51 protein-coding genes and 5 tRNA genes (2 of these 56 cut by a window edge) are annotated in these 57,671 nt (G+C 44.0%); 44 read left to right on the forward strand and 12 right to left on the reverse strand.

Translation table 11 applies throughout. The features are described from left to right. Positions 1–151: the end of an EF-P lysine aminoacylase EpmA gene (epmA, locus tag RTS09_RS07655; RefSeq protein WP_312535775.1), read on the forward strand. Its footprint begins 815 nt before the window's first position; only the last 151 of its 966 coding nucleotides appear in the window; the start codon falls outside the window, past its left edge; the stop codon is at positions 149–151. Between the two features lie 30 nt (positions 152–181). After that, the gene (locus RTS09_RS07660; protein ID WP_312535778.1) at positions 182–661 is read left to right on the forward strand and encodes a DMT family transporter; all 480 of its coding nucleotides are present in this window, start codon (positions 182–184) and stop codon (positions 659–661) included. 13 nt (positions 662–674) lie between these two features. On the opposite strand, the gene RTS09_RS07665 is transcribed toward RTS09_RS07660, so the two are convergent. From RTS09_RS07665 to RTS09_RS07685, 5 genes are all read right to left on the reverse strand, one after another. Next, positions 675–1,358 (reverse strand): hypothetical protein, encoded by a 684-nt coding sequence (locus RTS09_RS07665; RefSeq protein ID WP_312535781.1) that lies wholly within the window; start codon positions 1,356–1,358, stop codon positions 675–677. A 6-nt stretch (positions 1,359–1,364) separates the two neighbouring features. Then, complete coding sequence (locus tag RTS09_RS07670) at positions 1,365–1,814, reverse strand: YaiI/YqxD family protein (RefSeq protein ID WP_050324487.1); 450 nt, start codon at positions 1,812–1,814, stop codon at positions 1,365–1,367. A 29-nt stretch (positions 1,815–1,843) separates the two neighbouring features. Beyond that, positions 1,844–2,176 carry a protein tyrosine phosphatase family protein gene (locus RTS09_RS07675; protein ID WP_312523519.1) on the reverse strand — a complete coding sequence of 111 codons (333 nt, stop codon included), beginning with the start codon at positions 2,174–2,176 and terminating at the stop codon, positions 1,844–1,846. 63 nt (positions 2,177–2,239) lie between these two features. After that, on the reverse strand, positions 2,240–3,955 hold the full coding sequence (locus tag RTS09_RS07680) for a SulP family inorganic anion transporter (RefSeq protein WP_312535784.1): 1,716 nt from the start codon (positions 3,953–3,955) through the stop codon (positions 2,240–2,242). 78 nt (positions 3,956–4,033) lie between these two features. After that, positions 4,034–4,384 (reverse strand): metalloregulator ArsR/SmtB family transcription factor, encoded by a 351-nt coding sequence (locus tag RTS09_RS07685; RefSeq protein WP_409418383.1) that lies wholly within the window; start codon positions 4,382–4,384, stop codon positions 4,034–4,036. A 257-nt stretch (positions 4,385–4,641) separates the two neighbouring features. On the opposite strand from RTS09_RS07685, the gene RTS09_RS07690 reads away from it, so the two are divergent. From RTS09_RS07690 to RTS09_RS07805, 24 genes are all read left to right on the forward strand, one after another. After that, the gene (locus tag RTS09_RS07690; RefSeq protein ID WP_312535786.1) at positions 4,642–5,523 is read left to right on the forward strand and encodes an MBL fold metallo-hydrolase; all 882 of its coding nucleotides are present in this window, start codon (positions 4,642–4,644) and stop codon (positions 5,521–5,523) included. A gap of 18 nt (positions 5,524–5,541) precedes the next feature. After that, positions 5,542–5,985: a YgaP family membrane protein gene (locus tag RTS09_RS07695; protein ID WP_312535788.1), complete on the forward strand. Its 444-nt coding sequence runs from the start codon at positions 5,542–5,544 to the stop codon at positions 5,983–5,985. 129 nt (positions 5,986–6,114) lie between these two features. Then, on the forward strand, positions 6,115–6,759 hold the full coding sequence (locus RTS09_RS07700; RefSeq protein ID WP_312535790.1) for a phosphoribosylanthranilate isomerase: 645 nt from the start codon (positions 6,115–6,117) through the stop codon (positions 6,757–6,759). Beyond that, positions 6,760–7,404 (forward strand): cold shock domain-containing protein, encoded by a 645-nt coding sequence (locus RTS09_RS07705; RefSeq protein WP_076774559.1) that lies wholly within the window; start codon positions 6,760–6,762, stop codon positions 7,402–7,404. It abuts the gene before it with no gap. A gap of 95 nt (positions 7,405–7,499) precedes the next feature. Then, a complete protein-coding gene (locus tag RTS09_RS07710; protein WP_309593028.1) occupies positions 7,500–8,252 on the forward strand; it encodes an SDR family NAD(P)-dependent oxidoreductase in 753 nt (250 codons plus the stop codon). A gap of 16 nt (positions 8,253–8,268) precedes the next feature. Beyond that, on the forward strand, positions 8,269–9,495 hold the full coding sequence (gene trpB, locus RTS09_RS07715) for a tryptophan synthase subunit beta (RefSeq protein WP_036601146.1): 1,227 nt from the start codon (positions 8,269–8,271) through the stop codon (positions 9,493–9,495). A 28-nt stretch (positions 9,496–9,523) separates the two neighbouring features. Further along, the gene (locus tag RTS09_RS07720) at positions 9,524–9,748 is read left to right on the forward strand and encodes a hypothetical protein (protein ID WP_312535800.1); all 225 of its coding nucleotides are present in this window, start codon (positions 9,524–9,526) and stop codon (positions 9,746–9,748) included. After that, a complete protein-coding gene (locus tag RTS09_RS07725) occupies positions 9,742–10,134 on the forward strand; it encodes a type II toxin-antitoxin system VapC family toxin (protein ID WP_312535803.1) in 393 nt (130 codons plus the stop codon). Before RTS09_RS07720 ends, RTS09_RS07725 begins: the two co-directional genes overlap by 7 nt. A 123-nt stretch (positions 10,135–10,257) precedes the next feature. Beyond that, complete coding sequence (locus RTS09_RS07730; protein ID WP_312535806.1) at positions 10,258–10,851, forward strand: hypothetical protein; 594 nt, start codon at positions 10,258–10,260, stop codon at positions 10,849–10,851. 37 nt (positions 10,852–10,888) lie between these two features. After that, the gene (gene trpA, locus RTS09_RS07735) at positions 10,889–11,707 is read left to right on the forward strand and encodes a tryptophan synthase subunit alpha (protein WP_312535808.1); all 819 of its coding nucleotides are present in this window, start codon (positions 10,889–10,891) and stop codon (positions 11,705–11,707) included. A gap of 148 nt (positions 11,708–11,855) precedes the next feature. Next, on the forward strand, positions 11,856–12,761 hold the full coding sequence (gene accD / locus RTS09_RS07740; protein ID WP_312535811.1) for an acetyl-CoA carboxylase, carboxyltransferase subunit beta: 906 nt from the start codon (positions 11,856–11,858) through the stop codon (positions 12,759–12,761). A gap of 24 nt (positions 12,762–12,785) precedes the next feature. Beyond that, on the forward strand, positions 12,786–14,135 hold the full coding sequence (gene folC / locus RTS09_RS07745; protein WP_312535814.1) for a bifunctional tetrahydrofolate synthase/dihydrofolate synthase: 1,350 nt from the start codon (positions 12,786–12,788) through the stop codon (positions 14,133–14,135). A 162-nt stretch (positions 14,136–14,297) separates the two neighbouring features. Then, on the forward strand, positions 14,298–15,650 hold the full coding sequence (locus RTS09_RS07750) for an SPOR and LysM peptidoglycan-binding domain-containing protein (RefSeq protein ID WP_312535817.1): 1,353 nt from the start codon (positions 14,298–14,300) through the stop codon (positions 15,648–15,650). 165 nt (positions 15,651–15,815) lie between these two features. After that, positions 15,816–16,328: a DUF2726 domain-containing protein gene (locus tag RTS09_RS07755; protein ID WP_239741595.1), complete on the forward strand. Its 513-nt coding sequence runs from the start codon at positions 15,816–15,818 to the stop codon at positions 16,326–16,328. A gap of 73 nt (positions 16,329–16,401) precedes the next feature. Beyond that, positions 16,402–16,477, forward strand: a tRNA-Trp gene (locus RTS09_RS07760). A 73-nt stretch (positions 16,478–16,550) separates the two neighbouring features. Beyond that, on the forward strand, positions 16,551–17,018 hold the full coding sequence (gene secE / locus RTS09_RS07765; protein WP_007116400.1) for a preprotein translocase subunit SecE: 468 nt from the start codon (positions 16,551–16,553) through the stop codon (positions 17,016–17,018). Positions 17,019–17,157: 139 nt separating this feature from the next. Next, the gene (gene nusG / locus RTS09_RS07770) at positions 17,158–17,688 is read left to right on the forward strand and encodes a transcription termination/antitermination protein NusG (RefSeq protein ID WP_007116399.1); all 531 of its coding nucleotides are present in this window, start codon (positions 17,158–17,160) and stop codon (positions 17,686–17,688) included. 214 nt (positions 17,689–17,902) lie between these two features. Then, entirely contained in the window at positions 17,903–18,334 is a 432-nt protein-coding gene (gene rplK, locus RTS09_RS07775) for a 50S ribosomal protein L11 (protein ID WP_007116398.1), read from the forward strand. Next, entirely contained in the window at positions 18,335–19,033 is a 699-nt protein-coding gene (gene rplA, locus RTS09_RS07780) for a 50S ribosomal protein L1 (RefSeq protein ID WP_036597694.1), read from the forward strand. It begins immediately after the preceding gene. A 299-nt stretch (positions 19,034–19,332) separates the two neighbouring features. Further along, complete coding sequence (gene rplJ / locus RTS09_RS07785) at positions 19,333–19,836, forward strand: 50S ribosomal protein L10 (RefSeq protein WP_201664582.1); 504 nt, start codon at positions 19,333–19,335, stop codon at positions 19,834–19,836. A 69-nt stretch (positions 19,837–19,905) separates the two neighbouring features. After that, the gene (gene rplL / locus RTS09_RS07790; protein WP_007116395.1) at positions 19,906–20,277 is read left to right on the forward strand and encodes a 50S ribosomal protein L7/L12; all 372 of its coding nucleotides are present in this window, start codon (positions 19,906–19,908) and stop codon (positions 20,275–20,277) included. A gap of 537 nt (positions 20,278–20,814) precedes the next feature. Then, the gene (gene rpoB, locus RTS09_RS07795; protein ID WP_312535824.1) at positions 20,815–24,933 is read left to right on the forward strand and encodes a DNA-directed RNA polymerase subunit beta; all 4,119 of its coding nucleotides are present in this window, start codon (positions 20,815–20,817) and stop codon (positions 24,931–24,933) included. A 145-nt stretch (positions 24,934–25,078) separates the two neighbouring features. Continuing rightward, positions 25,079–29,311, forward strand: coding sequence for a DNA-directed RNA polymerase subunit beta' (gene rpoC, locus RTS09_RS07800; RefSeq protein ID WP_312535827.1), 4,233 nt, complete (start codon positions 25,079–25,081; stop codon positions 29,309–29,311). Between the two features lie 86 nt (positions 29,312–29,397). Further along, the gene (locus tag RTS09_RS07805) at positions 29,398–29,916 is read left to right on the forward strand and encodes a DUF6586 family protein (protein WP_050323998.1); all 519 of its coding nucleotides are present in this window, start codon (positions 29,398–29,400) and stop codon (positions 29,914–29,916) included. 129 nt (positions 29,917–30,045) lie between these two features. On the opposite strand, the gene RTS09_RS07810 is transcribed toward RTS09_RS07805, so the two are convergent. Then, positions 30,046–32,772, reverse strand: a complete 2,727-nt coding sequence (locus tag RTS09_RS07810) for a penicillin-binding protein 1A (protein ID WP_312535830.1) — start codon at positions 32,770–32,772, stop codon at positions 30,046–30,048. A 201-nt stretch (positions 32,773–32,973) separates the two neighbouring features. Here RTS09_RS07810 and RTS09_RS07815 point away from each other — a divergent pair, with 201 nt between their 5' ends. From RTS09_RS07815 to RTS09_RS07895, 17 genes are all read left to right on the forward strand, one after another. Next, complete coding sequence (locus RTS09_RS07815) at positions 32,974–34,026, forward strand: pilus assembly protein PilM (RefSeq protein ID WP_312535832.1); 1,053 nt, start codon at positions 32,974–32,976, stop codon at positions 34,024–34,026. Next, positions 34,026–34,697, forward strand: coding sequence for a PilN domain-containing protein (locus RTS09_RS07820; protein ID WP_209391456.1), 672 nt, complete (start codon positions 34,026–34,028; stop codon positions 34,695–34,697). Before RTS09_RS07815 ends, RTS09_RS07820 begins: the two co-directional genes overlap by 1 nt. Before the next feature lie 2 nt (positions 34,698–34,699). Further along, complete coding sequence (locus RTS09_RS07825) at positions 34,700–35,458, forward strand: type IV pilus inner membrane component PilO (protein WP_203171547.1); 759 nt, start codon at positions 34,700–34,702, stop codon at positions 35,456–35,458. Next, positions 35,448–35,981, forward strand: a complete 534-nt coding sequence (locus tag RTS09_RS07830) for a pilus assembly protein PilP (protein WP_203171548.1) — start codon at positions 35,448–35,450, stop codon at positions 35,979–35,981. Before RTS09_RS07825 ends, RTS09_RS07830 begins: the two co-directional genes overlap by 11 nt. Positions 35,982–35,998: 17 nt before the next feature. Next, entirely contained in the window at positions 35,999–38,329 is a 2,331-nt protein-coding gene (pilQ, locus tag RTS09_RS07835; RefSeq protein WP_312535835.1) for a type IV pilus secretin PilQ, read from the forward strand. Positions 38,330–38,436: 107 nt separating this feature from the next. Further along, positions 38,437–38,973, forward strand: a complete 537-nt coding sequence (locus RTS09_RS07840) for a shikimate kinase (protein WP_312535838.1) — start codon at positions 38,437–38,439, stop codon at positions 38,971–38,973. 68 nt (positions 38,974–39,041) lie between these two features. Then, on the forward strand, positions 39,042–40,139 hold the full coding sequence (aroB, locus tag RTS09_RS07845) for a 3-dehydroquinate synthase (protein ID WP_312535841.1): 1,098 nt from the start codon (positions 39,042–39,044) through the stop codon (positions 40,137–40,139). 69 nt (positions 40,140–40,208) lie between these two features. Next, the gene (locus tag RTS09_RS07850; RefSeq protein WP_312535843.1) at positions 40,209–41,192 is read left to right on the forward strand and encodes a hypothetical protein; all 984 of its coding nucleotides are present in this window, start codon (positions 40,209–40,211) and stop codon (positions 41,190–41,192) included. 222 nt (positions 41,193–41,414) lie between these two features. Further along, positions 41,415–45,884, forward strand: a complete 4,470-nt coding sequence (gene gltB / locus RTS09_RS07855; protein WP_312535845.1) for a glutamate synthase large subunit — start codon at positions 41,415–41,417, stop codon at positions 45,882–45,884. 164 nt (positions 45,885–46,048) lie between these two features. Beyond that, positions 46,049–47,470: an FAD-dependent oxidoreductase gene (locus tag RTS09_RS07860; protein WP_312535847.1), complete on the forward strand. Its 1,422-nt coding sequence runs from the start codon at positions 46,049–46,051 to the stop codon at positions 47,468–47,470. 148 nt (positions 47,471–47,618) lie between these two features. Further along, entirely contained in the window at positions 47,619–48,167 is a 549-nt protein-coding gene (locus RTS09_RS07865; RefSeq protein ID WP_312535850.1) for a tyrosine-protein phosphatase, read from the forward strand. A gap of 33 nt (positions 48,168–48,200) precedes the next feature. Further along, positions 48,201–49,643, forward strand: a complete 1,443-nt coding sequence (locus RTS09_RS07870) for a lipopolysaccharide biosynthesis protein (RefSeq protein ID WP_312535852.1) — start codon at positions 48,201–48,203, stop codon at positions 49,641–49,643. 187 nt (positions 49,644–49,830) lie between these two features. Then, positions 49,831–50,967, forward strand: a complete 1,137-nt coding sequence (gene nadA, locus RTS09_RS07875) for a quinolinate synthase NadA (RefSeq protein ID WP_312535854.1) — start codon at positions 49,831–49,833, stop codon at positions 50,965–50,967. A gap of 152 nt (positions 50,968–51,119) precedes the next feature. Then, positions 51,120–51,196: transfer RNA gene (locus RTS09_RS07880), tRNA-Pro, on the forward strand. A 62-nt stretch (positions 51,197–51,258) separates the two neighbouring features. Then, positions 51,259–51,332 (forward strand) — tRNA-Arg (locus RTS09_RS07885). Positions 51,333–51,363: 31 nt separating this feature from the next. Further along, positions 51,364–51,439 (forward strand) — tRNA-His (locus RTS09_RS07890). A 261-nt stretch (positions 51,440–51,700) separates the two neighbouring features. Continuing rightward, positions 51,701–52,243 (forward strand): hypothetical protein, encoded by a 543-nt coding sequence (locus RTS09_RS07895; RefSeq protein WP_099833613.1) that lies wholly within the window; start codon positions 51,701–51,703, stop codon positions 52,241–52,243. Between the two features lie 130 nt (positions 52,244–52,373). Here the strand turns inward: RTS09_RS07895 and nagZ are convergent, their stop codons facing one another. The 5 genes from nagZ to RTS09_RS07920 form a co-directional block, all read right to left on the reverse strand. Continuing rightward, positions 52,374–53,414 carry a beta-N-acetylhexosaminidase gene (gene nagZ, locus RTS09_RS07900; protein ID WP_312535859.1) on the reverse strand — a complete coding sequence of 347 codons (1,041 nt, stop codon included), beginning with the start codon at positions 53,412–53,414 and terminating at the stop codon, positions 52,374–52,376. Between the two features lie 135 nt (positions 53,415–53,549). Beyond that, positions 53,550–54,401, reverse strand: a complete 852-nt coding sequence (gene queF, locus RTS09_RS07905; protein WP_312535862.1) for an NADPH-dependent 7-cyano-7-deazaguanine reductase QueF — start codon at positions 54,399–54,401, stop codon at positions 53,550–53,552. Positions 54,402–54,430: 29 nt separating this feature from the next. Further along, entirely contained in the window at positions 54,431–55,204 is a 774-nt protein-coding gene (locus tag RTS09_RS07910; RefSeq protein ID WP_312535864.1) for an ABC transporter permease, read from the reverse strand. 1 nt (position 55,205) lies between these two features. Then, entirely contained in the window at positions 55,206–56,165 is a 960-nt protein-coding gene (locus RTS09_RS07915) for an ABC transporter ATP-binding protein (RefSeq protein WP_312535867.1), read from the reverse strand. A gap of 149 nt (positions 56,166–56,314) precedes the next feature. Further along, positions 56,315–56,908: a c-type cytochrome gene (locus RTS09_RS07920; RefSeq protein WP_160002362.1), complete on the reverse strand. Its 594-nt coding sequence runs from the start codon at positions 56,906–56,908 to the stop codon at positions 56,315–56,317. Between the two features lie 290 nt (positions 56,909–57,198). Between RTS09_RS07920 and RTS09_RS07925 the strand changes: the two genes are divergently transcribed. Then, positions 57,199–57,274: transfer RNA gene (locus RTS09_RS07925), tRNA-Arg, on the forward strand. 101 nt (positions 57,275–57,375) lie between these two features. On the opposite strand, the gene RTS09_RS07930 is transcribed toward RTS09_RS07925, so the two are convergent. Next, a protein-coding gene (locus RTS09_RS07930; protein WP_312535871.1) for a hypothetical protein crosses the window boundary here: on the reverse strand, positions 57,376–57,671 show its final stretch. The gene runs 775 nt beyond the window's last position; 296 of the gene's 1,071 nt are visible here — the last part of the coding sequence; the start codon falls outside the window, past its right edge; its stop codon occupies positions 57,376–57,378.

Here is a 57,671-nt window from a genome sequence, read left to right on the forward strand (position 1 = left end):
TGTCATGCCAATTGACGAGAACCTGCTGGCAGCTTGTGATGCCCTGCCAGCTTGTAGTGGTATTGCGCTTGGCATCGATCGACTGCTGATGATTAAAACGGGCAAAACCCATATCCGCGATGTCATCGCTTTACCCACCCCTCACGCCTAACAGCAGTGAACTCAAAAAATAGGAATTGATATGAAACTTTGGCATTTATTTTTGGGGCTGGTGGCAGGCTTGGGCATCCCGATTCAAGCGGCGATTAATACCCGATTGGGCGCAATGTTTGGTGGTCAACCGCTAATGGCAGCATTCGTATCGTTTACGGTTGGCGCGCTATTATTGTTCTTGGTGTCTTTGCTATTTGTCGATTGGCAAGCGGTACAATCGGGTTTATCAGACATGCAAATCAGTGATTGGTGGAAATGGCTTGGCGGTGCGCTGGGCGCGTTTTTTGTTTTTGCGTCGATTTTTTTAGCGCCAAAAATCGGTGTCGCCAATACGGTGTTTTTGTTTATTTTAGGTCAGCTGGTCATGGGCATGGTGGTGGATAGCTTGGGTTTATTTGGTATGCCTGTTAAAACCCTGCATTGGAGTAAATTTTTGGGGATTATATTGATGTTGGTGGGCGTATCGTTTTTTATGTTTGGACAAAAATGGTTTGCTAAGTCGTCATAATGCTACGTTTAGGTCAATGTTCAAACCCAACCGCCAATTGCTGGATATAGTCATTGAATTTGTGTTCATCTTGCGAACCAATCATAAAGGCATTGGGAATAGACTCATCCATCCCTAATAACATCACCACACCAAAATCCTCAGCTTGAAAATAGCGCTCATGCGGCTGCCGCAGTTCGGTGATTTCACTGGCGAGATGCTGTAATTTTTCACTCAAATCGGGCGGAATTGACCGTCCATCAAAATCATAAATTTGGGCATGGTGTTTTAATCCACCATTGACGCCATTAATAATCGCTTGCGCCAGTAAGAACTCCGCTAACGGTAATTCATCAAACCAATGAATTTCGCTTTGTTCAATCGCATCAAAGTTGCGGCTCATTTGCACCATCGGGTTATGCTGCTTTTTTGGGCTTAGGTCATCTACATGAATGCCCCAAACGCCGTCATTATCGCAGGTTTTGCCAATGACAAGATGGTCGCCCAAGCGTTCTAACGGCAATAAGCCAAGGTGATTAAAGCCACTATTGAGACTAGCAATATTGCCTAAAGCCAATAAATAATGATACAAACCTGCAGGTAATTGAACGCCCAAGGCCTGCTCATTTTGCTCAATCATCGCCTGACTGACACCCAGCGGTTCGGGGTGATTTTCCAGTTGATACAATAACTTAATAGCACGAATAGGGTTTAGCATAATCAACTAGCGAATCCAAGCATTTAAAATATTGGCAAAGGCTTGTTTGTCTTTGTCGCTATAGGGCGCTTGTCCGCCTTGCTGTGAAGGTTCTAACACGCCGGTACTGCGCATGGTGTCCATAAAATCGCGCATATTAAGCTTTTGCTTGATGTTGTCTTTGTCATACACAAAACCGCGAGAGGTGACTACCTTGGCGCCTTTTTCAATACAGTCATTGGCAAGTGGGATATCGCTGGTGATGACCACATCACCCGCCACACAGTGCGCTGCGATATAGTCATCCGCTTTGTCAAAACCGCCTTCAACCACTGTCATCTGCAAAACTGGCAAGCGTGGCAAAGCAATGCCGCGATTGGCGACAAAAATCGTGGTCGTCTGCGTGCGTTCCGCGGTTTTGATGATGATTTGCTTGGCAATATTGGGAATTGCGTCAGCGTCTATCCACAGGGTAATTTTTGCTGTCATGGCTTTCACTAAAAGGATTAGTCGTCTAGCAAATCAAGCTGTTTGGCAGACTGGAATAACACATTTGAGCGGTTGCCCGAACGACAGAACATAAACACGGGTTTTTCTGCTTGATTAAAAATCTCGGCAAACTGCTCAACTTGCTCACGGGTTAATTGACCACCAACGACCGGTAGATAATGATAGGCGAGCCCTGCTTGCTGTGCTTTAGTAGCGATATCTGTTTGTAGCGGTTGGTTGGGTTCTTCACCATCGGGGCGGTTGTTGATGATGGTTTTAAAGCCCTGCGCCGCGATTTTGTCAACTTGCTGTGGCTCGATTTGACCATAAAAAACAGTATTGTTTGGCATGTTGTGTTTCCTTATAAAGTTAGCGTTGATTATTCATGTTTTTACTGACTGCGACAAGTATATTTATTGGGTTAATTGTTTAACCGCTTGTTGCGTACTTAAAAATACCTGGCCTGTTAATTTTTGAATCACATCGGTTTTTTCAATTACATCCATGACAGGTCCTTTGACTTCCGAAAAATGTAGGGTGATAGCTTGAGCCGCCAAATTTTGGTTTAAATTGATGAGCATATCTTGTGCGGTCAAATCGATGTGATTGACTGCTGACAGCATCAGCACCAGATTTTTTGTCTGTGAATGACTGGCAATCGCTTGCTCAATAAACTGTAGTACGGACTGGGCATTACCATAAAACAGGCTTTCATCAATGCGAATGATCAACAAATCATCAAACTGGGTCACTGCATGGCGTGCAACATTACGAAAATGCCCGGTATCACCAATTTGACCCACAATCGCGATATGCGGGTGGCTGGTTTGCCAAATCAAGCCTGCAAAGGAGGCAAACAGCCCCAGCACCAAGCCAATATTTAGCCCAAACATTAACACACCTGTGAGTGCCACGCCAAATGCCAGCGCATCGAGTTTGTCATAGCGCAGCGCTTGCTTGAGTGTTTGTACATCAATCAGGCTGATAATCACTGACATGATCGTAGCGCCCAATATGGCATAGGGGAGTGGCTCTAAAGTCTGGCTAAAAAACAGCAATACCAATGCCATCACCAGTACCGATAACATACTAGCAAGCGGACTTTGCGCACCCGCATCGACATTTACCGCGGTGCGTGAGAAGCCACCAACAATGGTAAACGACTGAAAAAACGCACCTGCGATATTGGCAACGCCTAGCCCTTTGAGTTCTAGATTAGCATCGTAAGCTTCATGGCGTTGTCGGGCAAATGAGCTGGCAACCGAGTTGCTAGAGACAAACGCAATCAGCGCCATCAATCCGGCTGCAGGTAATAAATTGATGAGTTCAACGGGCGAAATCTGATAAAACGGCAGCACAAAATGCGGCAAACCACTGGGTACATCCGCCACCGTGCGAATACCGATAGCGGCAAAGTTGCCAACTTGACTGGCGATAATGCCGATTGCCAGCACCGCAAGGGGTAACATACGCGTGATGACCTCAATGACTTTGGCAGATAATAAAGGCTTGAGCCAAGTTTTAAGATAATAGCGGTTGATAATTAGTACGGTGAATGCCGCAATGCCAACCATCAAGGTGGGCACGTGCAACTCACGGCGATGAAACAGAAAAGTTTCAACATTCTCTAGCAGTGAATTGCCACTGATCGCGATACCCGTCACATATTTGATTTGCCCGACCAAAATCAAAATTGCCGCGCCACTAATAAACCCTGCCGTCACGCCACGGCTAATAAACTGGGTAATCCAGCCGAGCCGAAACACGCTTGCTAGCCATAATAGTGCCCCTGTTATCAGCGCCAAAAACGACGCCATAATGGCATAATGCATGGGCGGTAATTCGTTATAGGGCTGCAGCGCTTGTGCGGTCATAATCGCCGTAATCGCCACAGGACCGACGGCGTTGACCGAGCTTGCGCCAATCCACGCATACACCAGTACCGGCACAATCGCTGAATATAACCCATATACAGGGGGCAACCCTGACAGCATGGCATAGCCCAAACTTTGCGGAATCACCAAAATACCCACGATAACACCCGCCAACAAATCTTGACTGAGATTTGCCTTGTTATAGTGCGTTACCCAGTGGGGTAAGCGTCGCAAGTTGGCTAAATGTAATGGCAAGGTGGTTATCCCGATACAGTGGTTATTCCAATAAATTAGCGTCCAATAAATTGGCAGACTGGTTAACTTTAGATTTAATTATTTTGTCTGACAAAAGCGATCATACAGTACATTGAGGATTGCTAAGGCATCGTCACTGGCGACTGAATAATAGATTTGTTTGCCCTCGCGGCGGGTGTTGACCAAACCATCTTTACGCAAAATCCCCAATTGCTGCGACAGACTTGGCTGACCGAGTCCCACTTTCTCCTCAAGCTCGCTCACACAATGCTCACCTTGCGTCAATTGACACAGCAGCATCAAGCGGTCAGGATGAGATAACGATTTTAACAACTGGCTGGCTTTTCCTGCAGCAGCGTGCATTTGATGGAGCATGGTTGCATCCATTGACACAGGCGCATCGGACTGCGGTTCGGCAATTTCAGACATGACTTTTTCCCCAGGGTATTTTGATGGCTGATACGCAATCGCTTATATTAAGTGCTGCTACTATCAAACTTATCACATAATTTTAAAATAAATAAACGCTTGCGCCAATACAATATATTGAAAAACATATTATAAAATAATATAATGAATTGAGCAACACCTTGCAATGCGGCTATTATACAAAAGTATAAAGTGTTTTTTCAGTTGAAATTGCCATAAAGATATGCCAAAAGCGTTTTTAGATAATAGGAAAACTTATGAACATTCATTCTTTTTTAGACAAAGACACTGAAACTTTTACCCACGTTCTAGTCGATACAGCTAGCAAACACTGTGCCATCATCGACCCAGTATTGGATTTTGACCCCGCAGCTGGCAAAATTAGCTATGACAATGCCAATGAGGTCATTGGGTTTGTCAAATCACAAGGGTTGACCTTGGACTATATCATCGAAACCCACGCCCATGCCGATCATTTATCGTCCGCGCCTTATATCAAAGCGCAGTTAGGCGGTAAAATAGTGATGGGTAAATATATCGAAAACGTGCAAAAAACCTTTAAAACCATTTTTAACTTTGACGACCTAGCCACCGATGCTAGTCAATTTGATATTTTGACTGAGGAAGGCAGCGAGCTAACACTGGGTGATTTGAGCATTACAGCCATGCATGTACCGGGTCATACCCCAGCCGATATGGCATATAAAGTGACGGATAAAAGCGCAGGCAAAGAAAAAATTGCGGTATTCGTCGGTGATACTATTTTTGCCCCTGATGTCGGCTCTGCACGCTGTGACTTTCCTCATGGTAGTGCCGAGGATTTGTATGACTCGATTCAGCGTTTATTAGTCTTGCCCGATGATACCCTGTTGTATCTTTGCCATGATTATCCACCCAAGGGTAGGCGTGAGCATATCGCAACGGTTTATGTCGGTGAGCAAAAATTACGCAACATTCATGTCAAACAAGGCACGCCTAAAGCAGAATTTGTACGAATGCGTAACCAACGTGACAAAACACTTGCAATGCCACGTTTGATTTTGCCATCAGTACAAGTTAACATCAATGCAGGTGAATTGCCAAAACCAGAAGACAATGGCGTTCGCTACCTTAAAATTCCCTTAAATCAATTATCATAAAATAAGGAAGAATAATAAATGAAAACCAACGTGGGAAACAAAGAGCGTATCGCGCGCGTGATTGCAGGTCTTGCAATCTTAAAATCGTCAAAATCAAAAAAAATGAAATTATTAGCCCTAGCGCCTTTAATATCAGGGGCGACAGGTCATTGTCCTTGTTATAGCATGCTGGGTATCAACACCGCCAAATCAGCAGCAGATAGCAAAAAGCACTCTAAAGCGCAATCCAAAGATCATGCGAAAGATAGCGCTGATGACAAAAGCACCGTGATTGACAGTGTCATGCAAACAGCTGAAACCTTAAAAGAAACAGTTCAAGAAAAAAAAGAAACAGTTCAAGAAAAAGCAGCCACGCTTAAAGAGACTGCTCAGGAAAAAATAGAAGAACTTGCAGACGCCAAGAAAGCTGACCATGCAGACAAAGCGGAAAAGTCAGAAAAATCAGAAAAAAAAGAGGCTTAATCTAGGCGGCTTTAATTTAAGCGAATGTGACATTCGTTATAGCCTAATAAAAGACTGAGAAAAGGCATCCGTTTGGGTGTCTTTTTTCGTTATACTAGCTTTTATCATTCTCAAGACAAACACAACTTAATGAAAAATACAGCGGTCAAATTTTGTGGCTTTACCCAATTTGAAGATATTACAAATGCGGTCAATCTTGGCGTCGATGCGGTGGGTCTTGTATTTTATGAGCCAAGCCCGCGAGCGGTGACCGCCGAGCAAGCCTGTGAGCTTGCCAAAGCGGTGCCTGCATTGACCACGGTGGTGGCATTGGTGGTCAATATGCCCGAGCAAGAATTGGTTTATCTATCGCATCACGTGCCGTTTGATATCGTGCAGTTTCACGGGGATGAATCGCCGCGAGAATGCAAGCTGATGGCGGATAGAATCAATAAACGCTGGATAAAGGCATTACGCATCAGCCATGATGACACCTCAGAGACGATTGTCACCCAAATCCAAGCGCTTAAAGACTTTGGCGCGTGTAGCGTGCTACTTGACGCCTATCATCCCGATAAATTTGGCGGAACGGGCGATAGTTTTGATTGGGATAAAATCCCTAAAAACTCACCTTTACCGATTATTTTGGCTGGCGGTTTAACGGTGGATAACGTGGGCGAGGCGATTGCCAAAACCAATGTCTATGGCGTGGATGTCAGTGGCGGAATTGAGTCAGCAAAAGGGGTGAAAAGTTTGCAGAAAATGACAGGTTTCTTAGCTAAAGTGAGGAATTAAATGAGTATCGGTAAAATTGTACGCTGGCACGATGACAAAGGTTTTGGCTTTGTGAAATCTGATGATTTGGATAAAGATGTATTTGTGCATATTTCGGCTTTTCCGCCTAATTCACTTCGTCCAAAAGTTGGTGATGATGTCGTTTTTCAAGTTGGAAATACGCCAAAAGGGTTACAGGTGACTAGAGCAAGATATCAAAATCAATTAAATGATAATGTTTCGACAAATGCTCAAAAAGGAAACCTTTACTTAGAATTAGAGCGAGATGACAATGTTTCTCAACGTAAAGATAGCAACGTATCTTTCACGAAAAAAACCTATAAACAATCAAAATTACCAAATAATAAGCCAAAAGGTTTATTCAGTTCTCTATTTGGTCTTTTAGCAATTGCTTGCCTTATCTATTACGGCTATCAGAATTTGTCAAATCGTTCAGAATATACTAATTCGCAAGTATCTAAGCAAACACTTCCTAGTATAGAACAAAAATCGGTTAGTAATACAAATTTCAAATGTGATGGTAGGCAACATTGTAGCCAAATGAATTCCCGTGAAGAAGCTGAATGGTTTTCACAAAATTGTCCTGATACTAAAATGGATGGTGATAAGGATGGTGATGTCTGTGAGAACGATAGTCGTTGGTAACATTTTAAATAAGTCAAACATTAACATTGCAATTTTAGCAAAATACTTTATACTAGCGTTCTAGTACAATAGAACAAAAAGACGACAGGTGGAAAATGAATATCTTGGTCACAGGCGTAACTGCAGGGTTTGGCAAGGCAATTGCCGAATTACTCATCTCAAAAGGTCATACCGTCATCGGCACAGGCAGACGCCAAGAGAAACTGGACGAACTACAGACCCAACTGGGCGATAACTTTATCCCGCTAAACTTTGACGTATCGGACTTGCCCACCACCAAAACCGCGCTACAAACTTTGCCAAATGATTTGCTTACCAACATCGATGTACTGGTCAATAACGCAGGATTGGCACTCGGACTTGAACCGGCGGATAAAACAGACTTTGCCGATTGGCAACAAATGGTCAATACCAATATTCTAGGCTTGATTCATTTAACCCATGAAATTTTACCTTTCATGGTCGCCAACAACGACGGTTACATTATTAATTTAAGCTCAACCGCAGGCAATTATCCGTATTTTGGTGGTAATGTGTATGGCGCGACCAAAGCCTTTGTGACCCAGTTTAGCCTAAACTTACGTGCCGATTTGGTCGGTAAAAATATCCGTGTCAGTAATATCGAGCCAGGACTATGTGGTGGCACAGAGTTTAGCAATATTCGCTTTCATGGCGATGACGCCAAAGCTGCCCAAGTTTATGACAGCGTGCAGTATGTCACCCCTCAAGATATCGCCAATATGGTGGCATGGCTGATTGAACAGCCCAAACACGTCAATATCAACCGTATCGAAGTCATGCCAACCGCACAAACCTTTGCAGGCTTAAAAGTCGTTAAAGATTTATAAAATTAGAGAGAAAATAATGAACATTCAAAACCCAACTGAAGTAAAAGACTTTAATCAATATCCCGATGCCAGTGGACATTTTGGCATTCATGGGGGACGCTTTGTCTCTGAAACCCTGATGGCAGCACTGGAACAACTTGAGCATATCTATAACACTGCCAAAGCTGACCCCGAATTTTGGAAAGCCTTTCAAGACGACTTGGTCAATTACGTTGGCAGACCAACGCCACTTTATCATGCCAAGCGCCTAAGTGACGACATTGGCGGCGCGCAAATTTATCTTAAACGTGAAGACTTAAACCACACAGGCGCTCACAAAGTCAACAACACCATCGGTCAAGCCTTGCTTGCCAAAATGGTCGGCAAAAAACGCATCATTGCCGAGACAGGTGCAGGACAACATGGCGTAGCAACTGCCACCATCGCGGCGCGGCTGGGCTTAGAGTGCGTGGTGTATATGGGCGCAGATGATGTCGAACGCCAAGCCATGAACGTGTATCGCATGCGTTTGCTTGGCGCAACAGTGGTGCCTGTCACCTCGGGCACTCGCACGCTCAAAGACGCCATGAATGAAGCCATGCGCGACTGGGTCACCAATGTCGATAGCACTTATTATGTCATTGGCACTGTCGCAGGTCCGCACCCATACCCCATGCTAGTGCGTGACTTTCAAGCCATTATCGGCAAAGAAGCCAAGCTACAACACTACCAAAAAACAGGCAAACTGCCCGATGCGTTGGTCGCTTGTGTCGGTGGCGGTAGTAATGCCATCGGACTGTTTTATGACTTTTTGAATGATAAAGACGTCAAAATGTATGGTATCGAAGCCGGCGGCGATGGGGTCGAGACAGGCAACCATGCTGCACCGCTTACCGTCGGTCGAGTGGGGGTATTACATGGCAACCGCACGTATTTGATGGCGGATGATGATGGGCAGATTTTGGGCACCCATTCGATTTCGGCAGGGCTGGATTATCCGGGCGTGGGTCCTGAGCATAGTTTCTTAAAAGATATCGACCGTGTGCAGTATGTACCTTGTACCGATGAAGAAGCGATGGTGGGATTTCGTGAATGTACCCAAAAAGAAGGCATTATTCCTGCACTAGAAAGCTCGCATGCCATTGCGTATGCGTTGAAACTTGCCAAAACCATGAGCAAAGACCAGTCAATTATTGTCAATCTGTCGGGTCGTGGGGATAAAGATTTGCATACCGTCATGAAACGGGATGGGATTGAGATTTGATTTTATCAAAATAGCAAAAGGAGAAAGGATGCAAACGTTACAATTAGTAGCAACTGCTCAAGATGAAGTAATTGTAGAATTACAAGCGCTCATTAAAGCTTTTTTGCAAAATAAACCCAATGCCATTATCAAAAAAATGGAAACAGAAAGCGGTGTCGATAACGATAAACGTCAAGCAGGGATTTTAGCAGGTTACACGGCTGACCCCGCATTCTATGAGCCATTGGATGAAGCGGAATTGGCAAGATGGTAAACTGTTATTTGCTAGATACGCATGCGGCACTTTGGTGGTGGACAGAACCCGAAAATTTGAGCCGAACGGTGTTTGATATCTTAGCGGATAAAAATAATCAAATTTTTGTCAGTTCAACAAGTGTTTGGGAAATGGCAACGAAGCACCGCAAGGGCAAACTCGGTAAAGCCGAAAAAGTATTACAAGAATTTGCTCAAGTTATGCAAATTAGTGAATTTAATCATTTGCCTGTGACGTGGCAACACGCCAAACTGTCAGGGGAGTTTGAATTTACCCATGCTGACCCTTTTGATCGTATGATTGCGGCTCAAGCTTATTTGGAAGGTTTTGTGTTATTGACTAAAGATAGTGAGTTAGGCATTTTTCCTGCAAAAATTATTTGGTAAATCGGGGCATGGGCTTGGCAAAAGACGATGAAAAAATTGCCTATCCGCAAAATTGGAATGGCTTAAATTCACTCGGTTTTACATTTATAGTTATGAGAGATAAAGTTTAACGAATTAATGGGGATGATGACAAATAATACTGAAATGCAACTGCCAACTAATAGCTACAAAATAATTTATTATTTGTACATGGCTTTTGCTTTTTACTTTCTAATCGGTATTTATGCCAATTTTCACGAAGGTATTTGGGAGATTTTATACCAACTTAGTTTTAGTATGGTTTTTCTTTCAATAATGCCAGCTAGCTATTTTATATTTCAAAAAATGCGACAAGGGAATGATAGTGTTTTAGCCGATATTAGAAGTGGTATTCTGGTCATCATATTTTTGGCAATTATATTATTTCTTGGTTCATTTGAATTTAAACAGAGCTTTTATGCTGTTTTTGAGCCCACCAAAACAGCGATGGCTGATGAATACACAACCCAAATCAAAGACTATCGTGGGACGAAACAGTATTATTTGTTTTTTGATGATAAAGAAAATCCAAACTCTTGCGATAGTCATATACAAAAGTGCAAATATCAATATAAAGTGAGAATCAATAGTGGCACTTATCAAAAGATAAATAATAAACAGCAAATGGCAAAAGACAATCCTTTGAAAATATTCTATAAGCCGAAAGCTGAAATTTTAATGAAATGGGAAGCTATTTAAACTTCCCAATAAATTTACGCTAATATTAGGAAAACCTATGACCCGAATTGAAACCACCTTTAACACATTGCGAGAGCAAAACAAAAAAGCTTTAATTCCTTATGTGATGGCAGGCGACCCAAACCCAACTGTTACCGTCAGCTTACTACATGAACTCGTTGACCACGGCGCAGACGTCATTGAAGTCGGCTTGCCATTTTCCGACCCCATGGCAGACGGTGAGACTATCGCCCTAGCAGGCGAGCGCGCATTGGCAGGTGGCACCAGTACCCGCCAAGCGATTGAGATGGTAAAAGCGTTTCGTAAAACCAACACCACCACGCCAGTGCTAGTTATGGGCTATCTGAATCCGATTGAAATCATCGGTTATGACAAGTTTATCAGCCTTTGTCAAGATGCTGGGATTGACGGTGTTTTGATGGTTGATTTACCACCACAAGAAGCGGGCGATTTTACCCAAAAACTCGCCAATTCAGCAATGAACGAAATCTTTTTACTTGCGCCAACCACCTTGCCAGAACGCCGTGAGCAAGTGCTAAAACATGGCGGTGGTTTTATCTATTATGTATCGGTCAAAGGTGTAACAGGCTCAAAAGCATTGGATGCCCAAGATGTGGGCGAGCACGTGCAAGCGATTAAAGCACAAACTGCTTTACCTGTGTGTGTTGGTTTTGGTATTCGTGATGGTGCATCGGCAAAAGCAGTCGGACAATATGCGGATGGCGTGATTGTCGGTAGTGAGCTGGTGAAAAACTTTGCGGATGTGGGCAACGATGAACAAAAAATCGCCCATGCCAAAAAAGCCATCTTGGATAAAATGGATGAGCTAAGAGAAGCGATTGATAGTCTTGAGTGATAGAATGGTTTGAGGTATTTGAGGTTAATCATTTCATTTATTGCTAAAATCAGTTAGCATACGCATTATAAAATGAGTTTGTACTTGTACACTCAAAAAACTACTATTCATTGGCACTCTTAAATTGCACTGTTAATAGGGACTTATTATGAGCACTGATATGAAGCCTCAACCGATGGGACAGACACTGGAAGAAACTTGGTTAAAACGCCCATTACCCACCATCAAGCCGCGTGCCAAGCAAATACTGACGGCGGTTGAGACCGAACCATCGACTCAATGTCCCAACTGTAATTCAATCATCACCAATACAGTGCTGATTTTTAATAATTACGTATGCCCATCGTGTGACGAACATCTTAGCATGACCGCCCGCACGCGTCTGAACTGGTTTTTTGACCAAGTGGATGACGAGCTGGGTCAGCAGTACCAAGCAGGCAATCCCTTAGACTTTGTCGATAGCAAACCTTACCCAACACGGATGAGCGAAGCGCAAGCCAAGACGGGCGAAACCGAAGCACTTATCGTCATGAAAGGCAAACTCCAGCGGCTACCCGTAGTTGCCTGTGCGTTTGATTTTGCTTTTATGGGTGGCTCAATGGGCTCTGTGGTAGGCGATCGATTCGTGCTCGCTGCCGAGACGGCGCTCAAAGAACAAATCCCGCTGGTGTGTTTTGCCGCATCGGGTGGCGCCCGTATGCAAGAGGGCTTGTTATCACTCATGCAGATGGCGCGTACTGCCGCAGCGATTGAAAAACTCAAACACGCCAATATTCCTTATATTGTAGTACTGACCAATCCTGTGTATGGTGGTGTGACGGCATCGCTCGCGATGTTAGGCGATATCCATTTGGCGGAGCCCAAAGCCATGATTGGTTTTGCGGGCAAACGGGTGATTGAACAAATCGTTCGCGAAGTGCTGGGTGAGCCTTTCCAGCGCGCTGAGTTTTTGGTAGAGCATGGTGTGGTCGATCAAGTCGTCCATCGTCTGCAAATGAAAGAAACGATTCATCGCTTACTCAAAAAAATGACCTATTTTCGTCAGGCTCACTAATTCATTATTATCACGGTTTTATCCATGCAACAGTCAAGCTTACCACCCGCACTCTCATCATCCCCATTGCCGCCTAGCGTTTCAAGCTCGTTAACCGAGTGGCTAAACTACATGCAAGGCATCCATGTGTCTGCGATTGATATGGGGCTTGAGCGGGTGATACCCGTATTTCAAGCATTGGGTATAAAGCAAACCGATGCCTTTGTGTTTACCGTGGCAGGCACCAATGGCAAAGGCTCCACCACCGCCACTATTGCCGAGATTTGTCAACAAGCAGGCTATAAAACCGCTTTATATCAATCACCGCATCTACTGGTGTTTAACGAACGTGTCAGAATCAATGGAAAAATGGTCGATGACCAAACCCTGATTGATGCGTTTGCCAAAATCGAGCAGGCGAGATTGGATTGTGGGTTGACACTGTCATTTTTTGAAATGACGACGCTTGCCGCGTTTTTGATTTTTGCCCAAAACCATTGTGATGTCTGGGTATTGGAGGTGGGGTTAGGCGGTCGCCTCGATGTCGTCAATGTCATCGATCCAAACCTTGCGGTCATTACCAATGTGGGTATCGACCATGTCGAATGGCTCGGCGACACCCGTGAAAAAATCGCTGTAGAAAAAGCCGGTATTTTGCGTAATAATCTAACATTGGTGTATGGCGAAGCCGATATGCCCTCGACCATCCCGCCTTTGATGGCACAGCACCATGCCCATTTGCTACAGTATGGCAAAGATTATGGCTACCGCCATATTGACGGTGCAGCGACATGGCAATATAGCAATAACGCGGTGACTTTATCATTGCCTATGCCCAATTTGTCTTTGCACAATACCGCAACGGCTATCACCGCCCTCTTAGCCAGCCCATTGACCATAACCCAAGACCACATCCAAGCTGCGTTACCGAAGGTAAAATTGGCTGGGCGTTTTGACAGCAGACGCATGTCAGCTCGCCAATGGGTGTTTGATGTTGCCCACAATGAGCATGGGATGCAGTTTTTGCTCAAGCAGTTGACGCCGTATGTACATGCCTACCAACGCCAGCATCCAACCGCCAAATTGCATTTGGTGATATCCATGCTCGCTGATAAAGACATTGAGCCAGTGCTTGCGCAGCTACAACAATTCTCCCAAACGGTAATGCAGATTGACAGTGTTCATAGCGGCGTTATATCTCACCCTAGAGCCAGTAGCCAAGAACGCTTAACTGAGTTGTTGCCACGCTATTTTAATTCTGTGTCTATTTTTGAGGATTTGAATTTGGCGACCCAATCGGTGATTGTCCACAGCCAAGATAATGACCTAATTTTAGTGTGTGGTTCTTTTTATACCATCAGCGGTGTACTGACTAGCCAATCACTCAGTGAATAACGAATTTGTGCGTCAAATGATTTTACTTTTCAAAATTTTCAGTTAATATCTCAACAATGGTAAAAACTGCTAACGCGAATTTTGCTATGATTAGTCAAAATTCGTCGATTTTTATAGGTTGAAAAAATCATTTATCAAGACACATAAATTAGGGTAATTGGCATGAAATTTTCTAAGCAAGCATTATTGGGTACAACGGTATTGTTAGGCGGTAGCGTGTTGTTATATGCCACTATGCACCAAGTCTTGAACGCGCCTGCCAAACCTGCAGTCAATAGCCAACAAGTTATCGCTAAACCCACGACAGATAAACAATCGGCAATCAGCAACGAGCCACTCACTGCGGATGTCGCAACCGAAAAAAATTTACTGGCGCAAAAACAAAAAGAACGTGAGCAACGGGTCGCTGCGCAAGAACAACAAGCCCAGCAATACATGACCGAGCAACAGCGGATTGAAGCGGAAGCTTTGGCGCGTAGCCGTGCTGAAAATCAACTGTATGCCAACAAAAATGCCGCCAATACCAATTCGGTGGTTGCCAGCTCAGTGACCGCGATTACCCAACCTGTGGTAAAGCCCCGACCCGTTGACAGGGACGCCGCACCACCACAAACGCAAGCTGCAGTACCCAATAGCGTGCAAAATAGCGCACAGTCCCAAAGCGCTGCGCAAACTCGAAGCGCTACGCAAACTAAAGAACAAGCAGCTACGCCAAAGCCCACAGTGACAGCACCCGCCGTCGCACAGCCGCAGCCCGCGGCAAAAGCCACCCCTAGCAATCCTGGCACCTATCAAGTCAAGGCAGGCGATGGGTTGATAGGGTTATCACGTCGCTACAATGTGCCAGTCGACGTATTGGCAAGCGTCAATAATCTCAACACCACCAGCAGCTTACGTGTCGGGCAAACTATCACCATCCCGACTGCGGCACAAGTCAACCGTATCACCCAGCAAGCCCAAGCGCGAGAGCAACAACGTCAAAATGACATTGCCCGCAAAAAACAAGAAGCTGAACAAAAAAAGCAACAGGCGCTACTGCAGCAGCAGCAAGAAGTCGCCCGTAAAAAACAAGAAGCCGCGCAAAAAGAGCAGCAAAAACAGCAAGAAATCGCTCGTAAAAAGCAAGAAGCCCAGTTAAGAGAGCAGTTAAAAGAGCAAAAACGTCAACAAGAAATCGCCCAGAAAAAATTAGAAGCTCAGCAACAAGCCCAGAAAAAACAAGCATTCCAAGCGGCACAAGACAATTTAAGGCAGGCGCGTCAGACGGTAAAAGAAACGGATGCCAAAGGTACGTTTGGGGTACAAGTCGCATTGGCAACCGACGAGAAAAAAGCCAATGAAATCACCCAAAAATTACAAGCGGCAGGCTACAAAGTCAAAACCACCCAAACGAGCAAAGGGGTACGTATTGTCGTAGGTCCAGAAAAAGGCAAAGTCGCTGCCTTGGCGCTCAAAGACAAGCTCAATAACGATAGCCGCGTGGATGTCAATAGTGGCTGGGTGCTTTACTGGTAAGCCTATTTAACCTTTTGAAGCCAAACTATGCAAACAAGGCCAAACAACCCAAACAATGCGACATTTTGTGTCGCATTGTTTGTCTATGTGCTTGTGAAAATCACCCAATAGAGGAATAATGCTCCCTTGTGGTAATTATCCTATAGATATGAGTGTGTGGTTAGTGTGACAATTTTTTTAGTGTTAGCGTTTGTGGTGTTTATCCTGTTAGTATTTGCATTTCGTAGTAGTGGTAGTAGCCGTGAAGAGGTTATTAAGCCAGTTCGGGGAGATGAATTAGCGGTATGGCCGTTTGAGCCGATGCCAATCATGACGCCCACCGAAGTGATATTTTTTAATCGCTTGCAGCAAGCCGTGCCTGAGCTGATTATTTTTGGGCAAGTACAGCTATCACGTATTATCATGCCAAATGACGATGACGATACTGACCAAGGCTTTTGGTTTAATCGTATTTGCCGTATGAGTGTTGACTATGTGCTGGTCGATCAAGACAAGCAAACCGTACTATTGGCAATTGAATTAGACGACTGGACGCACAACACTCGCCGCCGTCAGCAGCAAGATGAAAAAAAAGACAAAGCGCTGTTGAGTGCAGGTATTCCGATACTACGAATCAATGGGGAAGCCATGCCGGACGCTGCGCTTTTACGCCGTAAAATCTTAGCAGTGATAGGGTAAGATTAAAATCGCAAAAAACTATAGAAAGTGTTGCATTCAAAAAAAAACTCGCTATAATACTCAAACTCAACATAGGCGATTAGTTCAATTGGTAGAGCGTCGGTCTCCAAAACCGAATGTTGGGGGTTCGAGTCCCTCATCGCCTGCCACATTTTAGTTAGTTTAGCGTATACGCTTTATTCTAATAATAAAATACGTTTTAATGATAGACAGGGCAGCCTTATGAAACAAATGCTAGAGAAAAAACTAGCAGAGCTCAATGGCAAAAGGATGTCTGGTGAAAAAGTGGTTGTCCACCAACCTGCCGCTATTGAGATTGCCAAACGACACTCCCCTAAAGATTTTGCCCTGTGGATTTTTGCTTTTGTTGCATTAATCAGTGCAACTTTAGTCAATCAATATTTACCCGCATATTGGCAACCCGCTAGCAGTTTATGGACGCGCGTGGTTGTTATTGCTGGACTAATCATTGCTGCATTATTGGCACTGGCATTGACCAACCAAGGCAGTGCTTTTAAAACGCTGTTGCAAGATTCTCGCGTTGAATTACGCCGTGTGACTTGGCCGACCAAACAAGAAACCCTTGAATACACTTGGCAAGTTGCGGTAGTGGCTGGGATATTAGCCTTTATTGTGTGGTTATTAGATACCGTATTTAGCCAATTGATTCAATACGTCATTGGTCAATAGCAAAAATTTAGCCAAACCCTTTTATTTGACCCACATCTGTGGGTTTTTATCTATCTAGCAATATCAATATTTTACCTGCATTGCTCATATTTGGTATAGTAGGCGATGTGTTTAGCAATGAATTAGAGGAAGATTATCCATGCGTTGGTATATCGTACAAGCATTTTCAGGCTTTGAAAAACAAGTGCAGCGTTCATTAATTGAACGTATCAATCGCAGCGAATATAAAGAATCGTTTGGTCAAGTACTCGTCCCAACCGAAGAAGTTATCGAAATGCGAGATGGCAAAAAACGCAAATCCGAGCGTAAATTCTTCCCAGGTTACGTATTGATTGAAATGGATATGAACGACAATACATGGCACTTAGTTAAAGACTGTCCACGTGTGATGGGCTTTATTGGCGGTACGCCAGAAAATCCTGCGCCGATTACCCCAAAAGAAGCCGATACCATTTTAAATCGTTTAAATACCAACGAAAACAAACCCCGTCCAAAAACCTTATTTGAGCCAGGTGAAGAAGTGTTGGTCATCGATGGTCCGTTTACCGAGTTTAGAGGCTTGGTAGAAAAAGTGGATTACGAAAAATCACGCTTACAGTTGACCGTCAATGTCTTTAACCGTCCAACCCCGGTTGAGCTAGAGTTTAAACAAGTAGAAAAAATTAACTAGTATTTGATAGTTTGTCTTTTTCATGGGTTTTAGCCCTAAAATTGTAACTAAGTGCCAAATTTAGCAATTTTTGCTTTACCTAAGTAAAAATTCGCTTATAATATGGCACTTTATTTTTTTCTGTTGTCTGTTAGATTGACAATATCACCCGGGGAGCCGGATTACCATTTGATGAATGGGAGTCTAGCGCTATTACCCATAACAGGAGTCTATCATGGCTAAAAAGATTGATGGTTACATCAAACTACAAGTGCCAGCTGGTAAAGCTAATCCATCACCACCTATTGGTCCAGCATTGGGTCAAAAAGGTGTGAACATCATGGCATTCTGTAAAGAGTTCAACGCAGCTACTTCTAGCATGGAACCAGGTCTACCTGTTCCTGTTGAAATCACTGTTTACAACGACAAATCGTTCACCTTCATCATGAAGTCACCACCAGCGGCGTTCTTAATTCGCAAAGCTGCAGGTGCTGCCAAAGGTTCAGGCGTACCGAACAAAACTAAAGTGGGTAAAGTCAACCGCGCACAGTTAGAAGAAATTGCTAACACCAAAAACGCTGACTTAACTGCTGCTGACTTAGAATCTGCGGTTCGCACATTGGCGGGTACTGCTCGCTCAATGGGTATTGACGTGGAGGGTGTGTAAATGGCTAAATTAACTAAACGTCAAAAAGCAATCGCTGAAAGTTATGATGCGAACAAACAATACACATTGGCTGAAGCGGTGGAAATTCTAAATAAATTGCCACCAGCAAAATTCAAAGAGTCAATCGATATTGCTATCAATCTAGGCGTTGACCCACGTAAATCTGACCAAGTGGTTCGTGGTGCTACTAACCTGCCTGCAGGTACCGGTAAAACCAAACGCGTTGCCGTGTTTGCACAAGGTGCAGCAGCGGATGCCGCAAAAGAAGCGGGTGCTGATATCGTAGGTTTTGAAGACCTAGCAGAAAGCATCAAAGCGGGTAACATGGACTTTGATGTTGTGATTGCGTCGCCTGATGCAATGCGCGTTGTTGGTCAATTAGGTACAATTTTAGGTCCACGTGGCTTAATGCCAAACCCTAAAGTAGGTACAGTTACCCCTAACGTTGCTGAAGCGGTTAAAAATACCAAAGCGGGTCAGGCAACTTACCGTGTTGATAAAGCAGGTATTATCCATACCACGATTGGTCAAGTAGGTTTTAGTGCTGAACAAATCGAGCAAAATGCGTCTGCATTAATCGCTGATTTGAAAAAAGCAAAACCTGCGACCTCAAAAGGTATTTATATCAAAAAAATCACCCTATCAAGCACGATGGGCCCTGGTATCAACTTAGATGCAGTTCCTTATCGTAATGCCTAAGCTTTAACGCTTAATGGTGAATTTTTTAACATATTATAAATTTAGTTCAGCACAAACGGGTTGTGCTGTCTAAGACCGTAGGTTCTATTGGTTTAATCATAATTCTATTGGTTTAATCGTAAATAGTTTAATTGTGAAAGTTTTTCACAGCCTACGCAGACGGGATGGCAGTTTAATTTATCATTGACTGCCACCGTATCGGAGTGATAATAAGTTGTACTTTAACTTATTATATTAACTAGGTTTATTGGTGCCCTAAGTTAATCATAACTAGGAAACTGATAATATGGAGACAACCCATGGCATTAAATCTTCAAGACAAACAAGCGATTGTTGCTGAAGTAAGTGAATCTGCCAAAGGTGCCCTTTCTGCTGTTGTTGCCGATGCTCGTGGCGTGACAGTAGGTAAAATGACCCAACTGCGTAAAGAAGCTCGTGCAGCGGGTGTTGATATGCGTATCGTGCGTAATACTTTATTACGTCGTGCGTTAGAAGACACTAACTACACTGTGTTAAATGACGTATTTGTAGGTCCAACACTTATCGCATTCTCAACTGAACATCCAGGTGCTGCGGCACGTTTGTTCAAAGAATTTGCTAAAACAAACGATAAGTTTGAAATTAAAGGTGCAGCTTTTGAAGGCGAGTTTATCGCTGCTAAAGATATCGATCGTTTAGCAAGCTTACCAACTTACGACGAAGCGATTGCGCGCTTAATGGGTACGATGAAAGAAGCCGCTGCAGGCAAATTTGTTCGTACTTTGGCAGCATTACGCGACAAAATGCAAGGCGAAGCCGCTTAATTTATTTAAGTAAACTTAACTACGCTTAGCATTTTTTAAACCAAATTCACTTATTTAGGAACACACATCATGGCATTAACTAACCAAGAAATTCTTGATGCAATCGCTGAAAAATCAGTAATGGAAATTGTAGATCTTATCTCTGCAATGGAAGAAAAATTTGGCGTATCAGCCGCTGCACTAGCAGCAGCACCTGCAGCAGCCGGTGACGCGCCTGCAGCAGAAGAAAAAGACGACTTCACCGTTGTATTAACTGGCGCTGGCGACAAGAAAGTAGCTGTTATTAAAGCAGTTCGCGAAATCACTGGCTTGGGCTTAAAAGAAGCTAAAGACCTAGTTGAAGGCGCACCACAAACTGTTAAAGAAGGCGTAGCGAAAGCTGAAGCTGAAGAATTGAAGAAAAAATTAGAAGAAGCAGGCGCATCAGTAGAATTGAAATAATTCTCGCACCTAAGTTTTCTAAACTTCAAAAAGCCATTATTGCACTTGCAATAATGGCTTTTTTTTATTATAATCATTCTCTTGACCTTTCGTGTCTGATTGAATATAAGATGGCACACGCACCAAGGACAGAATTGTTCCATGCAAGTTAGAAAGTCTGGTAATGCGTAAAAAACTTTAGCTAAATACCCCAAAGGTGTTTGGCTTTTTGTCGTCTCTACAGTTTTTGTTTGTATCGATTTTATATTATATCGCTGATTGGGTTATGCATCCTGTGATGATTAACTTATCCGCTGATTGAGCAAGGTTTTAAGATTTCCGTTAGGAAATTGGATTTAAGTTGGTGACCTAAGACTGTAGGGATTGGGTCATCAAATCTTTTAAAAATAGATTCCATCGTTGATAAATGCGCAAAAAGTTTAATTTCCTAACAGGAAATTTGGTGATTTGTGACTTTATCAGTGCATAGCGGTATCAGTGCACTGAAGTATTGATAGATGGGTAGGCATTAACGCTTTGAATGTTTAAGGACTTTTAATGGCATACTCGTATACTGAAAAAAAACGCATTCGTAAAAGTTTTGCAAAGTTGCCCACCGTCATGGACGTGCCATACTTATTGGCCATCCAAGTTGACTCATATGAGCAATTTTTGCAAGAAAATAAAAAGCCAAAAGGTCGGGAAAACATTGGTTTACAAGCCGCTTTTAATTCTATTTTCCCTATTGAAAGCCATACTGGCAATGCGGAGCTACAATTTGTTGAATACTATCTAGGTACACCAGAGTTTGATGTGCGCGAATGTATTTTACGTGGTTCAACCTATGCAGCGCCATTACGTGTCAAAATCCGTTTGGTCATCAAAGACAAAGATGTTAAAGACAAAGATGCTAAAGCGGCAATTAAAGATATCCGTGAACAAAGCGTCTATATGGGTGAAATCCCATTGATGACTGAAAATGGTACTTTTGTGATTAATGGTACTGAGCGTGTCATCGTATCGCAATTACACCGTTCACCAGGCGTATTCTTTGACCATGACAAAGGCAAATCACATTCAAGTGGTAAAGTGCTATATAACGCCCGTATTATTCCTTACCGTGGTTCATGGTTAGACTTTGAATTTGATGCCAAAGACTTGGTGTTTGCTCGTATTGACCGTCGCCGTAAATTATTGGCAACGGTGATTTTGCATGCCATTGGAATGAATACACAGCAAATTTTAGATGCGTTTTATGAAAAAACCCACGTCTATAAAGGTGATGAGCAATTTGAAATCGATCTTGTCACTGACCGTTTACGCGGTGAAATGGCGCAGTTTGAAATCGTTTCACCGGATGGCGAAGTGATTGTTGAACAAGGTAAACGTATCAACGCGCGCGCGATTCGTAAAATCGAACAAGCCGGTATGACTAAATTGCCTGTGCCTGATGAATACCTGTATGAGCGTATTTTGGCTCAAGATATCGTTGTGGATGATGAAGTCATTGCACGCGCTAACCAATTGCTTGACCACGAGACTTTGGTCAAAATCAGCAATAATGGTATTAAAGAATTTGATATTTTATTCACTAACGATATTGATCATGGTTCATATATCGCCGATACACTGCGCGCGGATACCGCAATGAGCCGTGAAGAAGCGTTGATTGAAATCTACAAAGTAATGCGTCCAGGTGAGCCACCAACACTCGATACAGCTGAAAAACTGTTTGAATCGATGTTCTTTAACGCGGACCGTTATGATTTATCAAATGTCGGTCGCATGAAGTTCAACCGTCGTTTGGGCCGTGCCTATGAGCCAACCAATGACCCTGATGTGCAGCGTGAACGCAGTGTGTTGACCAACGAAGACATTATCGACGTATTAAAAATGTTGATTGAAATTCGTGATGGTCGTGGGGTAGTGGACGATATTGACCATTTAGGTAACCGCCGTGTCCGTTCAGTCGGTGAGATGACAGAAAATCAATTTCGTGTGGGTTTAGTCCGTGTTGAGCGTGCTGTCAAAGAGCGTCTAAGCTCAGCTGAAACAGATAACTTATCGCCACAAGATTTAATCAACTCAAAACCTGTGGCAGCCGCCATTAAAGAGTTCTTCGGTTCATCACAATTGTCACAGTTCATGGACCAAAACAACCCGTTGTCAGAAATCACCCATAAGCGTCGTGTTTCTGCATTAGGTCCAGGTGGTTTAACACGTGAACGTGCAGGCTTTGAAGTCCGTGACGTACACCAAACCCATTATGGTCGTGTGTGTCCGATTGAAACCCCTGAGGGTCCAAACATCGGTCTAATCAACTCACTAGCTGTCTACGCTAAAACCAATGAATTTGGTTTTTTAGAAACCCCGTATCGTAAAGTAGTCGACGGTAAAGTAACGGATGAAATCGAGTATTTATCAGCGATTGAAGAAGTGGGCACTGTGATTGCACAAGCGGATTCGCCGATTGACCAAAGCGGTCAGTTGACAGAAGATTATGTCTCTGTGCGTAACTATGGTGAATTTGTCCGTATGGCACCAGAGAAAGTGACCCACATGGACGTATCACCGCGTCAGGTTGTGTCTGTGGCAGCAAGTTTGATTCCATTCTTGGAACATGACGATGCCAACCGTGCTTTGATGGGTTCAAACATGCAGCGCCAAGCGGTACCCACTTTACGTTCTGACAAACCACTGGTTGGTACAGGTATGGAGCGTCACGTTGCCCGTGACTCCGGTGTGTGTGTGACTGCCAAACGTGGCGGCGTCATTATGGACGTGGATGCGAGCCGTGTCGTTGTAAAAGTGAATGAAGATGAAATGCAAGCGGGCGAAGCGGGCATTGATATCTACAACTTAATCAAATACACCCGTTCAAACCAAAACACCTGTATTAACCAACGCATTATCGTCAACCAAGGTGATGTCATTGCGCGTGGGGATATCTTGGCAGATGGCCCATCAACCGATTTGGGTGAGTTGGCATTGGGTCAAAACATGCGTGTGGCGTTCATGCCTTGGAACGGTTACAACTTCGAAGACTCGATTTTGTTATCTGAGCGTGTGGTTAAAGAAGATCGTTTTACCACCATTCACATCCAAGAATTAACCTGTGTGGCGCGTGATACCAAATTGGGTACGGAAGAAATCACTGCCGATATTCCAAACGTGGGTGAAGCAGCCCTAGCTAATCTAGATGAAGCAGGTATCGTCTACATTGGTGCGGAAGTGCAAGGTGGCGATATCTTGGTGGGTAAAGTGACACCAAAAGGTGAAACCCAGCTCACCCCTGAAGAAAAACTACTTCGTGCAATTTTTGGTGAAAAAGCCGCGGACGTTAAAGATACGTCGTTGCGAGTGCCTTCTTCTACCAAAGGTACGGTGATTGACGTCCAAGTCTTTACCCGTGATGGTGTAGAAAAAGACAGCCGTGCGCAAGCTATCGAAAAAGCCCAGCTTGATAGCTATCGTAAAGACTTAAAAGAAGAATTGCGTATCTTTGAAAACGCCGCACGCGGTCGCATTATTTCATTGCTTGACGGTCAGACTGTCAGTGGTGGCGCGGGCTTAAAATCAGGTACGGTATTGAGTGAAGACTCAATGCAAGACATGTCACTTGAAACATTGCTGGATATTCAGCCAACCCAAGAAGATACCGCAGAGCGTTTATCACAAATTGGTGACTTTTTAACCGATAAACAAAAAGAAATCGATGAAAAATTCACTGAGAAAAAACGCAAATTAACGGCAGGTGATGACTTAACGCATGGTGTGCAAAAAATCGTCAAAGTGTATTTGGCAGTAAAACGTCGTATTCAGCCAGGTGACAAAATGGCGGGTCGTCATGGTAACAAAGGGGTGGTATCACGTATCATGCCGATTGAAGACATGCCATATGATGAAAACGGCAACCCAGTGGATGTGGTACTAAACCCACTAGGCGTACCATCGCGTATGAACGTCGGTCAGATTCTAGAAACCCACTTAGGCGGCGCAGCACGTGGTTTGGGTATCAAAATTGACGAGATGATCAAACAACAAGCGGCAGTTGCTGAGTTACGTGATTTCTTAGACAAAATCTATAACCAAATTGGCGGCGAGCAAGTGGACTTGGGCAGCATCAGTGATGACGAAATCATTGCCATGTCAAAAAATCTACGTGCTGGCGTACCAATGGGTACCGCAGTATTTGATGGCGCTAAAGAACAGCAAATCAAAGGCTTGCTAGAATTAGCGGGTATGCCAACCTCGGGTCAGCAAGTATTGTTTGATGGCCGTACCGGTCAACAGTTTGATCGTCCGGTGACCGTGGGTTATATGTACATGCTCAAACTCAACCACTTGGTTGATGACAAAATGCACGCACGTTCAACGGGTTCGTACTCACTGGTTACCCAGCAGCCATTGGGTGGTAAAGCCCAGTTTGGTGGTCAGCGCTTCGGTGAGATGGAAGTGTGGGCACTTGAAGCTTATGGTGCTGCTTATACATTGCAAGAGATGTTGACGGTGAAATCCGATGACGTGGAAGGTCGTACTCGTATGTACAAAAACATCGTCGATGGCGAACAGAACATGTCAGCTGGTATGCCAGAATCGTTCAACGTATTGACCAAAGAGATTAAGTCATTGGGTATCAATATTGAGTTAAAAGATCATAGCAAAAGTAAAAACTAAGTCATGATTGTGAGTATGGTGACTTTAGTAACGTCGCCATACTCAAACTCAATAGTTTACCTTTTTAATGACAAACGAATAAAAATTAACCTTAAATTGAAAGTCAATCTGTAGCGACCTTCAATTTAATCGATGGAGAAGCAGTTTGAAAGACTTATTAGACATCATGAAAAGCCCTGCCGACTCTGGTAACCAAGAGTTCGACAGCATTCAAATTTCTCTTGCCTCACCTGATACCATCAAATCTTGGTCGCATGGGGAAGTTAAAAAGCCTGAAACCATCAACTATCGTACTTTCAAACCAGAACGTGATGGTCTTTTTTGTGCCAAAATTTTTGGACCTGTTAAAGACTACGAATGCTTGTGTGGTAAATACAAACGCCGTAAATTCCAAGGCGTGATCTGTGAAAAATGTGGCGTTGAAGTGACCGCTGCCAAAGTACGCCGCGAGCGTATGGGTCACATTGAGCTGGCAAGCCCAGTTGCACATATTTGGTTCTTAAAATCATTACCAAGCCGTATTGGTCTACTACTTGATATGACTTTGCGTGATATTGAGCGCGTATTGTATTTTGAAAGCTATGTAGTGACTGACCCAGGTTTAACTACCCTTGAAAAATATCAGTTGCTCGATGATGAAGATTACTTCAAAGCACTTGAAGAGTTTGGTGATGAATTCACCGCGAAAATGGGTGCTGAAGCGGTTCAAGACTTGCTGCGCGATATTGACGTGGATTTGGAAATCGACCAGTTACGTGAAGAAATTCCTAACACCGGTTCAGAAACCAAACTTAAAAAAATGTCAAAACGCCTGAAATTGCTTGAGTCATTCCGTGATTCAAACAATAAGCCAGAATGGATGGTAATGACCGTATTACCTGTATTGCCACCCGATTTGCGTCCATTGGTACCGCTTGAAGGGGGGCGTTTTGCCACTTCAGACTTAAATGATTTATATCGCCGCGTCATTAACCGTAACAACCGTTTAAAACGCTTGTTGGAACTCAATGCGCCTGACATCATCGTGCGTAACGAAAAACGTATGCTGCAAGAGTCAGTGGATGCGCTGCTTGACAACGGTCGCCGCGGTCGTGCGATTACAGGTAGCAACAAACGTCCTTTGAAATCTTTAGCCGATATGATTAAAGGTAAACAAGGCCGTTTCCGTCAAAACTTACTCGGTAAACGTGTTGACTATTCAGGTCGTTCGGTCATTACCGTGGGTCCATACCTGCGTCTACACCAATGTGGCTTGCCTAAAAAAATGGCACTTGAACTGTTCAAACCCTTTACTTATGCCAAACTTTTACAAAATGGCATCGCGACCACTATCAAAGCTGCTAAGAAAATGGTTGAGCGTGAAGAACCGGCAGTGTGGGATATGCTTGCCAGCGTGATTCGTGAGCACCCAGTGCTACTAAACCGTGCACCGACCCTCCATCGTTTGGGTTTGCAAGCATTTGAGCCTGTACTGATTGAAGGTAAAGCGATTCAGCTACATCCGCTAGTTTGTAGCGCGTTCAACGCCGACTTTGATGGTGACCAAATGGCGGTACACGTACCGTTAACTTTGGAGGCCCAACTTGAAGCCCGTGCCTTGATGATGTCAACCAACAACATCTTGTCACCTGCCAATGGTGAGCCAATCATCACGCCATCACAAGACGTTGTATTGGGTTTGTATTACATCAGCCGTTCGCACATCAATGCCAAAGGCGAAAACATGACTTTCTCAAACGTGAAAGAAGTGTATCGCGCGCTAGGTACCGGTGATTTAAGCGTCAATGCCAAAATTAAAGTACGTATTGAAGAAACCACGTATGACGAAGAAGGCAATGCCAATACCGTTACCAAAATGGTTGATACCGTTGCGGGTCGCTGTTTGATTTGGAATATTACCCCAAAAGGTATGAGCTTTGAAGAAGTCAACAAAGAGATGACTAAGAAAAACATCGCTCGCCTTATCAATTCTTGCTACCGCAAAATGGGCGTGAAAGACAGCGTCATGTTTGCTGACCAATTGATGTATTTGGGTTTTGCCCAAGCGACGTTGTCAGGTGTATCCATTGGTATGGAAGATATGCTCATTCCACCTACCAAAAATAAAATCATCGAAGCGGCTGATGCAGAAGTTCGTGAGATTGAAAGCCAGTTTGAACAAGGCTTCGTGACCGCGGGTGAACGTTATAACAAAGTCATTGATATTTGGTCACGTACCAATGACCAAATCGCCAAAGCGATGATGGATAACCTATCACAAGATACCGTTGTCAACAGCCAAGGTGAAACGGAAAAAGAAAAATCGTTTAACTCGATTTATATCATGTCGGATTCAGGGGCGCGTGGTAGTGCCGCACAGATTCGTCAGTTGGCAGGTATGCGTGGTCTAATGGCAAAACCAGACGGCTCGATTATTGAAACCCCCATTAAAGCCAACTTCCGTGAAGGCTTAAGCGTTTTACAGTACTTTATCTCGACGCACGGTGCCCGTAAAGGTCTAGCCGATACCGCACTAAAAACCGCAAACTCAGGTTACTTAACCCGTCGCTTGGTTGACGTTGCGCAAGATTTGGTTATCACCCAGCCTGATTGTGGTACCGATAAAGGTATCTTGATGAAGCCACACATTGAAGGTGGTGAAATCATTGAGCAATTGGCTGACCGAGTGCTGGGCCGAGTCACTGCTAAAGATGTGATGTCAAATAAAACAGGCGAATTAGCCATCCCATCGGGTACCTTGCTCGATGAGCATTGGGTAAAAGTGCTTGATGAACATGGTATTGACGAAGTTTGGGTGCGTTCAGTGATTACTTGTGAAGTGCCACATGGCGTCTGTTCACAATGTTATGGTCGTGACTTAGCACGTGGTCACCGCGTCAATATTGGTGAGTCTGTGGGTGTTATGGCAGCGCAATCAATCGGTGAGCCAGGTACTCAGCTAACCATGCGTACCTTCCACGTGGGTGGTGCCGCGAGTGCCGCAGCCGTGGAAAATAGCATTCAGGTTAATAAAGGCGGTACTGTTCGCTTCCAAAACTTGAAATCTGTAAGCCATGCCGACGGTCATTTGGTGGTAGTTTCTCGCTCTGCAGAAATTAGTATTACTGATGAATTAGGCCGTGAGCGTGAGCGCTATAAAGCACCGTATGGTTCGTCAATTCTAGTGGCTGATGGCACCGAAGTTACCCCAGGTCAAACCATTGGTAAATGGGATCCGCATACCCATCCAATCATTACCGAGGTATCAGGTACCGCACGCTTTAGCGAAATCACCGATGGCTTAACCGCTACCATGAAAATCGATGAAGCAACAGGTATGAGCTCATACGAAATCTTGGCAACTAAAGACCGCCCAAGCTCGGGTAAAGATTTACGTCCTGCGATTATCCTTGATACCAAAGAGGGTAAAGAAGTGGTGTACTTCTTACCACAGCAAACCATCATTCGTGTGCGTGAAGGCGATGAAGTAACAACAGGTTCGATTTTAGGTCGTGTACCACAAGAATCATCAGGTACCAAAGATATTACCGGTGGTCTACCACGTGTTGCTGACTTATTTGAAGCGCGTCGTCCAAAAGACCATGCGATTATGGCGGAAATGAGTGGTACAGTAAGCTTTGGTAAAGACACCAAAGGTAAAAACCGCTTTATCATTACCAATGATGATGGCGAAGTGCATGAAGAGTTGATTCCGAAATGGCGTCAAATCAACGTATTTGAGGGTGAACGTGTTGAGCGTGGTGAGGTGATTGCCGATGGTCCACAAAACCCACACGATATCTTACGCTTAAAAGGTGAAACTGAGCTTGCCAACTACATCGTCAATGAAGTACAAGACGTTTACCGTTTACAAGGGGTAAAAATTAACGACAAGCATATTGAAGTGATTATTCGTCAGATGCTACGTAAAGTTGAAATTACCGATGGCGGTGACTCAAATCACTTTAAAGGCGACCAAGCTGAATACGCTGATATCGTAGCCACGAACAAAAAACTCGACGAAGAAAACAAATTCCCAGTCAAGTTTGACCGTTTATTGCTCGGTATCACCAAAGCCTCATTGGCAACTGAAAGCTTTATTTCTGCGGCGTCATTCCAAGAAACAACGCGCGTATTGACGGCGGCAGCAGTTACTGGCAAGATTGATGACTTACGCGGTCTAAAAGAAAACGTGGTTGTCGGTCGCTTGGTACCATCAGGTACTGGTTTAGCTTACCATGCCCAGCGTCTAGAGAGCGGTAAAACCACCGCTACAGAAGCTACTGAAAATCAGCAGCTAGAAGCATTAGACACCTTGTTTGCCGAAAACATGGAGCCTGCGTCAATGTCATTTGAAGACAAATTTGCTGAAGAGTTTAATAGCCAAGATGCAAAATAATCGTTAATCAGTCATAAAAAGGCCGGTGCTTGCAACTGGCCTTTTTTTTCATCAAAATATCCGTATCAAATGTCCAAGGAAACAATATGGCAGGTCGTGTTGCACGTTATCAAGCAGATAGAACCAATCAAAAAATGTATTTTTGCCGAATTTATTGTCAGCAAGCTGAACAGACGCCAAAAGGGCAATTACAGGAAGCACATATTGAAAGTGCGCTCATGCATTTGTACGGCGGCTATTTGGCATTTTTACAAGAAGTAGCACGCTATTATAATTTAACTATGCTAAACCCCAGTCTGCAATCAATTAGTGATGCGTTGGAGGCTAAAACCCAAGTATCACCTGAAGTCATGCGGTTAAAGCAACTATTAGCTAATGATTATTTGGGGGATATCGAAAAAGCATGGCAGCAAATTATCTATAAACCTGTGCCACAAAATCTTGGAAATGAGAGTGATGAAAGCAATAAAAATGCCAAATTGCCGGTGATTGATGTTATGGCAAGTCCATCAAGTACCAATATTTCAGTCGATATGATTCGCCAATGGCGCGGCGATTTGGTGGATACCATTGATAGTTTGCGAGAAGGGATGATTGAGTTTTAATCGTTTAATCAATTTTGGTATTTATTACCTTGTTACTTATCACCTTAATACTTATCAAAGACCATAAAAAAGCTCGATAATTAATCGAGCTTTTTTATTAAGGTTTATTAACTAGGGTTTATTAAAAAATCATTCGTTCAGTGGTTTATTGTTATTTAACTGCGCGTAGTTGATATTGTTACCCGTCGTGGGCATCGGCACCGATGCTTGCTCCTCAGGGCGTTTTCGGGTAACCGCTTGCGGGGGTTTACTATCATCACTGGTAATTTCATTGCCCTTACTATCGACGCGTCTAGTCCCATTGTCAGTGAGCTCAATGGTTTCCTGCTCTTGTTTTTTGGATTTGGCGCGATTATTCACTGACACCCATTCTACAGGTTGACCTTTGAGCATTTTAGAGGTGAAATCCATCCAAATGGGTAGCGCCGCCACGCCACCAAATTCTTTTTTACCCATACTGATCGGTTGGTCAAAACCGACCCAAACTGTCGTCACCATTCTAGGGTGGATACCAGCAAACCACGCATCTTTGGCATCATTGGTAGTACCTGTCTTGCCACCCAAATCTGAGCGACCTAGCGCCCGCGCCTTAATCGCAGTACCGCGCTGGATGACATCACGTAAGATATTGGCCATTTGGAATGCCACGTTAGAAGAAATAATACGCGGCGCTTGCTGTGCTGGAATATACTGGATAGGCATGGCTTTTAGCTTATCAGTGTCGGGACCTGCATCATATAATTGCGCTTCAAGGGACGCTTGGCGTGCTAGCATTTGCTGCGTGCTGGCTTCTAATGCCGCTTCTTCTTTACTAAGTTTTTTCTTATCTTGTTTGTCTAAATTGTCTTGTTCTTTGGTTTTAGCCAGTGGGTTTGCATTGAATAAATCCGATTTTTCAGTCGCTTTATCGCCTGCTTGCATGTCTTTACTTTGACCACTTAACAAAGCAGTTTGTTGTTCTTGGAATGCTGTTAAGTTATCTTCATTGGTTTGCTGTAAATCATTGTTAAAACATACCGCACAGGCTTGTTTTGGGTTGGCTTGGTATTGCAGCTTACCGTTGTAGTCAAAAATTTGCTGAATAAAATAAGGTTGAATACGGTGACCGCCGTTGGCAAAGGTCGCATAGCCCGTAGCCATCTGTAATGGGGTCGCTTCACCAGAACCGAGTGCCAATGATAAGGTGTTTGGCATGCGTTCTTTTTCCAACCCAAATTCATTGAGTAGCTCACGTGTATCAGAGATACCCGCTGAACGTAGCACTCGAATCGATACTAGGTTGCGCGATAGGTATAAACCTTTACGCAGTGGAATCATCCCCAAATTGCGCCCATCTGAGTTCTTGGGTTTCCAGGAACCGACGGTCAATGGATCATCAGATATCATGGTATCTGGGCTAAAGCCTTTTTCTAGGGCAGTGGCGTAAACTAATGGCTTGATGGTTGATCCTGGCTGACGATAGCCTTGAATGGCGCGGTTAAATTTACTCTTATTAAAATCAAAGCCACCAACGACCGCAAGTAACGCGCCAGTTTCTGGATTGACCGATACTAGGCTACCTTCAACGGCTGGAATTTGCACCAAACTCCAACTGCTGTTGTCAGCATTTGATGTGACATACACAATATCATGCAGGTTGACGATATTGTTGGAGATAAATGCTGAGTTTGGATTACGGTAGTGCAGTGTCGCCCAGCGCATGTTTGACCAAGGCACTTTAATCTGGGTACCGTTTTTCATAACCGCATCAAAGCCATTGCCAGGATAGACTTTGGTGACTTCAACCGGATAAAAAGAATGGATAACCGGGAAATTGGCAAGCTTGCCAAGTTTTTCTTTATCTTTTGTATTAGCAGGGGCGCCACGCCAACCGTGGCGGCGATCATACGCAAATAAACCGCGTTTAATGGCGTTTTCTGCAATTTCTTGTGCTTCGCTATTAATGGTAAGCTTCACACGCCAGCCCGAATTGATGACAGCTTCGCCATATTGCTCCACCAATGAGGCACGGGTCATTTCCGCCAAATACGGTAAGTTTTTATCAAGCTTTGCTTGGTATAGGCGCAGTCCAATGGGTGCGGCAACCGCTTCGTCGTGTTGCGCTTGGCTAATCGCGCCATTTTTAAGCATCTGACCCAAAATCCAGTTACGCCGCTCTAAGGCGCGCTCAGGGTTGGCAACAGGATTGTATTTTGATGGCGCTTTTGGCAGACCGGCAATCATTGCCATTTCTGCAATGGTTAGGTTATTTAATGATTTACTATAATATTGCTTAGCGGCAGCTTTAATCCCATACGCACCTTGACCCAAATAGATTTTATTAACATATAAGGTCATGATGTCTTGTTTAGACAGCTTTTCTTCAATTTTACGGGCTAAAAATAACTCCGTTAATTTACGATTAAGGGTACGTTCGGAGGATAAAAAATAATTTTTGGCAACCTGCTGGGTAATCGTTGACCCGCCTGTTTGGCTATCCTCGCTCACTGCTTCGGTCAGTGCGCGCCCAATGCCCTTAATACTGATACCACTGTGCTGAAAAAATGACGAATCTTCGGCTGCTAAAAAAGCATTCACCATATTTTTGGGAATTTGCTCATAACTCACTGGCAAAGACATATCATTACCGTATTGACCAATTAATTGGTTGTCCTCGGTATAGATTTGTAGTGGCATTGACAGCTTGGCTTTTTTAAGGTCATCTAAGCTTGGTAGGCTAGGTGATATATACATCGCCATACCATAAAAACCGATGGGGAAAGCTAATACCAAGATAAAAAGAAACGCTAAAATTGCAACCAAGAGATTGAGTAAAAATTTCATCCAAGTAAAGGTAGCAGCAGTCGACTGGGTCATAAAGTCATTAGCTCAAAGCAAAATAAAGCTTTATTATACCTAAAAAAATTTGAGTTCTGTGAAAAATCTATTTTGCTTTTCGCTTGTTTTTAAACCACCCAATAAATTAGTCATAACTAAAGGTTGAATCAAATAAATTTCTAAAGTATTGTAACGTAGTAAAAATCATGTTACTGAACTTAGTATACAAGGAACAAACTTGTGAGGTTATTTACAAAAAACAACAAGCTAGTCGTTGGGGTAGATATCACCACCACTGCGATCAAAATGGTTGAAATAACACGGCAGCAAGGTCTATTTCATTTAAGAAATTACGGCATTGAACCGTTACCCCGCGGTGCTGTTGTTGATAAAAATATTGTAGATATTGAAGCGGTCAGTGACGCCCTCGCAAGATTATCTCGTAGCAGAGGTTTTTCCAGCAAAAATATTGCGACAGCCGTAGCAGGCTCTTCGGTTATTAGCAAAATCATTGAGATGGAAGCGGATCTCACAGAGCTTGAACGAGAATCCCTTATACGTCTAGATGCTGACCAATATATTCCCTATCCTTTATCAGAAGTTAATTTAGATTTTGAAGTGATTGGCCCTTCAGCTACGCCTGATATGTGTAAGGTATTGTTAGTTGCCTCTCGCACTGAAAACGTTGACCAACGTGTCGACGCGGGTGCTTTGGCTGGGCTGGATACTAAAATTGTGGATGTGGAGTCTTACGCAGTTGAACGCGCCTTTCAATTGATGGTCGATAGCTTGCCAGGTCAACCTCAGCATATAGCCCTTATTGATATCGGGCACAGCCAAACCACGCTTTATATTGCAAAAGACGGGGAGTTTGTGTACAGCCGTGAACAGCTTTTTGGCGGCGCCCAGTTAACTGAAAGTATTCAAAATCGTTATGGTTTGACGTTCGAGGAGGCGATGATTAATAAGCGCACCCTGTCATTGCCAGATGATTACTATACGGATGTGTTATTGCCATTTTTAGATGCTATTGTGCAGCAAATCACCCGCTCGCTGCAGTTTTATTTTTCATCAAGCCAAAATAGCCAAGTAGACTATATCTCGTTGGGCGGTGGTAGTGCCAGCATTGCGGGTCTAGCGAGCATGGTTGAACAAAAACTTGGTACTCGCACAGGTATTGCCAATGCATTTTCAAATATGACGATTAATAACCATATCAACACTGAATTACTGATTATGGACGCGCCAAGCTTGATGGCGGCTTGTGGCTTGGCGTTACGGAGTTTTGATTAATGGCAAAGATTAACTTACTTCCTTGGCGTCAAGAACTTCGTGAACAAAGAAACCGTGAGTTTATGACTTTAGTGGTTGCGGTATTATTATTATCACTACTTGGTGCCTTTGCGGCATGGAGTTACTATAAAAACACCCTAGAAAACCAGCAGCTTGCTAATGAACGCATCAAACAAGAAAACGCTAATTTAGACAAGGCGTTAAAAGAAATCCAAACCCTTGAGCAGCAGCGTGATGATATCATCGCGCGTATGAAAGTGATTCAAGACTTGCAAGGCCGTCGCCCTGTCCCTGTCCGTATTTGGGAAGATATTGCCAGAATTATCCCCGCACAAATGTATTTAACCAGTATGAAGCGTGAAGCTGATACCATCACCTTTACCGGTCAAGCCGACAACCCGAATGTGATTTCAACATTTATGCGCAGTCTTGATGGGACGCAGTGGTTAGAAAAATCGGCTGTGGTCAGTATACAGCAGCCCAATGCGGTGGCTTATCAAGCCCCCACACCCGCACCTGCTGCTGGTAACATCAGTGCTAGCAGTACCAGCGCAACATTACCAGAAGCCAATTACGTGACTTTTGTGGTAACAACCATGGTTAAGCAAACCGACATCGCCAGTGCTACCGCTGCAAGTGGCGTTGCGGCAAGTGCGAGTAAGGAGAAATAACGGTGAAATTAACCAATCCGCTAAAAAGACCGAAACTCGTCAAAAAACCCGTTCACATTACCGCAAAAAAATCGTTTGATGTTAAAGCCTTTACCGAAAGCTTTAAATCCCTGGACCAAAATAATTATGGTAGCTGGCCTGTGCCTGTTAAGGTTACCGTATTGCTATTTATGGTTGCTGTTATCGCCTTTTTAACTTGGTTTTTGCCGATTAGTACCAAACGTGATGAGATTGCCGCTGCCGAAGCCGAGCAGCAAACCTTGTTAGATGAATATCGCCAAAAAGAATCCAAAGCACGTCATCTAAAAGAATATCAGGCGCAAGTATCAAAAATGCAGTCTGATTTTAAAGAACTGCTCAATCAATTACCCAAAGACACCCGTATTTCTGACTTGGTGGATGGCATTAATATGGTTGGTGTGGGCAGTAATGTCAAATTTCAGGATATTAAAGTTGAACCCGAAGTCTCCCAAGAATTCTTTATTGAGCAGCCAATTCGTATTGCCGCTTTAGGAGATTATCACCAATTTGGCTCATTCATTAGTGGGCTTGCTAAATTACCTCGGATTATTACCCTCCATGACTTTGAAGTTGCCAACCCTAGTCCTAGCCTAGACAAGCTACCAGAAACCAATCTTGTTTTGAACGTTAAAACTTATCGTTCAAAAGAGTTAACTGAAGAAGAATTGAAAAAAGCACAAAAAGATAATCAAAAAAATCCAGCTGGGTCTGACAATAAGGAAGCGAATAATGGCAATTAATAAAAAACCGCTCACTATTTGCTTAGCCCTATTAGCCCTGTTATCTGGCTGTACCGACCGTGTCGGTTTGGCAGAGCAACAAATGCAGGACATCCGTAACCAGCCTGCGCAACCGGTAAAGCCACCGCCGACACCCGAAGTGGTACAAGAGTTTAATTACAGCGCTTCACCGCTGCGTAGTCCATTTATGCCGCCTAGTTTAATGCTGCAAGCCAATCAAGTACAGCAAATGAAAGGGGTCAGACCCGATGTGTCCCGACTCAAAGAGCCACTTGAACAATTTGAGTTGAATGAGCTTACCTACAAAGGTACGATGGTGTCATCATCTGGCGAGGTGTATGGTCTTGTGCAACGCCCAGATGGGGGGATTGCCAGTGTCAAAGTGGGTAATTATATGGGTAAAAATGAGGGGCGTATTGCAGAGATTACCCCAACCCAAATTAACTTAATTGAAATCATACCAGACAGTCGTGTCGGCTATGTCGAAAAAGCAAACTCAATTGTTGCCGCAGTTAGTCAATAAAACAAAGGGATAATTCAATGAATTTTAATGCCTATCCATTTCGAACTTCAACGTCTAAGCTTGCGGTAGCGATGAGTGCGATGTTAGTATCTAGCAGTGTGTTTGCAGCTGATACCATTAGAAATATCTCGGTTACCACGCCGAGCGCTGTGCTAACAGAACTCAATATCGACTTCGCTAACAGTGCTGTGACGCCGACGGCTTATGAACTTGCCTCACCCACACGATTGGTGTTGGATTTCCCCAATGTGAATAATCAAATTGCATCACGGATGCAAACTTATAACCAAGGCTATGTCAAAAATATCACCACGCTGACCAATGACAGTATGACACGTATGATTATTGAGTTGTCAAATCAAGCGACCTTTAGTACACGTGTGATTAATAATCGCCTGGTAGTATCAATGCAGCCGAAAACCACAGCAGCTACCAATCCAGCTATCGTTAAACCTGTGGTGACTACAGCGGCCGTTGTGAGTCAGCCCGCGGTGGTAACGCCTGCTGCCGTAGTGACTGAAGCTGCGCCTGTGATTGCTACACCGCCACCTGTGGTCGTGCAAACGCCGCCACCTGTTGCCGTCGTGACCCAAACACCAAAAGCCGCGCCACCCGCCAATACCATGGTAGTCAAAGTCAATCCTTTATTAAATCCTGCTGCCGCCGTTGTTCAACAATACAACTATGATGGTCTAGCGGCGATTAATTTTAATGGCACCTCGAACGGCGGCGGTAATATTAGCGTTAATTTGGTAAATGACAGCATCCCTGTGGATGTGCAGCGCATGGGTGATGAGTTAGTCATTCGTCTGACAGGCGCTACCATTCCCAGTCGTCTGCAAAAACAAATGAGCGTCGGTAACGGCTTGGTGCGTGATGTTATCGCAACCAACCAAGGACGCAATGGCGTGATTCGTATTACCATGACAGGCGATTATGACTATAGAGCCTTTCAAACAGGTAATCAGCTAAATATCAATATCGATCCCCCCAAACGTCTGCGCGAGCCGACCCTTGAGGAGCGTACCTATAGCGGGGCGCCTTTATCACTAGAGTTTCAAGATGTCAGCGTGCGGACGATTTTAGAAGTGTTGGCACAACATACCAATACCAATATTGTTGCCAGTGACAGCGTCAGTGGTAATATTACCTTGCGTCTGATTAACGTGCCTTGGGATCAAGCCCTAGATATTATCCTAAAAAGTAAAAATTTGGATAAACGGGTTAATGGTAATGTAATTTGGGTGGCACCCGCGGCAGAACTTGCCAAACAAGAAGCCGATGAGTTAAAAGCGCAACAAGAGAAAAAAGTATTAGACCCACTGCGTACCGAATATATCCGACTCAACTATGCCAAAGCAGAAAATGTACGAACATTGATTGAAGCAGGCAGAGCAACATCCGATCGTTCGAGCAGCAATACCTCACTGTTAACAGACAGAGGTACAGTTACAATCGATACCCGAACCAATACCTTGATTGTTAAAGATACGGCTGAAACCATCAGCAACATCCGTGATTTGATTAGTAAAATCGATATCGCTGTCAAACAAGTGATGATTGAAGCCCGCATTGTGAGTGCGACAGACACCTTTAGTAAAGAACTTGGGGTAAAATGGGGCATTTTATCACAAGGCGCGGCAAGTAATCGTAACCTGCTGGTGGGTGGTAATTTAAGCACCATTGATAGCCTTAAGACTTATACCACAGCTACAAATTCCGACGGTACTACCTATCCAGTCTATAGCGGTATCACTGCCGCTAATAACCTCAGTGTCAATTTGGGGGCAACCAACGCCGCAGGTTCGATTGCCTTTGGCTTGTTGAGTATTTCAGATTTACTATTAGATTTAGAGTTGTCAGCCATGCAAGCGGATAACAAGGGTGAAGTCATCTCCAGTCCAAAAGTGCTAACCGCCGACAAACAAACCGCCAAAATCATGTCAGGCACACAAATCCCTTATCAAGAAGCCTCTGCCAGTGGGGCGACCTCAACGAGCTTTGTCGAAGCGGCATTGAGTCTTGAAGTGACCCCTAATATCACCCCTGAAGGTCGTATTGGCATGGATTTGAGTATTGAAAATGGTTCACCAACTATCGTCAATGGTGCGACAGCGGTTTCTAAAGATTCGATTAAAACCAACGTGGTCGTCGATGATGGTCAAACGGTTGTGCTCGGTGGCGTGTTTAAAAATACCTTAGGTAACGATGTGACTAAAATCCCTTTCTTAGGCGATTTACCTTATGTTGATCGCTTCTTTAAACGCACCTCAAAAAGCAATAACAAGCAAGAATTATTGATTTTTGTGACCCCAAAATTGGTGAATGACACGGGTCGTATCAATTAATTGACAACCCAACAGACGCTTTGCATAACAAAATAGTCTTATAGCGCATTGCCACAAATCACAGTATAATGTTTTCAATATATTATAGAGTGATTTGTGGTTTTTTTATGGAGTGTAATCAATCTAAGCCGTTAATTATTTTGATTGGTCCGATGGGTGCGGGTAAGACCACAATTGGTAAACTGTTGGCGCAGCAACTTGGATTTACGTTTTATGACAGTGATCAGGAAATAGAACGCGTCTCGGGCGCGAGTATTAGCTGGATTTTTGAAAAAGAGGGTGAAGTAGGATTTCGTCAACGCGAAACACGTGTACTTGATAAACTAACCCAGCTGGATCATGTCGTACTAGCCACAGGCGGAGGGGCAGTAACTATCGCTGAAAATCACCATTTTTTAAAACGTGGTATAATCATTTATTTGCGGGCAGAAGTTGACATTCAATATGAACGCACTTGTCGTGACCGCAACCGACCGTTATTACAAATAGACAATCCTAAGCAAAAGTTAACCGAACTGTTTTGTAAACGTGACCCAATTTATCAGCAGCTTGCTGACATCACCGTTATTACGGGTCACAGTTCCCCAAAAAAAATGGTGCATGATATTTTGCTGCAATTGCAAGACGCCAATATAACCGTCTAAATGTAGCACTGTAGATATGACAAGCTAATTGATGACAACCTGCTAGATGCTAAAAAGATAACATTGATATGAGTACTGCCATGCGCCGTGAGTTAATTGTCCATACACGTTCACACGACTATCCCATTTTTATTGGGGAAAATCTCATCGAAACCTTTGATTTTGCTGACTATATTGGTGGCAAACAAATATTGGTTGTCACCAATGAGATAGTTGCACCCCTATATCTTGATAAACTCGTCGCACGTTTGCCTGCCGATAAACTCATTAAGACTTGTATTTTACCTGATGGTGAGCAGTATAAAACCCAGCAAAGCATTGATAGTATCTATGATCAGTTGATGGAAAATCACTTTAACCGTGACTGTACGCTGATTGCCCTTGGTGGTGGCGTCATTGGTGATATGGTGGGTTTTGCGGCAGCAAGTTTTATGCGCGGTGTGAATTTTATCCAAATTCCCACAACGTTGTTATCGCAAGTGGATTCTAGCGTCGGCGGCAAAACAGGCATCAATCATCGCTTGGGCAAAAATATGATTGGCGCGTTTTGGCAGCCGCGTCTTGTTTTGGCAGATATGACCACGTTAAAGACATTGCCGCCGCGTGAATTATCAGCAGGGTTAGCAGAAGTCATTAAATACGCGTTAATCGGCGATGTGGCGTTTTTGGCTTGGCTTGAAACCCATATGACGTCGCTGCGCACGCTCGATTTGAATTTATTAGCCCAAGCTGTACTGATTTCTTGCCAGCATAAAGCGGATATTGTGGCGCAAGATGAGTTTGAAGCCAATACGCGTGCGCTGCTTAATTTTGGTCATACCTTTGGGCACGTGATTGAAACGCATGAAGGTTATGGCAATTGGCTGCACGGTGAAGCAGTCGCGGTAGGCATGATTCAAGCGATGCAGTTGTCACAAAAACAAGGTTGGCTTAGCGCGGATGATGTTGACAGAGCCAGTTCTTTAATCGCTCGTGCTGATTTACCCACCCATCCGCCAGTCATTGAGGTCAATACAGCACTGGATTTGATGGGTCATGATAAAAAAGTCAAATCCGGCAAAATTCGTCTAGTATTACTAGAAAAATTGGGACAAGCGGTATTAACGTCAGCATATGACCCAGCGTTACTGACAGACGTACTGGCTTTGACTGACAAAGCTAATTGATATAAATTTTATAGATGGGTTAAAGCGTCATATCGGGCGTTAACCTTACCTCAGACAGAAGGTTGTTTTATGGTGCATTCTTTATCTACGCTGTATCGTTCATGGGCATTTAAAGTGACCACTTGGCTGATTTTAGCGGCGATTGCAGGGGGTTTGACAGTCATGGTGTGGATTGCCTCTGCGGTAAAGCCTGCCAAAAGTGCGGTGAAAGCGGCGAGTAATGCCAATCAAAATCAAGATCCCACCGCGCTACTATTGGCCAAAACACCTGAAGAGCTTAATACTGAAGTTAGACCCATCAAATTTGATGCGGTGATTCGTGATATGCGCAACTATCCCAAAGAATTTAAGGACAGTCGCTTTATCAAGGCTAATAATGGGAAATGGACAGTTCAAGTCATGAACGTGGTGGAGCACGAAGTGGTCACCGATTACCTAAATAGTCGTGACGATCGTGATAAATTTAATTATTTTCGTATCGTTGATGCGCATAACCAAAAACGCTTTGTGGTCACTTATGGCGTATTTGGCTCAGTACAAGAAGCGGTTGGCGCAGCTAAAGTAGTGAATTTTAATTTACCAAAAGAAGTTAAGGCATTTCCTGAAGAATTTAAAATGTATGCCCCACAAATGGATGAGTATGAAGTCGCGCCGCCACTTCGTGATGTCGGTAAGACAGCCGCGCGGGAAGTCAAACTAACCTCCACACCAAAATTATTGCCCGCACCAAAAGCCAAAGTTGAACCGCAACCACAAGCTGCGACCCCCACAGCAGCAGAACCCAAACGCGTAGCACCAAAAACCAGCATTGAAAAGTCAGCCAATCCGCAAGAGACCCTTTCTATTCAAGAAGGTAAAGTGATTGCTGAAAGCAACAGTAACGACTCAAATACCACCCGTTCAGAACCAAAAGTTATCAATAGCAAGAATGATAATGCTGATGTCAAACCCAAACAAACCCACAACAAGCCGTCTGAAGAAAAGCCAAAATCCAAAGATGCCTCAAAGGATAGCATGGGCGAGTTAATCAAGCAGAAGTCCCAAGCTAACTAGTGACTTTAGACGGGTTGGTTAGTTTTGGAATTCAAATAACAGTGGATTTTTTTACCCTTTTTCGTTAATATAACGAAGGGTATCATTTTGATTTCTTATGGTACATATAGATAACAAACATGACAGTTATCTATTCCAATCTTTTATGATTCAATAGCAAACATTGCACATATTTATAGTATGCCCATTTCTTTGCTACCAGCTTGTTAAGGGAACACGCTTATGTCTTCAAATCAGTATTCAGATCAGCATAATCTTTACCAACCCGATGTGTTCAAAGACAACTGTGGGTTTGGTTTGATTGCGCATACCCATGGTGAAGCTAGTCATGACTTAGTGCAAACAGCGATTCATAGTTTAAGCTGTATGACCCACCGCGGTGGCGTGGCAGCCGATGGTAAGACAGGCGATGGTTGTGGTCTATTGATTGCGACGCCCAAAGTGTTTTTTAAAAAAATCGCATCAGACAATGGCTTTACCCTAAACGAAATTTTTGCCGTCGGCACGGTATTTGTTAACCTTGATAAAGCGTTAGCACAGCATAGCCAAGATACCCTAAGCCAAGCGATTGAAGCACAAGGTTTGCTAGTCGCTGGCTGGCGTGATGTGCCGGTTGATTTAAGCATCGTCGGTGACATTGCCCGTGAATCACTCCCAGGCTTTAAACAAATTTTAGTCAATTGCCCCATCAATATGGACGAGGCAACCTTTAACCGTAAATTATTCGTTGCACGCCGCAAAGCAGAAATCGAACTGAAAGATGACCCGTTGTTTTATGTGACGTCATTGACCTCACAAGTGGTTATCTATAAAGGCTTAGTCATGCCTGCTGATTTGCCCGCGTTCTTCTTGGATTTGCAAGACGAACGTTTGGCGTCACACATTGTGGTATTCCACCAACGTTTCTCAACCAATACCCTACCAAGATGGCCACTCGCACAGCCTTTTCGCTATCTTGCCCACAATGGTGAATTAAACACGATTGACGGTAACCGTGACTGGGCGGTCGCTCGTACGCCAAAATTTGTCACCGATTTGATTCCAGAGCTGCAAGAATTACAGCCACTAGTCAACCGTGTGGGCTCTGACTCATCAAGCTTAGACAATATGCTTGAAGTACTGGTGTCAGGGGGCATGGATTTATTCCGTGCGCTTTCTATCCTTGTGCCGCCAGCATGGCAAAATGTTGACACGATGGACATGGATTTACGCGCGTTTTATGAGTTTTACTCACAGCACATGGAAGCGTGGGATGGTCCAGCCGGTCTAGTCATCCAAGATGGTCGCTATGCGGTTTGTATGCTTGACCGCAATGGTTTGCGTCCATCACGTTGGGTGACTACCAAAAATGGCTATATCACCGTGGCTTCAGAAATCGGCACTTGGGATTATCAACCTGAAGACGTGATTGCTAAAGGTCGCGTCGGACCGGGGCAAATGCTAGTAATTGACACTGAAACTGGTAACATCATGGACACCAAAGCAGTGGGTCGTCAGCTGAAAAAAGCCCACCCATATCGCCTATGGTTACGGGAAAATGCGGTACGTCTACGGGATGATGAACAGCTAGAAGAAAAAGCTTACGAGCAACGTGAAACAGGCGAGAACCTGTTAGCACTGCAAAAAATGTTTCATATCACCAATGAAGAACGCACAGAAATCATCCGTCCTTCAGCCGAAAACGGTCAAGAAGCCGTTGGTTCAATGGGGGATGATACCCCGATGGCGGTACTGTCAAAACAAGTTCGTCACGTGGCTGATTTCTTCCGTCAACAATTTGCTCAGGTTACCAACCCACCAATCGATCCTCTGCGCGAAGCGATTGTCATGTCACTGGAAACTTGTTTGGGTAGCGAAAAAAATATTTTTGAACCCACCCCAGACCACGCTAACCGTATCGTGTTGTCATCGCCTGTGTTGTCATCGAGCAAAATGATGCAACTACGCAGCGTCACAAAACCAGGTTTTGAAATTGAAACCATTGATTTAAATTATGATGAATCAATGGCCTTAGACGATGCCATCAAACACATCTGTGAGCAAGCTGCCCAAGCGGTACGTGCAGGTAAAGTATTGATTGTATTATCTGACCGCAATATCGAAAAAGGTAAAGTACCTGCCAATGCCATTATGGTGACAGGTGCAGTGCATCATCACTTGATTAATGTGGGTTTACGCGCCGATGCCAACTTAATCATCGAAACAGGTTTGGTACGTGATTCGCACCAATTAGCGGTCTTGTTAGGGTTTGGGGCTACCGCGGTTTATCCCTACTTGGCTTACAATGTGATTGCAGACTTGGTCGATAAAGGCGACTTGCTCGGTGACCCGTTGTACGCCAAAAATAATTTCCGCAAAAGCTTGGATAAAGGCTTGTTAAAAATCCTATCAAAAATGGGTATTTCGACCGTCTCTTCTTACCGCGGCGCGCAATTGTTTGAAGCGGTGGGTTTATCAGAAGAAGTGGTTGAGCTTTGTTTTACTGGGGTTGAAAGCCGTATCTCAGGTGCCACGTTTGACGATTTGGCGATTGACCAACAAATCTTGGCAAAAAACGCCTTTACCAAACGTGTACCGCTTGACCAAGGCGGCTTGTTAAAATTCGTCTTTAACAAAGAATACCACGCCTTTAACCCAGATGTAATTCAAGCGCTACATAAAGCGGTACGCACGGGCGACTACGACAACTACAAAGAATATGCGTCGATTGTCAACAGCCGACCCGTAGCGACGTTACGTGATTTGTTGCAGTTAGATACCAGTAAATCCATCAGTGTTGATGACGTTGAGCCTATTGAACAAATCCTAAAACGCTTTGACTCAGCAGGTATGTCATTAGGCGCCTTGTCGCCAGAAGCACACGAGGCGATTGCAACCGCGATGAACACGATTGGCGGACGTTCAAACTCGGGTGAGGGCGGTGAAGATCCCACGCGTTATGGCACGATTCGTAACTCAAAAATCAAACAAGTCGCCTCAGGTCGTTTTGGGGTCACACCCGCTTACTTGCGTTCTGCCGAAGTCATGCAGATTAAAATCGCGCAGGGGGCAAAACCCGGTGAAGGCGGTCAGTTGCCGGGTGGTAAAGTAAATAGCTTAATTGCGCGTTTGCGTTACTCAGTGCCAGGTGTGACCTTGATTTCACCGCCACCGCATCATGATATTTATTCGATTGAAGACTTGGCGCAGCTAATTTTTGACTTAAAACAAGTCAATCCAAACGCGCTTGTATCAGTCAAATTGGTTTCGCGCCCAGGCGTAGGTACCATTGCAACGGGTGTGGCAAAAGCGTATGCCGACTTGATTACCATTTCAGGGTATGATGGTGGTACCGCAGCGTCACCTTTGTCGTCAATTCACTATGCAGGTTCGCCTTGGGAACTAGGTTTATCTGAAGCGCACCAATCGCTTCGTGTCAACGGATTACGTCATAAAGTACGCGTGCAAACAGATGGTGGTCTAAAAACGGGTTTAGACGTAGTTAAAGCGGCAATATTGGGGGCGGAAAGCTTTGGTTTTGGTACCACGCCAATGATTGCGGTGGGCTGTAAATACCTGCGTATCTGTCACTTAAACAACTGCCCAACGGGCGTGGCAACGCAAAAATCAGAACTGCGCGATGAGCATTTCATCGGTGAAGCCGAAATGCTGATTAATTTCTTTAGATTTGTGGCACAAGAAACCCGCGAGTGGTTGGCGGCATTGGGCGTACGCTCAATGGAAGAGCTTGTGGGTCGTACCGACTTGCTATCAGTCATGTCAGGCACTACCAACAAGCAACAACATCTAAACTTAGCGCCTTTATTATTTACCCATAGCAAAGGCGATGGCAAACCACAAACTTGCCAAGTTGAGCGCAATGAGCCATTTGACAAAGGCTTGCTCGCTGAACAAATGGTTATCGATATGATGGATACCATCAAATCAGCCAAAGGCGGTGACTTTAGCTATCGTATTGGCAACTGTGACCGTTCCATCGGTGCGCGTATCTCAGGGGAGATTGCTGCGCTGCATGGCAACAATGGTATGGCAAGCGCACCAATCAACTTGCACTTAACCGGCACCGCGGGTCAAAGTTTAGGTGTGTGGAATGCAGGCGGTTTAAACATTAAGCTTGAAGGGGATGCCAACGACTACGTAGGTAAAGGCATGGCAGGGGGTGAAATCGTGATTTACCCACCAAAAGGCTCGACTTTTGCTAGCCAGCAAACCGCTATCATCGGTAACACCTGTTTGTATGGTGCCACAAGCGGTCATCTGTATGCGGCAGGTACCGCAGGTGAACGTTTTGCGGTTCGTAATTCAGGTTGTTTTGCGGTGGTTGAAGGTACCGGCGACCACTGCTGTGAATACATGACGGGCGGTGTGGTGACAGTGTTGGGTAAAACAGGGCTAAACTTCGGTGCTGGTATGACAGGCGGTTTTGCTTACGTGCTTGACTTAGATGGCGATTTCTTTGACCGTTGTAACCATGAGCTTATCGATATGCATCGTATCTCAAGTGAGCAAACAGAAAATCACCGTATCAACTTGATGTCGATTATCAAAACACACGTGGCAAAAACAGGTAGCCAATGGGGTCAAACCATCCTTGACGACTTTGAGCATTATGTTCGTAAGTTCTATTTGGTCAAACCAAAAGCCGCGAACATTACTTCGCTACTAAAAACGACCATGGCAGACCCACAATAAGCGATTGTGTAGCATAATTTGATGATATTGGATTGCTAAAGGTAGCGCGTGACCAGCGCTCTACCTTTAACTTAAATTTTAAAAGTTCGCTGTCAAGCAGGTCGGTATACAGTGAATCGCTGGATACCACTCACTTAGGAGCATTGCTTTAGGAGCATTGGGGCATGGCAAAACGATTACACAACGATTTTCAGTTTTTAGACGTCGCACGTGTCGACCCTTCAAAAAAAGACATTAATACCCGTACTCACGAGTTTGTTGAGATTTACTATCCCTTTGAGCAAGACAAGGTAACTGACCAAGCGCACCGCTGTCTTGAATGTGGTAACCCTTATTGTGAATGGAAATGTCCCGTTCACAACTACATTCCAAACTGGTTAAAACTGGCTACCGAAGGTCATATTTTCCAAGCGGCAGATTTATGCCACCAAACCAACACGTTGCCAGAAGTCTGTGGGCGAGTATGTCCACAAGACCGTCTGTGTGAAGGGGCTTGTACCCTCAATGATGGCTTTGGGGCGGTCACCATTGGTAACGTGGAAAAATACATCACCGATACTGCGTTTGCGCTAGGCTGGCGTCCAGATATGAGTGGTGTGACTTGGACGGATAAAAAAGTTGCGGTGATTGGCGCAGGTCCTGCCGGTCTTGGCTGTGCTGACATATTGGTACGTCATGGCGTCAAACCTGTGGTATTTGACAAACGCCCTGAAATTGGCGGACTACTGACCTTTGGTATTCCAGAATTTAAGATGGAAAAAAATGTCATGCGTCGTCGCCGCGAAGTCTTCGAAAGCATGGGCATTGAATTTCGTTTAAATACCGAGATTGGTAAAGATGTTACCATTGATGAATTACTCAATGAGTATGACGCGGTGTTTATGGGTATGGGTACCTATACCTATATGCGTGGCGGTTATGCCGGTGAAGAGTTATCTGGCGTGTATGATGCGTTAGATTTTTTAATCGCAAACGTCAACCGCTGCCAAGGTTGGGAAACGAACCCACAAGAGTACATCGACTTACAAGGTAAAAAAGTGGTCGTCCTTGGCGGTGGTGATACTGCGATGGACTGTAACCGTACCAGTATCCGCCAAGGTGCAACTTCTGTGACTTGTGCCTACCGCCGTGATGAAGAGAATATGCCAGGCTCACGCCGTGAAGTGCGTAACGCGCGTGAAGAAGGCGTACAGTTTTTATTTAACCGTCAGCCGATTGAAATTATCGGTTTAAACGGTAAAGTAACCGGTGTTAAAGTAGTAACCACTAAACTTGGCGAACCTGATAACCGTGGTCGTCGTAGCCCAGAGCCTATTCCCAATTCAGAAGAAATCTTGCCAGCCGATGCGGTGATTATGGCATTTGGTTTCCGTACTAGCCCTGCTGATTGGTTTACCACCCAAGGCATTGAGATGGATAATAGCGGACGGGTGATTGCACCTGAATTACAAACCTATAAGTACCAAACTAAGAATCCAAAAATCTTCGCAGGTGGCGATATGGTTCGGGGTTCAGACTTGGTGGTAACCGCGATTTGGGAAGGTCGCGAGGCGGCTAAAGGTATCCTAGATTACCTGGATGTTTAAGCGCAAACCTTTTTTAGCTAAGGATTGCTGTTAATTACGTCAAAAAACCCAATGTTGATTGGGTTTTTTTACAGGTAAATTTCGGTGCGTTTTTGTCCACTTTGGGCTATTATGTCGCATAAATTCATCATACTACTAGGTCAATGACATGCCATTTGCACAGCATTTTCGTCCCGCTACTTGGGCAAAATTACGGTGTCAACATGCCAATCTTTATCAAATCGATGAGCAGCTGTTTCGTAGTGAGCAGCTGACGCCCGATGATATCGGTATTATCCAGCAATACGGCATCAATACCCTTATCAATTTACGATTTTTTGATCGCGATGATAACGAAGAAAATTTAGCCAACTTACCGCTGACCTTTATCAATCACCCATTGATGACTTGGGCGATTAAGCCGCAGCAACTTGCTGAAATTTTGTATGATATTTTGTGGTACCAAGCGCGTGGCGACAAGGTGCTCGTGCATTGTTATCATGGCTCAGATCGCACAGGTATTACCGTTGCTATGTATCGCATTTTGGTACAAAACTGGACGATTGAACATGCCAAAATTGAAATGCAGGACGGCGGGTATGGCTTTCACTGGATTTGGATTAATATCAGCAATTTATTGACCGAGAAAAAAGTGCAAGAAGTGCAACACGCCTTGTTAGCGCTACAACGCCAAAAGCCTATTATTAGCCAACCTTAAAACCCATCAAGCGACATTAACTCTGGATAGCCTGTGAATATCAAACGACTGTTAGGTGAAACCATTATCTATGGTATCGGTGCGATTTTACCCCGTGTCATTACCTTTTTACTCAATCCGTTGTATATCAATTACATCGATAAAGAAGCCTTTTCTATCTTTACCAGCCTATATGCTTGGATTGCTTTTATCAATATTGTCCTTACTTTTGGTTTTGAAACATCTTATTTTCGCTTTTCAGGAGAAGATAAAACAGGCGCCGCCGAAAAAAATGTTTTTAGCACGGCGTTTTGGTTTATTGCCATGTTGGCAGGCGGTTTTTTGGTCATGGTGTTGCTATTTAGCAATCCGTTATCAATGCTGATGGATTATGGCAATCATCCTGAATTTTTGCGCTGGTTTGCTTGGATTGCGTTTTTTGATGCGATTTGTACCATTCCGTTTGCTTGGCTACGTTATCACAACCAGCCTGTGAAGTATTCAGTGGTGCGGGTAGTGTCGATTTTGATACAAACTGTGGTGGTTATTGCGCTATTTCGCTTTGTGCCCATTGAGGCTGCCAAAAGTTTCGGTTTGACTGAGCAAGTGGCGTATCCGTTCTTTGCCAATTTAGTTGCCAGTCTCGCCACTTTTATGATGCTGTTTCCGATTATCAAAAAAGTACGCTTGCATTTTGATAAAGCCTTGTTCAAACGTATGATTCGTTATTCTTATCCGGTCATGCTGGCAGGGCTGGCGTTTATGGTGAATGAAAACTTCGATAAAATCATTCAATATTATATGATTGATAAAGGCGATGCCGGGGCATACGGTGGCTGCTACAAATTGGCGGTATTAATGACTTTGTTTGTGACCGCGTATCGGATGGGGATTGAGCCGTTTTTATTCAAACAAATGCACCATGCCAATGCCAAACATACTTATGCGATGATGACGGAGTACTTTGCTTTATTTGCATCAGTAGTGGCGCTTGGAATTATTGCCAATATTTCATGGCTCAAACGGTTATTTATCACCGATCCCAGTTATTGGACAGCGATTAATATCGTACCGATTATCGTCATTGCAAACCTATGTTTTGGGATTTATTACAACCTATCAACTTGGTATAAGGTAACTGACCGTACTGGGATTGGCTCAGCCATCTCGTGGCTTGGGGCAGGACTGACTATTTTGCTCCATGTGCTGTTTTTAAAACAATACGGCTTTATGGTGTCGGCGTGGGTAACGCTTTTTGTTTATTTCCTCATGATGATTGTATCGTACGCGCTTGGACAGCATTTTTATCCGATACCTTACCAAACCAAAAAAATCGTTTTCTTTTTGGGCACGTTGATGCTGTTTAGCGTGATAATCGTCAGTGCTTTTCAAATGAATTTTTGGTTATCCAATACATTATTACTGGTCTATATTGGCTTAATCGGCTATAGCGAGCGCGCGCTATTAAAACGTTTGGTAAAAGCAAAAGTGTCATGATTGAGCCTTAATAAGATTTTAATGGGTATAAGTATTTAATTTAGCCAAATTATCCTTATATTAATTACTAGTCGCAATTGATTCACCTTGCGCAAAAAAGTTTGCTATAGTAACAGCAGGAGAATCAATGAATTGCTACTTACCTGTGATAGACATGGGTAAGCCATCTCATGAGAAGGAGTTTTTCATGCAACAATCAAGTACACCACAAGCAACTACCCAGCTAGCCAATCCTCTATTAGCAAATAATGAGCAACTGGTAGCAGTATCTGCCAAAGACATTGTCAAACAACATCTCGATAAACTCGGTATACCCCAAGATATTGAGATTGATGATGCCGAATTTGCAGAAAAAAAACAGCGCATTGCCGATTTGTTAAAACAGCATAATGCCACGTTAATTGCTCACTATTACACCGACCCAAAAATCCAAGCAATTGCCGAAGCCACAGGCGGTATCGTATCGGATAGTTTAGAGATGGCGCGGTTTGGGCGTGATAGTGATGCCGATGTGCTGATTGTTGCAGGCGTCAAATTCATGGGTGAGACCGCTAAAATCCTAAGTCCTGCAAAAACGGTATTAATGCCAACGCTAGAAGCCACTTGCTCACTAGATTTGGGTTGTCCGATTGAAGATTTTAGCGCGTTTTGTGACCAGCATCCTGACCGTACTGTGGTCGTGTATGCCAACACCTCAGCGGCTGTTAAAGCGCGGGCAGATTGGGTGGTGACATCGAGTATCGCGGTTGAGCTCATTGACCATCTAGACACCCAAGGTGAAAAAATCATTTGGGCACCTGACCAGCATTTGGGACGTTATATCCAGCAAAAAGTGGGTGCAAATATGCTACTGTGGGATGGCGCTTGTATCGTGCATGAAGAGTTCCGTAGCCGCAGCCTAAAAACCATGAAAGAGATGTACCCCGATGCCGCCGTCTTGGTACACCCAGAATCGCCGATTGAGATGACCCAAATGGCAGATGCTGTGGGTAGCACCAGTCAGCTGATTAAAGCGGCGCAAACCCTACCGCACAAGATGTTCATCGTCGCGACCGATCGCGGTATTTTTTACAAAATGCAGCAAGCGGCGCCAGATAAGGTGTTTATCGAAGCGCCGACACGTGGCGAAGGTGCAACCTGTCGTTCATGTGCGCATTGCCCGTGGATGGCGATGAATGATTTAGACCAAATCATCCATGCACTGGAGAAAGTAGGCACGCCTGACGCCGTACCGCACGAGATTTTTGTTGATGCGCAGCTAATCGAACAAGCTAAAAAACCCCTAGATCGTATGCTCGCGTTTGGCGCCACGCTCAAAAGATAGGCGTTAATAACCATAACCTGTTTTTAAAATATTGAAAAAAGTCGTTGACAGCCTAACTAACTTGCTTTAATATACGCACCACTTAGCGATGATAGCCTTTAAGCTCACCATTGCTAAGGTGTTGAAGTAACAATTAAGCCTAGTTAGGCAATCGGAGTGTAGCACAGCTTGGTAGTGCACCTGGTTTGGGACCAGGGGGTCGAAGGTTCGAATCCTTTCACTCCGACCATTTATCTTTTACACTTACCCAAGTTAAAAAGATGAATCAAGAGCCGAGCAGGCTTTTTTTATGCGCCTGTAGCTCAGTTGGATAGAGCACCCGCCTTCTAAGTGGGTGGTCACAGGTTCGAATCCTGTCAGGCGCGCATTTTGCTAGTCTGTAAAACCTACCTTATGGCGGATGTAGCTCAGTTGGTAGAGCCCCGGGTTGTGATCTCGGTTGTCGTGGGTTCGAGTCCCATCATTCGCCCCATATTCTAAAAAAGCCCTTAATTCAATGAATTAGGGGCTTTTTTATGCCTGATTTATTTCATTCATTTGCAAATTTGTTATACAAAAACAACGGTTTTGCCACACCTTTTTATGATGAACAATTATCTACTCTATATACTAGGGTCATATAGTGTACTAGAAGATAAGCTCGTAAAGATAAATTGCCAATAGCGTAACTTTACCTGATAACAAACCTAAAATAAAATCGCGTGAGACCCGTAATATGATACGAAGTACAACGATGTTTTATCAACTTGCTATGACCTGTGTTGCGATAATTGGCTGCATAGTTGTCAATACTGCCCAAGCGGCTACTAGGCTGCCAAAATCACCTTGGCAATCGCATGCATCACTCAAAAGTAGCCAAGTTAGCCCAATTTACCAACAACAATGGCGACAATCTGATTATAAGTATTGCCCAATTTTAGCCATTGCTAATCATTCATCAGTGAATGTCAAAACTGCGCAATCACGCGCTGCCAATTTTTCAGGTGGCTTTGCGGTGGCGTATGATTTGAAAAACTATAAAGGCAGGCCTTTACGCAGTGCTTATGGCGTAGCCAATGCAGGTACCACGTCTAAGCGTGACTTGTACCAGGGCTGGGCATATCGTAAAAACTATGCCGATGGCAGTTATGTGACGCTTGGGCGAGAGGGCAATAACCCACAGAGTAAAATGCTGGCTTACCTCGTGCTGAACAATGGCTGTTTTTATAACATCTGGAGTCAGTTAAGTAGTGAGCATTTGCAAAAAATGATAGCTCAATTACGCTATGTCAATTGATGAATCAAAAAGTAGCTAAAAAAATAGCTATGAAAAAGTAGCCATAAAAAAAGCAACGTTGCCGCGTTGCTTTTTTTGAATTTGTTTTTTTGAAAGTTGCTCGTTTTAAATTTTCTTGTTTTAAGCAAATTCATGCAAAGAAATTTTCTAGCACCTTACGCTGACTACTTTGCCAATGTGACCAGTCTTTGGCTGAGTCGGCCAGTGAGCCCCGCCAGCCTTTGATATTACCTTTCATGCTAGATAACCGATGTTGGCTGGTGGTATTGAGCAGTGTCGGCTCTTTTTGCAAACGCTCAAGCGCGACCAACGCGGCAGGGCGGTCATTACACAATAATCCCATGTCGCAACCTGCTATTAAAGCAGCCGCAATACGGTCACCTGCATCACCTGCAACATGTGCCGCTTTCATCGACAGGTCATCGGAGAACAATACCCCATTAAATCCTAGCTTGCCACGAATAATCTGTTGCAGCCAAATCGATGAAAACCCTGCAGGTTTGTTATCAACTGTGCTAAATACCACATGAGCGGGCATGAGTGCATCCAGTAGCGGCTTGTTGCGAATAAATGGCTGCATATCGTATTGGCGAATCTCATCATAACTGCGCTCATCGGTGGCATCATCCACATGAGAATCAGGGGCAACTGAGCCGTGACCAGGAAAATGCTTGCCCGTGGTTGCCATTCCTGCAAGCTTCATGCCGCGCATGAATTCAGCAGATAAGGCAGTGATTGCAATCGGATGGGCGTGAAACGCGCGATCACCAATGACGCGGCTCACCCCATTGATATCAAGTACAGGCGCAAAACTAAAATCAATCCCAACCGCTAAGACTTCGCTTGCCATCAAATAGCCTGCGCAATAAGCGAGATCAAGCGCAGTGATAGGGTCATGCTCAAACCTTTCACCGAGTTTACCCATCGCAGGTAGCGGCGAAAAACCGGCGCGTAAGCGTGCGACACGTCCACCTTCTTGGTCAACCGCAATTAAAATATTGGGCTTGATGGCACGCATACTATCGGTCAGTTCGCGCACTTGCTCAGGGCTTTCTACATTGCGCCCAAACAAAATCACGCCGCCAACTTCCGGTTGGCGTAGCAGTGCTTCATCTGCTAGGCTAAGCGCTGTGCCTTCAATATCGAGCATGAGTTGACCGACTGCTTGCATGCGGTAATCCTTCTGGGTATTGCTTGCCGTCAACGGTTAGATATAGTTGGAGGCAGAAAAATTTTGAAAAAACATAGCATACGCTTTTTTTGATAAAAATGCGAATAGCTGACGGGCGATTATTATTAGCGAATATTACTGACGGTTAAGCCGTGACGGTGACGGCAACAAACTGATATCACTCACCCGACAAGGATTGATATCAATCCCGCCACGGCGTGTGTACCATGCGCGTACCATGAGCGTTTTTGGCGCAAAGGCTTGGGTTAAATCACTAAAAATTTGCTCCACGCATTGTTCATGAAAGCCATTATGCTGACGAAAGCTCAAAATATACTCAAGCAGTCCTGCTCGGTCAATTGGTTGGCTATCTATCTGAATCTCCAGTGTTCCCCAATCTGGCTGATTGGTGACAGGGCAGTTTGAACGCAGGAGATGCGAATGCAAAATTTGTAACTGGCTATCAGAGGCGCCTTGATGGGCAACGGTCAAACTTGAAGGATTGACATCACTGACGATGGCGATTTTTTTATCGCTACTATCCAATGCGTTATCAATGCAGTCACCCTGTGGCGCGCTGATGGGTAAGCTATTTGCAATATTTACCTCAAAAATCTCAAGCGTCACATCGGTTTTTAGACAAGCCGATAAGTCTTTTTCCACCGTTGCTTTAACAGCTTGTTGATTATCAAATTCAGTGAAATTTAGGCTATTAAAATAAAGTTTGAGCGATTTTGATTCGACAATGTAGTCTGATGTGGCAGGGATGGCAAGGCGCGCCATTGCCACCTGTGAAATGCCTTGCGAATTCAGCCAAGACATTTCAAAAACCTGCCACCAGTCCATGCCGATGCTTAAGGCGTCAGCAGGCAGCGCTAGCTTCGCCCGTCCTAATGCGCGAGGGATAGGGTAGAGCATATCGGGGGCGTAGGTTTTTGGGTAGCTGGTGGATTGACCCAAAATACCGTGAGTTTCAAGTGGTTTCATATTTTTTTAATTTAACTAAATTATCTAAGTTATAAACGAACGCGTGAGCCATCTGCTAAAAGATAATACGCAATACCATAAAATATCGCGGTAAAAATCCCAATCGCTACCAAAGATGACCATACATTGACATCTGAATGACCCAAAATACCATAGCGAAAAGCATTGACCATATAAACAATGGGGTTTAGTAGCGATATGTTTTGCCAAAATCCCGATAAATCTTTAAGTGAATAAAACACGCCGCCCAAATACGTCAAGGGTGTCAACACAAAACTGGGTACGATGGAAATATCATCAAACGAGCGGGCAAATACCGCATTAATCATACCGCCCAGCGAAAACAATGCTGAGGTCATCACCACAGTAAAGATCGTGACAAACGCATGAACCAGTGATAACTGAGTAAAAAACAACGCGAGCACCGTCACAATCGCGCCAATGGTCAACCCCCGAAACAAACCGCCCGCGATAAAGCCCAGTAAAATGGTATGTTTAGAAATCGGACTGACCAGCATCTCTTCGATATTACCATGAAACTTGGTGGCAAAAAAACTCGATACCACATTGGAGTAGCTATTGGTAATCACCGACATCATAATCAAGCCAGGCACGATAAACTGCATGTAGGAAACACCGCCCATATCGCCAACGCGCGCGCCAATCATTTTACCAAAGATGATAAAATACAAACTCATGGTGATGGCAGGGGGTAACAGCGTTTGCGGCCAAATGCGAAGAATTCGGCGGATTTCTTTGACTAACAAAGTGTTAAATGCAACCAACTGGCGCTGAAAATCCATGTTAATTCTCCAATTTTTCAGTCAAATTATTTTCAACAATCCCCAAAAACAGCTCTTCAAGGCGATTGGCTTTATTACGCATACTCGCTACCTGAATATTTTGAGCATTTAACTGGGCAAAGACGTCATTTAAACTGTCGCCTTTTTTGAGCGTGACTTCAAGGGTCAACGGGTCTGGCTGCTTGGTTTTTACCACATTGGTTAAAGCAATTGGTGACAGATAAGGTTGCGCCAAATCAAACACAAAGCTTTCCACATCAAGGCTGGTAAGCAAACTTTTCATATCGGTATTGATACGAATTTCACCCTGGTCAAGGATAGCAATGTTTTTACACAGCTGCTCAGCTTCTTCTAAATAATGGGTGGTTAAAATAATGGTCGTACCTTCTTCCGTGTTAATTTGCTGCATAAAATCCCACATCGAGCGGCGCAGTTCAATATCGACCCCTGCAGTCGGCTCATCCAAAATCAGCAGTTTGGGATGGTGCATTAAAGCACGCGCAATCATCAAACGGCGTTTCATACCGCCAGAGAGCATACGCGCTTTGTCATCGCGTTTTTCCCAAAGCCCCAATGCTTTAAGGAGTTTTTCGGCGCGCGGGCGAGATTCCTTGGTAGGTATACCGAAATAGCCTGCTTGGGCAATCAAAATATCTTCGATTTTTTCAAACTGCATAAAGTTAAATTCTTGCGGCACCACGCCTAAGAACTGCTTGGCTTTGGCAGGCTGTTTAAGCAAATCTACCCCAAAAATTTCTACCGAGCCTGAGCTGGGTTTAAATAGCGAGCTGATAATACCAATGGTGGTGGATTTACCCGCACCATTGGGACCCAGTAGGGCAAAAAATCCACCTTGGGGTACGGTCAAATCAATGCCTTTGAGGGCAGCAAAACCATTTGGATAGGTTTTGGTAAGCTGGGAGATTTTTAGAGCAGGGATGGTAGTGTCAAAATTTGCCATAGCAATGCAGGTTCTGGTTAAAGGTGAGACCTTAATGGGGATGGGTTGGACAGTTTAAAGATTTGAATGCACTAAGTTAAGTTAAATTATATCAATGATACAATTAAAAAAGCCTATCAGTTGATAGGCTTCATCTGGGCTAAAAATGACTATTTGGCTTGAGACACCATATAATCAACCGCGTTGGTCACTTCCACATCTAGCAAATCAGCGTTACCACCTTTGGCTGGCATGGCGTTAAAGCCTTGTAGCGCGTGTTGGTGAAGGGTAGCGGTACCTTTAGCGATACGGGGACCCCAAGCGCCTTTGTCACCAAATTTTGGTGCACCTAACAGACCTGCTGCGTGACAAGTATGGCAAACACCTTCATAAATCACTTTGCCTTCACGTGGTTTGTTTGGGTCAGCGGCGCCCAATGCAGCGGCAATAGTGATATCACACTCTTTACCTTCAAAACAAACTTTACCTTGGGGGGCAATACGTGCGATTAGATTTGGGTATAATGCAACCAATTTTGCAACTTGAGGTGGATCTTCAGGTGCTTTTTCTGCTTCCTTTTTTGCCGGAGCGGCAGAGGATGCAGGGGCTGAAGCAGTTGCAGTACTTGAGGCAGTCGCGGTACTTGAAGCGCTAGCGGTAGCTGATGCCGCTGCAGGGGCACTGGCTTTATCCTCAGCTTGGCTGACAGCGATACCTGCAAGACTTAGCATAGTAATCGCTGATAACATCACTACTTTTTTCATTCGTCACGTTCTCTCAAACAGGTGAATTAAATTATCGTAATACTTTTGAAACGGACAATATGAGCCATTAGATTGCTCGATTGTATCCGTTGATGCAATATTGATGCGATAAATGTTACATAGATTTATTTTCCATACTATTATAAGGGAAAATTATCTGAAAAAGCTATGCTTATTTAATATGTGCTATCAACTTTGCCGAGCAGTTTTTGGCAGTAATTTTGATGATTTGCTTATTGTACGAAAAGTTTGCTAGAATAGTCCACTGCTTTTTTTCAATGCCAATCAAAGCGTTCGTAGCTCAACTGGATAGAGTACAGGTCTCCGAAGCCTGTGGCGTGGGTTCGAGTCCCGCCGAGCGCACCATTTTATTAGACTAAGTGTTTGATTTGCTATAGTTTTTTCTCATATATTTAATACAAAGGTACTTGGTAGGGTACTTGTGATGTTTTAATTATCACCTATACTTAATTTATCCTTTTCTCGCTATCGTTAAGCACCTCGTATTCGTCTATTTCTTCGCTCTCGAAAGCTAGAGGCTCTCCTAGTAGTAATTCTTCATATAGAGACTCAATAGCTTTAATAACTACATTCTTATCAGTTTTTAACCCATTCTTCTTCAATTCGTAAAGCTTACTATAAGTGTCTTTAGGTAAAGTTATAGAGATTTTGTAATTTCGATTTTTCTCATTTAATTTATGATTTTGCCAAGCATCCTTAAGAAGCTTAACCGTCATCTCCCTAAAATCTACTAGTATTGTTT

The organism is Moraxella sp. CTOTU47618 (genome assembly GCF_032017425.1).
In the GTDB taxonomy this organism is placed as follows: domain Bacteria; phylum Pseudomonadota; class Gammaproteobacteria; order Pseudomonadales; family Moraxellaceae; genus Faucicola; species Faucicola tetraodonis.

What these genes read in the sequence shown, in the direction of transcription:
- RTS09_RS07660 (WP_312535778.1), top strand. Translation starts at nt 182, where the DNA reads ATGAAACTTTGGCATTTATTTTTGGGGCTGGTGGCAGGCTTGGGCATC.
- RTS09_RS07665 (WP_312535781.1), bottom strand. Translation starts at nt 1,358, where the DNA reads ATGCTAAACCCTATTCGTGCTATTAAGTTATTGTATCAACTGGAAAAT.
- RTS09_RS07675 (WP_312523519.1), bottom strand. Translation starts at nt 2,176, where the DNA reads ATGCCAAACAATACTGTTTTTTATGGTCAAATCGAGCCACAGCAAGTT.
- RTS09_RS07685 (WP_409418383.1), bottom strand. Translation starts at nt 4,384, where the DNA reads ATGTCTGAAATTGCCGAACCGCAGTCCGATGCGCCTGTGTCAATGGAT.
- RTS09_RS07690 (WP_312535786.1), top strand. Translation starts at nt 4,642, where the DNA reads ATGAACATTCATTCTTTTTTAGACAAAGACACTGAAACTTTTACCCAC.
- RTS09_RS07695 (WP_312535788.1), top strand. Translation starts at nt 5,542, where the DNA reads ATGAAAACCAACGTGGGAAACAAAGAGCGTATCGCGCGCGTGATTGCA.
- RTS09_RS07700 (WP_312535790.1), top strand. Translation starts at nt 6,115, where the DNA reads ATGAAAAATACAGCGGTCAAATTTTGTGGCTTTACCCAATTTGAAGAT.
- RTS09_RS07705 (WP_076774559.1), top strand. Translation starts at nt 6,760, where the DNA reads ATGAGTATCGGTAAAATTGTACGCTGGCACGATGACAAAGGTTTTGGC.
- RTS09_RS07710 (WP_309593028.1), top strand. Translation starts at nt 7,500, where the DNA reads ATGAATATCTTGGTCACAGGCGTAACTGCAGGGTTTGGCAAGGCAATT.
- trpB (WP_036601146.1), top strand. Translation starts at nt 8,269, where the DNA reads ATGAACATTCAAAACCCAACTGAAGTAAAAGACTTTAATCAATATCCC.
- RTS09_RS07720 (WP_312535800.1), top strand. Translation starts at nt 9,524, where the DNA reads ATGCAAACGTTACAATTAGTAGCAACTGCTCAAGATGAAGTAATTGTA.
- RTS09_RS07725 (WP_312535803.1), top strand. Translation starts at nt 9,742, where the DNA reads ATGGTAAACTGTTATTTGCTAGATACGCATGCGGCACTTTGGTGGTGG.
- RTS09_RS07730 (WP_312535806.1), top strand. Translation starts at nt 10,258, where the DNA reads ATGATGACAAATAATACTGAAATGCAACTGCCAACTAATAGCTACAAA.
- trpA (WP_312535808.1), top strand. Translation starts at nt 10,889, where the DNA reads ATGACCCGAATTGAAACCACCTTTAACACATTGCGAGAGCAAAACAAA.
- accD (WP_312535811.1), top strand. Translation starts at nt 11,856, where the DNA reads ATGAGCACTGATATGAAGCCTCAACCGATGGGACAGACACTGGAAGAA.
- folC (WP_312535814.1), top strand. Translation starts at nt 12,786, where the DNA reads ATGCAACAGTCAAGCTTACCACCCGCACTCTCATCATCCCCATTGCCG.
- RTS09_RS07750 (WP_312535817.1), top strand. Translation starts at nt 14,298, where the DNA reads ATGAAATTTTCTAAGCAAGCATTATTGGGTACAACGGTATTGTTAGGC.
- secE (WP_007116400.1), top strand. Translation starts at nt 16,551, where the DNA reads ATGAAACAAATGCTAGAGAAAAAACTAGCAGAGCTCAATGGCAAAAGG.
- nusG (WP_007116399.1), top strand. Translation starts at nt 17,158, where the DNA reads ATGCGTTGGTATATCGTACAAGCATTTTCAGGCTTTGAAAAACAAGTG.
- rplK (WP_007116398.1), top strand. Translation starts at nt 17,903, where the DNA reads ATGGCTAAAAAGATTGATGGTTACATCAAACTACAAGTGCCAGCTGGT.
- rplA (WP_036597694.1), top strand. Translation starts at nt 18,335, where the DNA reads ATGGCTAAATTAACTAAACGTCAAAAAGCAATCGCTGAAAGTTATGAT.
- rplJ (WP_201664582.1), top strand. Translation starts at nt 19,333, where the DNA reads ATGGCATTAAATCTTCAAGACAAACAAGCGATTGTTGCTGAAGTAAGT.
- rplL (WP_007116395.1), top strand. Translation starts at nt 19,906, where the DNA reads ATGGCATTAACTAACCAAGAAATTCTTGATGCAATCGCTGAAAAATCA.
- rpoB (WP_312535824.1), top strand. Translation starts at nt 20,815, where the DNA reads ATGGCATACTCGTATACTGAAAAAAAACGCATTCGTAAAAGTTTTGCA.
- RTS09_RS07805 (WP_050323998.1), top strand. Translation starts at nt 29,398, where the DNA reads ATGGCAGGTCGTGTTGCACGTTATCAAGCAGATAGAACCAATCAAAAA.
- RTS09_RS07810 (WP_312535830.1), bottom strand. Translation starts at nt 32,772, where the DNA reads ATGACCCAGTCGACTGCTGCTACCTTTACTTGGATGAAATTTTTACTC.
- RTS09_RS07820 (WP_209391456.1), top strand. Translation starts at nt 34,026, where the DNA reads ATGGCAAAGATTAACTTACTTCCTTGGCGTCAAGAACTTCGTGAACAA.
- RTS09_RS07830 (WP_203171548.1), top strand. Translation starts at nt 35,448, where the DNA reads ATGGCAATTAATAAAAAACCGCTCACTATTTGCTTAGCCCTATTAGCC.
- pilQ (WP_312535835.1), top strand. Translation starts at nt 35,999, where the DNA reads ATGAATTTTAATGCCTATCCATTTCGAACTTCAACGTCTAAGCTTGCG.
- RTS09_RS07840 (WP_312535838.1), top strand. Translation starts at nt 38,437, where the DNA reads ATGGAGTGTAATCAATCTAAGCCGTTAATTATTTTGATTGGTCCGATG.
- aroB (WP_312535841.1), top strand. Translation starts at nt 39,042, where the DNA reads ATGAGTACTGCCATGCGCCGTGAGTTAATTGTCCATACACGTTCACAC.
- RTS09_RS07850 (WP_312535843.1), top strand. Translation starts at nt 40,209, where the DNA reads ATGGTGCATTCTTTATCTACGCTGTATCGTTCATGGGCATTTAAAGTG.
- gltB (WP_312535845.1), top strand. Translation starts at nt 41,415, where the DNA reads ATGTCTTCAAATCAGTATTCAGATCAGCATAATCTTTACCAACCCGAT.
- RTS09_RS07860 (WP_312535847.1), top strand. Translation starts at nt 46,049, where the DNA reads ATGGCAAAACGATTACACAACGATTTTCAGTTTTTAGACGTCGCACGT.
- RTS09_RS07865 (WP_312535850.1), top strand. Translation starts at nt 47,619, where the DNA reads ATGCCATTTGCACAGCATTTTCGTCCCGCTACTTGGGCAAAATTACGG.
- nadA (WP_312535854.1), top strand. Translation starts at nt 49,831, where the DNA reads ATGCAACAATCAAGTACACCACAAGCAACTACCCAGCTAGCCAATCCT.
- RTS09_RS07895 (WP_099833613.1), top strand. Translation starts at nt 51,701, where the DNA reads ATGTTTTATCAACTTGCTATGACCTGTGTTGCGATAATTGGCTGCATA.
- nagZ (WP_312535859.1), bottom strand. Translation starts at nt 53,414, where the DNA reads ATGCAAGCAGTCGGTCAACTCATGCTCGATATTGAAGGCACAGCGCTT.
- queF (WP_312535862.1), bottom strand. Translation starts at nt 54,401, where the DNA reads ATGAAACCACTTGAAACTCACGGTATTTTGGGTCAATCCACCAGCTAC.
- RTS09_RS07910 (WP_312535864.1), bottom strand. Translation starts at nt 55,204, where the DNA reads ATGGATTTTCAGCGCCAGTTGGTTGCATTTAACACTTTGTTAGTCAAA.
- RTS09_RS07915 (WP_312535867.1), bottom strand. Translation starts at nt 56,165, where the DNA reads ATGGCAAATTTTGACACTACCATCCCTGCTCTAAAAATCTCCCAGCTT.
- RTS09_RS07920 (WP_160002362.1), bottom strand. Translation starts at nt 56,908, where the DNA reads ATGAAAAAAGTAGTGATGTTATCAGCGATTACTATGCTAAGTCTTGCA.